The 57,671-nt window shown below is 56.6% G+C and carries 47 protein-coding genes (1 of these 47 running past the window's edge); 15 read left to right on the plus strand and 32 right to left on the minus strand.

The annotated features are described in order from the left end of the window. Positions 1-73: 73 nt before the first annotated feature. The 12 genes from Q0P59_RS08710 to Q0P59_RS08765 form a co-directional block, all read right to left on the minus strand. On the minus strand, positions 74-1,171 hold the full coding sequence (locus Q0P59_RS08710) for a nucleotidyltransferase family protein (protein ID WP_295005656.1): 1,098 nt from the start codon (positions 1,169-1,171) through the stop codon (positions 74-76). Then, complete coding sequence (locus tag Q0P59_RS08715; RefSeq protein ID WP_295005658.1) at positions 1,168-2,085, minus strand: HprK-related kinase A; 918 nt, start codon at positions 2,083-2,085, stop codon at positions 1,168-1,170. The genes Q0P59_RS08710 and Q0P59_RS08715 overlap by 4 nt, the downstream gene beginning before the upstream one ends. Before the next feature lie 282 nt (positions 2,086-2,367). Continuing rightward, positions 2,368-2,991, minus strand: a complete 624-nt coding sequence (locus tag Q0P59_RS08720) for a hypothetical protein (protein WP_295005660.1) — start codon at positions 2,989-2,991, stop codon at positions 2,368-2,370. 239 nt (positions 2,992-3,230) lie between these two features. Beyond that, the gene (locus tag Q0P59_RS08725; protein ID WP_295005662.1) at positions 3,231-3,992 is read right to left on the minus strand and encodes a serine protease; all 762 of its coding nucleotides are present in this window, start codon (positions 3,990-3,992) and stop codon (positions 3,231-3,233) included. Next, entirely contained in the window at positions 3,989-4,894 is a 906-nt protein-coding gene (locus Q0P59_RS08730; protein WP_295005664.1) for a transglycosylase SLT domain-containing protein, read from the minus strand. The genes Q0P59_RS08725 and Q0P59_RS08730 overlap by 4 nt, the downstream gene beginning before the upstream one ends. A gap of 11 nt (positions 4,895-4,905) precedes the next feature. Further along, on the minus strand, positions 4,906-6,186 hold the full coding sequence (locus Q0P59_RS08735) for a nucleotide sugar dehydrogenase (protein ID WP_295005666.1): 1,281 nt from the start codon (positions 6,184-6,186) through the stop codon (positions 4,906-4,908). Between the two features lie 47 nt (positions 6,187-6,233). After that, positions 6,234-9,008: an XrtA/PEP-CTERM system TPR-repeat protein PrsT gene (gene prsT, locus Q0P59_RS08740; RefSeq protein WP_295005668.1), complete on the minus strand. Its 2,775-nt coding sequence runs from the start codon at positions 9,006-9,008 to the stop codon at positions 6,234-6,236. Between the two features lie 18 nt (positions 9,009-9,026). Further along, positions 9,027-10,397 carry a PEP-CTERM-box response regulator transcription factor gene (gene prsR, locus Q0P59_RS08745; protein ID WP_295005670.1) on the minus strand — a complete coding sequence of 457 codons (1,371 nt, stop codon included), beginning with the start codon at positions 10,395-10,397 and terminating at the stop codon, positions 9,027-9,029. Next, a complete protein-coding gene (gene prsK, locus Q0P59_RS08750; protein ID WP_295005672.1) occupies positions 10,394-12,508 on the minus strand; it encodes an XrtA/PEP-CTERM system histidine kinase PrsK in 2,115 nt (704 codons plus the stop codon). The genes prsR and prsK overlap by 4 nt, the downstream gene beginning before the upstream one ends. 32 nt (positions 12,509-12,540) lie before the next feature. After that, complete coding sequence (locus tag Q0P59_RS08755) at positions 12,541-13,923, minus strand: TIGR03013 family XrtA/PEP-CTERM system glycosyltransferase (RefSeq protein ID WP_295005674.1); 1,383 nt, start codon at positions 13,921-13,923, stop codon at positions 12,541-12,543. A 401-nt stretch (positions 13,924-14,324) separates the two neighbouring features. Further along, positions 14,325-15,569 (minus strand): pyridoxal-dependent decarboxylase, exosortase A system-associated, encoded by a 1,245-nt coding sequence (locus Q0P59_RS08760; RefSeq protein WP_295005676.1) that lies wholly within the window; start codon positions 15,567-15,569, stop codon positions 14,325-14,327. A 26-nt stretch (positions 15,570-15,595) separates the two neighbouring features. Further along, positions 15,596-17,194 (minus strand): acyl-CoA ligase (AMP-forming), exosortase A system-associated, encoded by a 1,599-nt coding sequence (locus Q0P59_RS08765; RefSeq protein ID WP_295005678.1) that lies wholly within the window; start codon positions 17,192-17,194, stop codon positions 15,596-15,598. Between the two features lie 139 nt (positions 17,195-17,333). On the opposite strand from Q0P59_RS08765, the gene Q0P59_RS08770 reads away from it, so the two are divergent. The 15 genes from Q0P59_RS08770 (at position 17,334) to Q0P59_RS08840 (ending at position 34,426) form a co-directional block, all read left to right on the plus strand. Beyond that, positions 17,334-17,591, plus strand: coding sequence for a phosphopantetheine-binding protein (locus Q0P59_RS08770; protein ID WP_295005680.1), 258 nt, complete (start codon positions 17,334-17,336; stop codon positions 17,589-17,591). 74 nt (positions 17,592-17,665) lie between these two features. Further along, a complete protein-coding gene (locus Q0P59_RS08775; protein ID WP_295005682.1) occupies positions 17,666-19,651 on the plus strand; it encodes a thiamine pyrophosphate-dependent enzyme in 1,986 nt (661 codons plus the stop codon). Positions 19,652-19,668: 17 nt separating this feature from the next. Continuing rightward, positions 19,669-20,787, plus strand: a complete 1,119-nt coding sequence (locus Q0P59_RS08780) for a 2-oxo acid dehydrogenase subunit E2 (protein WP_295005684.1) — start codon at positions 19,669-19,671, stop codon at positions 20,785-20,787. Continuing rightward, positions 20,788-21,078, plus strand: a complete 291-nt coding sequence (locus Q0P59_RS08785; protein ID WP_295005686.1) for an acyl carrier protein — start codon at positions 20,788-20,790, stop codon at positions 21,076-21,078. A gap of 21 nt (positions 21,079-21,099) precedes the next feature. Beyond that, positions 21,100-21,951: a hydrolase 2, exosortase A system-associated gene (locus Q0P59_RS08790; protein WP_295005688.1), complete on the plus strand. Its 852-nt coding sequence runs from the start codon at positions 21,100-21,102 to the stop codon at positions 21,949-21,951. Further along, complete coding sequence (locus tag Q0P59_RS08795; RefSeq protein ID WP_295005690.1) at positions 21,948-22,823, plus strand: hydrolase 1, exosortase A system-associated; 876 nt, start codon at positions 21,948-21,950, stop codon at positions 22,821-22,823. The genes Q0P59_RS08790 and Q0P59_RS08795 overlap by 4 nt, the downstream gene beginning before the upstream one ends. Before the next feature lie 5 nt (positions 22,824-22,828). After that, positions 22,829-23,677, plus strand: a complete 849-nt coding sequence (locus Q0P59_RS08800; RefSeq protein WP_295005692.1) for a hypothetical protein — start codon at positions 22,829-22,831, stop codon at positions 23,675-23,677. A 12-nt stretch (positions 23,678-23,689) separates the two neighbouring features. Beyond that, positions 23,690-23,959, plus strand: a complete 270-nt coding sequence (locus Q0P59_RS08805; RefSeq protein WP_295005694.1) for an acyl carrier protein — start codon at positions 23,690-23,692, stop codon at positions 23,957-23,959. A gap of 27 nt (positions 23,960-23,986) precedes the next feature. Further along, the gene (locus Q0P59_RS08810; RefSeq protein ID WP_295005696.1) at positions 23,987-26,233 is read left to right on the plus strand and encodes a VanZ family protein; all 2,247 of its coding nucleotides are present in this window, start codon (positions 23,987-23,989) and stop codon (positions 26,231-26,233) included. A gap of 29 nt (positions 26,234-26,262) precedes the next feature. Then, positions 26,263-27,939, plus strand: a complete 1,677-nt coding sequence (locus tag Q0P59_RS08815; protein ID WP_295005698.1) for an asparagine synthase C-terminal domain-containing protein — start codon at positions 26,263-26,265, stop codon at positions 27,937-27,939. 347 nt (positions 27,940-28,286) lie between these two features. After that, on the plus strand, positions 28,287-29,417 hold the full coding sequence (locus Q0P59_RS08820) for a glycosyltransferase (protein WP_366090503.1): 1,131 nt from the start codon (positions 28,287-28,289) through the stop codon (positions 29,415-29,417). A 14-nt stretch (positions 29,418-29,431) separates the two neighbouring features. Continuing rightward, positions 29,432-30,625 carry a hypothetical protein gene (locus Q0P59_RS08825; protein ID WP_295005699.1) on the plus strand — a complete coding sequence of 398 codons (1,194 nt, stop codon included), beginning with the start codon at positions 29,432-29,434 and terminating at the stop codon, positions 30,623-30,625. A gap of 9 nt (positions 30,626-30,634) precedes the next feature. Then, positions 30,635-31,765 (plus strand): acyltransferase, encoded by a 1,131-nt coding sequence (locus Q0P59_RS08830; RefSeq protein ID WP_295005701.1) that lies wholly within the window; start codon positions 30,635-30,637, stop codon positions 31,763-31,765. Positions 31,766-31,794: 29 nt separating this feature from the next. Further along, positions 31,795-33,234 carry a lipopolysaccharide biosynthesis protein gene (locus tag Q0P59_RS08835; RefSeq protein WP_295005703.1) on the plus strand — a complete coding sequence of 480 codons (1,440 nt, stop codon included), beginning with the start codon at positions 31,795-31,797 and terminating at the stop codon, positions 33,232-33,234. Positions 33,235-33,265: 31 nt separating this feature from the next. Then, positions 33,266-34,426, plus strand: a complete 1,161-nt coding sequence (locus Q0P59_RS08840; protein WP_295005705.1) for a hypothetical protein — start codon at positions 33,266-33,268, stop codon at positions 34,424-34,426. A 67-nt stretch (positions 34,427-34,493) separates the two neighbouring features. On the opposite strand, the gene Q0P59_RS08845 is transcribed toward Q0P59_RS08840, so the two are convergent. The 20 genes from Q0P59_RS08845 to Q0P59_RS08940 form a co-directional block, all read right to left on the minus strand. Next, complete coding sequence (locus Q0P59_RS08845) at positions 34,494-35,210, minus strand: class I SAM-dependent methyltransferase (RefSeq protein ID WP_295005707.1); 717 nt, start codon at positions 35,208-35,210, stop codon at positions 34,494-34,496. Further along, positions 35,207-36,166 (minus strand): hypothetical protein, encoded by a 960-nt coding sequence (locus Q0P59_RS08850; RefSeq protein WP_295005709.1) that lies wholly within the window; start codon positions 36,164-36,166, stop codon positions 35,207-35,209. Before Q0P59_RS08850 ends, Q0P59_RS08845 begins: the two co-directional genes overlap by 4 nt. Before the next feature lie 73 nt (positions 36,167-36,239). After that, positions 36,240-37,073 (minus strand): polysaccharide deacetylase family protein, encoded by an 834-nt coding sequence (locus Q0P59_RS08855; RefSeq protein WP_295005711.1) that lies wholly within the window; start codon positions 37,071-37,073, stop codon positions 36,240-36,242. 179 nt (positions 37,074-37,252) lie between these two features. Beyond that, on the minus strand, positions 37,253-37,867 hold the full coding sequence (locus tag Q0P59_RS08860; RefSeq protein WP_295005713.1) for a hypothetical protein: 615 nt from the start codon (positions 37,865-37,867) through the stop codon (positions 37,253-37,255). Beyond that, the gene (locus Q0P59_RS08865) at positions 37,851-39,176 is read right to left on the minus strand and encodes a putative O-glycosylation ligase, exosortase A system-associated (RefSeq protein WP_295005716.1); all 1,326 of its coding nucleotides are present in this window, start codon (positions 39,174-39,176) and stop codon (positions 37,851-37,853) included. Before Q0P59_RS08865 ends, Q0P59_RS08860 begins: the two co-directional genes overlap by 17 nt. Then, positions 39,169-40,392, minus strand: coding sequence for a glycosyltransferase family 4 protein (locus Q0P59_RS08870; protein ID WP_295005717.1), 1,224 nt, complete (start codon positions 40,390-40,392; stop codon positions 39,169-39,171). Before Q0P59_RS08870 ends, Q0P59_RS08865 begins: the two co-directional genes overlap by 8 nt. Positions 40,393-40,428: 36 nt before the next feature. Then, positions 40,429-41,646, minus strand: coding sequence for a TIGR04063 family PEP-CTERM/XrtA system glycosyltransferase (locus Q0P59_RS08875; protein ID WP_295005719.1), 1,218 nt, complete (start codon positions 41,644-41,646; stop codon positions 40,429-40,431). Then, positions 41,643-43,550 (minus strand): XrtA/PEP-CTERM system amidotransferase, encoded by a 1,908-nt coding sequence (locus tag Q0P59_RS08880; protein WP_295005721.1) that lies wholly within the window; start codon positions 43,548-43,550, stop codon positions 41,643-41,645. The genes Q0P59_RS08875 and Q0P59_RS08880 overlap by 4 nt, the downstream gene beginning before the upstream one ends. Positions 43,551-43,562: 12 nt before the next feature. After that, on the minus strand, positions 43,563-44,726 hold the full coding sequence (locus Q0P59_RS08885; RefSeq protein ID WP_295005723.1) for a TIGR03088 family PEP-CTERM/XrtA system glycosyltransferase: 1,164 nt from the start codon (positions 44,724-44,726) through the stop codon (positions 43,563-43,565). Continuing rightward, entirely contained in the window at positions 44,723-46,231 is a 1,509-nt protein-coding gene (gene xrtA / locus Q0P59_RS08890; protein ID WP_295005725.1) for an exosortase A, read from the minus strand. The genes Q0P59_RS08885 and xrtA overlap by 4 nt, the downstream gene beginning before the upstream one ends. Before the next feature lie 20 nt (positions 46,232-46,251). Next, the gene (locus tag Q0P59_RS08895; RefSeq protein WP_295005727.1) at positions 46,252-47,466 is read right to left on the minus strand and encodes a TIGR03087 family PEP-CTERM/XrtA system glycosyltransferase; all 1,215 of its coding nucleotides are present in this window, start codon (positions 47,464-47,466) and stop codon (positions 46,252-46,254) included. Positions 47,467-47,468: 2 nt separating this feature from the next. Then, positions 47,469-48,503, minus strand: coding sequence for a FemAB family XrtA/PEP-CTERM system-associated protein (locus Q0P59_RS08900; RefSeq protein WP_295005729.1), 1,035 nt, complete (start codon positions 48,501-48,503; stop codon positions 47,469-47,471). Between the two features lie 6 nt (positions 48,504-48,509). After that, entirely contained in the window at positions 48,510-49,349 is an 840-nt protein-coding gene (locus tag Q0P59_RS08905) for an XrtA system polysaccharide deacetylase (RefSeq protein WP_295005731.1), read from the minus strand. 16 nt (positions 49,350-49,365) lie between these two features. After that, entirely contained in the window at positions 49,366-50,520 is a 1,155-nt protein-coding gene (gene wecB / locus Q0P59_RS08910; RefSeq protein ID WP_295005733.1) for a UDP-N-acetylglucosamine 2-epimerase (non-hydrolyzing), read from the minus strand. Further along, complete coding sequence (locus Q0P59_RS08915; RefSeq protein ID WP_295005735.1) at positions 50,513-51,610, minus strand: XrtA/PEP-CTERM system-associated ATPase; 1,098 nt, start codon at positions 51,608-51,610, stop codon at positions 50,513-50,515. The genes wecB and Q0P59_RS08915 overlap by 8 nt, the downstream gene beginning before the upstream one ends. Positions 51,611-51,614: 4 nt before the next feature. Then, positions 51,615-53,291, minus strand: a complete 1,677-nt coding sequence (locus Q0P59_RS08920) for a TIGR03016 family PEP-CTERM system-associated outer membrane protein (protein WP_295005737.1) — start codon at positions 53,289-53,291, stop codon at positions 51,615-51,617. Continuing rightward, a complete protein-coding gene (locus Q0P59_RS08925) occupies positions 53,245-54,204 on the minus strand; it encodes an XrtA-associated tyrosine autokinase (RefSeq protein ID WP_295005739.1) in 960 nt (319 codons plus the stop codon). The genes Q0P59_RS08920 and Q0P59_RS08925 overlap by 47 nt, the downstream gene beginning before the upstream one ends. Before the next feature lie 9 nt (positions 54,205-54,213). After that, positions 54,214-55,773: an XrtA system polysaccharide chain length determinant gene (locus Q0P59_RS08930; RefSeq protein WP_295005741.1), complete on the minus strand. Its 1,560-nt coding sequence runs from the start codon at positions 55,771-55,773 to the stop codon at positions 54,214-54,216. Between the two features lie 61 nt (positions 55,774-55,834). Then, a complete protein-coding gene (locus tag Q0P59_RS08935; RefSeq protein ID WP_295005743.1) occupies positions 55,835-56,455 on the minus strand; it encodes an XrtA/PEP-CTERM system exopolysaccharide export protein in 621 nt (206 codons plus the stop codon). A 125-nt stretch (positions 56,456-56,580) separates the two neighbouring features. Then, positions 56,581-57,671, minus strand: the 3' portion of a protein-coding gene (locus tag Q0P59_RS08940; protein WP_295005745.1) for an ABC transporter permease. 190 nt of this gene lie beyond the right edge of the window; only the last 1,091 of its 1,281 coding nucleotides appear in the window; its start codon lies off the right edge, out of view; it ends in the stop codon at positions 56,581-56,583.

Raw genomic sequence — 57,671 nt, forward strand, 5'->3', positions numbered from 1 at the left:
ACTGGATAGAGCAGCTGCCTTCTAAGCAGCAGGTCGGGGGTTCGAGTCCCTCCGGGCACGCCATTCATCGGATTTATCCTGCATCACGTGTTCCGATGAGGTTGTTGAGTAGCCGTTTCCTGGATTTCTTGGCCAAATGGGGCAGCAGCAGCCGTAATGGCATGCGAAGCGCATGGCCTCGGATGTATAGCGAAAAACGAGCGATACCCGTCGCAAAATCGTCGCAAGTGGCATGCTGAGGTTGCAGGCCGCGAATGAACATGCGGTCCAGCAGCGCGAGTTTGGTTGCACTGGGAGCGTGTGTCCTGAGAGAGTCCAGGTGCTCTGCAACCTCCTCGTGCAAGACCAGGTTTAGGTAGCGCACGGCATAGTAGAGGGGGCGCTGCAAGCCCAACTCTTCGGCACGCGTAATTAGCCGTTTCCAGTCATCCGAAGAGCGTACCGTTTCGCGAACCAGGTCGCGTATATCGAAAAGATCGCGGAGCGCATGGTCAAACTCGCCGTCATTAAACAGGTGGACGGCGCTATGCAGAATCATGTCGTTCGGAGCGAGTACATGAATCTCCGGATTGTTGGGGCAGGAGCGGGTCTCTTTTAGTAATTTTGCCGGGTCGACGCGTATGGCGCTTGTTTCCGGGACGAGGTTGTGATGGACGTCAATCAGGCTATGGCGCTCTATATGGCGCATCGGCGGTATTTCATGCATCCACTGCCGGTAGTAGCGTTCATCGTATGCATCTTGAGAGGTGCTTGACCAACCGTGAAGCATAAGATTGATCTCGATATCCTCCAATTTGTCTTTTGCTACCAATAGGTCGATATCGTTATAAATACGGCTACGGGATGGAGAAAGTCCCGCAAGCTCGTATGCCGCACCCTTCAGGAGAACGACTTGGGCGCCTGCGGCACGTATTGCTGTTTCGATATAGGTAACCTCATTGCGGATAGCCGTGCTTAAGTGAGCCTGGTGCTGGCGGGCGGCAAGGAGGTGCGCTTGTACGGGTGGCGGGGCGTGTTGGCTTAACTGCTCATCTTCCAGGGTTGTTGCCAGGCGAGCCAATAGTTGGGAGGCTCGTGCCTGGCGAATGCAAAGCTCCCATTCCGGAATCGAGTATCTTGTGGTTTTGAGGGGCTGGAGAAGTGCTTCAACAAGGGTGCAGCTTGAGGTCATCCGCCAGACTCGTCTGCAAGTTGGTCAATGTGGGTAATCACTTGATCCAGGCTGCCATAGGTGGCTTTGAAGCCCGTGATGGAGTCAACAAGCCGGGCCAGGCTAACAAATCCTTTTTCCAGCAATATATTGTAATTGAAGGCATTTTCGACAAGTGCCATGAAGACGTCCGTTTTTCCTAGGGGGGTAAGCGTAGCTTCCTGGTTTTCCATGTATTGCGGGAATATTACCCAGTGCGGCGCAACTCGCTCGTCAACCCGCAGCATGCTATCCGATGTTGATTTCATATGCGCAACGGAGCCTTTTGCGGTGTCGTGGATAGGGGCCGAAATGTAATGCCCCGGTGCAAAGGTCCGTAAAACATCGATGGATCGATTTTTCAGGCTGACGGGCCGGCCGAGGGGGGTAATCTTTCCATCATCTGGATCGATCAGGATCAGTTCGTCGGACAGGAGGCGCCAGTCTCGAGACATCAGGGCTCCGCAGAGCGTGCTTTTGCCGGAGCCCGATGGTGCAGGCAGAAGGATCGCCTTGCCGTTGCGCTCAAGAACTGCGCCGTGAATTATCAGGAAGTGATGGGCGTGGTTGTAGATGCACCAATTCATTCCCCATTCCAGCAAGGCAAAGGCCTGGTTTGCGGCAAGCGGCTTGAAGGGAATCTCGCCATCGAATACGAAGATGCTTTGCGGCCTGATCCAGCGGCGAAGGCCTTTCGGCGGCGTGACTTCAATGTGAAAGTCACTGAATGTCGTGGGCGGTTCGACCGGAAACTGGTTGTACAGCGTGAGCAACCCTTCCGTCACCGCTTGAAAGGGGCTTCTTATTGAAAAAACAAATGGGCCGGTTCTAAGCTTCAGCCCATTACCGGACAGACGGTGAGCAAGCTCCTGCCTGGAGAGATCGGCTACCTTCAAAGGGCTCTCTTTTTAACAGGCCGATCAAACATAATATATCCAGCGTTTCTTTGAGGTGGGTGCGATGTGTTTCGCCTGCAATATGCAGTTGGGAGCATATCTCATCGATCGCCATCGAGGTGGCATTTTCTGTCGCGGAAAAAAGCCTCAGAACCTCGCCTGCAGGCGCAAGCAAGCGCGAGGTGCTGCCGCTTGCCGCACTGTAAAGAAGGGCATCTCCATCCCAGGATACCCAATTCAATCCAAGTTGCCTCTCGTGGTGATCGGGGAGGCTGTAGCGAATCAAGGCCAATCGGTAAGGTTATCGTAGGTATCGTTTGCGAGTTGAAGAGTGTTCTTCAGTGTCTCAAACGCTGTGGGAGAGTTGGCAATGTTGGCTAGGCCGGCAGCTGTCTGAAACATGCTGACAACTTGCTCGGGGGTGTAGGCGTATCCCTTGCCGTTGGGATTCGTTTTTGGGAATGCCTTGGCGTTGCAGTAAGCTCCGACCACGTGAAGGGCAATGTTTGCTGGATTGGAGTCAGAGCTTCCTGACATGTTGATGACGTCTGCAAGGCTCTTGTTGATGAAGAGAACGACGCCTTTGTACTTGTAGGATCCAAACACATTGGTAAAGGCATCCGCACGAGAGCAACCAGTGGGCCAGTCAGTGCGGTTTCTCCAGAAACCTGCGGAACGTCCGCATCCTCCAATCGTGTGTTGCCCTGAAAGATTGGCCGAATTAAGTGCTGAGCGCGTGCAACGGTCGGTTGCCCAAGCGGGTTTGTTCGCCGTGGTGACGATCAATGCCGAAGCAGAAAGTACCGAGGAAAGCAGCTTGCGACGTTTGGTATCGCTTTCCGTTGCATTGTTGGAAGGCTGCTCGGTATCGTTGGTTGGCTGCTGGGGTAAATGCTTGTCGGGCATGATTTCACCTAAATGTCAGTCGATGCGTTCACGTCATTTTAATGCAGCGAACTCTTATGGAGAAGTTCTAGCAATAATCGTGCGTGAAAAAAAAATACTAATTTAATTAGCGTCTTATGATTGATTTTTGAGCTTGTTCGATATGGTTCAAGGTCCGGCTTGACGAATGTGTAAAGAAAGTCGACAGCGTGTGTTCCTGTGTTTCTGTGGCTGAGGGATCGTTTCTCATCAATCGGATTTCAAGGCAGCAGGTTGTTCAGGTGGTATATGGGGATAGCGTAGGAAATGCCCGACGGTGCCGAGAGTGCCGCTTCTTTTGAGCCTTTGATAAATACCATGTTGATCACCCCGACGACTTCCCCCGAGTTGGTGTCGTATAGCGGGCTGCCGCTGTTACCTGGGTAGGCGGTCGCATCCAGTTGATAGACGTTAAAGCTGCCTCTTCGGATTTGCTTGATCAGCTTCTCGTTGAGTTGGTTGGAGTTGGCCCCTGGAATAGCGATAGGGGTCAGTGCGGATACGATGCCTCGATGGGTTACGGGGGAGAATCCGAGGGCGCCTCCGATCGGGAACCCGGTGAAGGCAATCTCCTGTCCTTCACGAACGACGGGGGTGCTGCTGAGCGTGAGCGCCGGCAAGGGCGGGCCGTCAATGTGCAGCACTGCCAAATCATGCTCGGCATCCTTCCTGACGACAGTTGCTCTGCGAATCGAACCTTCGCCACGGGGGGAACGAATCAACACGGCCAATTCCGGTGCGTCGGCGCTGCCTGTTTCCGGCAGAACATGTGCGTTTGTGGCTATTTTGTTCCCGTTGGCGATTGCAAAACCGGTTCCCCGAAATACAAAGGGAGGGCTTTGCGTTTTCATATACGTACCGATGGCGACGACTGCCGGTTTCACTCTTTCAATGGTATCGGGAAGGTCCGCCAGGCAGACGGATGCCGAAAAAAGGCTCAGGAGCAGCCCGGTTCGAAAGAAAACTCGTGTGTGGCGAATCACATTGACCGCTTTGATGCAGTAATTCTGCGGAGTTCGGGTGAGGGCGCCGTGACCGTTGCATCAAACGGGTGGTCATCGCGGCGGAAAATCTCCCGGATCCGTTTGACGTAGCCTTGGGTCTCCGCATATGGCGGGATGCCGGCATAGCGATTCACGGCTCCTTCGCCGGCGTTGTATCCTGCTGCGACCAGGGCAATGTTGCCTTGGAAATAGGCCAACAGCCAGCGCAGATACGCCAAACCGCCGCGAATGTTCTGTTCGGGGTCAAAGGGTTTTTTGACGTTGAAGCGTTCCGCGGTTTCCGGAATCAGCTGCATGAGCCCCTGGGCGTTTTTGGGTGATACGGCTGTCGGATTGAAGTTGGATTCCGCGCGTATGATGGCCATGGCCAAACGCGGCGATACGCCATACTGGGGCGCGAGGTGCTGGACCAGTCCGAGTACTTTCTGGTGTTGCGGCAGGGCGTTGTCTACGATGTCATGACCTTCCGCCTCGGCATCGACAAGACAGGAAGGAGTTTTGTCCGCGGGGTCGCCCACCTGGCGCAACATGCGGATGGAAAGCGCATCGCCTTGTTTTGCGGCCATGGCGAAGAAATAAGCAGCGCTAGCGTCGTCTCGGGTGACGCCGCGCCCATTGGCGAGCATCCAGCCCAGATTGTACTGGGCCTCCATGTCGCCGAGTCGGGCAGCCTCGCAGTAAAGCTTGAGGGCTTGCTCGGGGTCTTTCTTGGCGCCGTTTTCACCGTACTCGAGTGCTCTGCCTTCAAGTCGCAATACAGCGGCCTTTTCCTTTGGAGAAGGGGCGACGTCTGCCGTCGAGAGCGAACTGGCGAGCGCGACGGAAGCACCCAATACCCATCGAATGGGAAAGGCTATTCGTTGTCGTATCGAGTGCTTCATCGGTTAACCTCTTAGAGACGCCAGACCGAGATTCCTGTATTCGAAAAATCGGCCGGGTCGAGCATGCTCTTTACGTCGGTGATCACGCCATTCTCATTCAGTTTAGACAACAAATCCGAAGTCGGCAGGTTCTTGAATTGACGGTGGCTGACGGCCACGACAATGGCTGCCGCCTTGGGCAGTTCTTCCCAGGAAACGAGATCAACGCCGTATTCGTGGCGGGCTTCCCTGGCTTCCGCAACCGGGTCATGCACATATACCTTCGCACCGTAGGACTCGAGTTCCTGAATGACATCGATGACGCGCGAGTTCCGCAGGTCCGGACAATCCTCCTTGAACGTCAGACCCAGAACGATGATCGGCTTGTCCTTGACCGGATGACCATTCCGAACCATTTGCTTGACCGTTTTTTCAGCAATGAATTTTCCCATGCCGTCGTTGATGCGGCGGCCGGCGAGAATGACTTCCGGGTGATAACCGAGCTGTTGAGCCTTGTGCGTCAGGTAGTACGGGTCGACGCCGATGCAATGGCCACCGACCAGGCCCGGACGGAAGGGAAGGAAGTTCCACTTGGTGCCGGCTGCCTGAAGCACTTCCAGCGTATCGATGCCGATCTTGTCGAAAATGATGGCCAGTTCGTTCATCAGCGCAATGTTCAAGTCCCGCTGGGTGTTCTCGATGACCTTGGCTGCTTCAGCAACCTTGATATTGGAAGCGGGGTAGACGCCTGCCGTGATGACGCTGCCGTAAATTTCCTGCACTTTGGCGAGGGTTTCAGGCGTATCACCGGAAACAACCTTGACGATCTTGGTGACAGTGCGCTCCTTGTCGCCCGGATTGATGCGCTCGGGGGAGTAGCCGACGAAGAAATCCTTCTTCCAGGTCTTGCCGGATTCCTTTTCAAGAATCGGGATGCAGACCTCTTCGGTGGCACCGGGATAAACCGTCGATTCATAGACGACGATCGCGCCTTGCTTCAGATTTCTGCCAACGGATGTCGAGGAGCCGACGAGGGGGCTGAAATCAGGTTGGTGCGCGTCGTCGACCGGGGTGGGAACCGCGACGACAACGAAGTCGGCCTCACGCAGTGCCGAGGCGTCTGTCGTGACCATGAGTTGTGTGGCGGCCTTGAGATCCTCGGAACTGACTTCGCCCGTCGGATCGCAGAACTTCTTGTAGCTTTCGATTTTTTCCGACGAGAGGTCAAAACCGATGGTTTTGTATTTCTTGCCGAACTCGACAGCGAGCGGCAAACCAACGTAACCCAAACCCACGACTGCGATGATTGTCATCTTGATTCCTGTATCTATATCTATCAAAAATGGTTTGAAAACGAATTCTAGAGGGTTTTCAGCAGCTGACTAACCTCTGCCTGGCTCGGGAATTTGTCCCCCAGCTTTGCCAAAGCCTCAAGCTCCTTGCGGGCATCTTCCTTCTTCCCGGCCTTGATCAGCGTTTTGGCCAGGTTCAACTGAATCGACGCAGCCTGGGGGGCCAGTGAAACAGCCTTCTTGAGCAGTTCGATTGCCTTTGCGGTATCTCCCTTGTCGGCAATCAGCACAGCCAGGGTATCCATGATGGCCGGTTGATTGGGGGCCAATTCATTGGCTTTTTCCGCATACTCCAAAGCCTTTGGCGATTTCATCTGGCCGGCAGCCCAGGCCAGATTGTTCAGGATCAAGGCGTTGTTGGGCTGGAGGGCGAGGGCGCTCTGGTAATACGTGGCGGCCTGGCTGAAGCTGTTTGCAGCAAAGGCAAGGTCGCCCAAGTACATGCGGAATCCGAAGTCTTTCGGATTTTCCTTCAACCAGGTCGATGCATGCCTTTCCGCTTCTGCCTTGTTGCCGGAGTTCAGCAGCGTTGAATGCAGCCTGATTGATAGATCGGTGGTCTGAGTGCTTTTGAGTCCAGAGCGATATACGTCGATTGCCTGAGAGTCGCGTTGATTTGCCGTATGGATTCCGCCTTCCAGGAGGTAGCCGGCAGCTTCCTTCGGGCGTTGTTTCTGTACAGTCCTGGCAATGGTCAATGCTTCGTTCGTGTTCTTGTTTTCCATTGCAGCCGAAACCAGGGCACGCTGCGCGTCGAGCAGGTCCGGCTTGATCTCGAGAGCTTTCTTCAAACTCTTGACGCCGTCTTCCTTGTTCTTGTTGGCAAACTGGACTTCAGCAATGCGCAACTGCGGAACTGGCGAGGCGGGTTGCAAGGCGGCCATTTTCCCGAATGTAGTCAATGCCTGGTTGTAGTCTCCGGAAATCAGCTGTACACGCCCGAGTGCGTCGAGAATTTCCGGTTTTTCGGGCATGGCTGCGACAGCGTCGTTGGCTGCGGACAGGGCTTTCTTGGATTCATTGTTTTTTAAGTAATGCTGAATCAGGATCACCCGTGGGGCGATTTCCGTCGGCGCAGCGGTGACTGCTTTCGCAATCAGATCCGTCGCTTCGCCGGCCTTTCCGTTAGTCGCCATATTCAGCTCAGCCAAGGCGAGAAGTGCCTGGACGTTCTTGGGATCTGCCGCTAGCACCGTTTCAAAGCGCTTCTGCGCGTCCCCGGGTTTCTTGTCGGCCAAGTCAAGCCTGGCAAGGCTGGCCACTGCTGGAAAGAAGGTGGGGTTGATCGCGATGGCTTTTTCGTAGCTCCGACGAGCGCCCGGCACATCTTTCTTGGCAAGCAGGGCTTGGGCACGCAGATTGTAGGTTGCGGGATTGTCCGGCTGTTTTTTCTCCAGAACGTCGATGGCCTGAATGGCCTTGTCCAACTGGTTGTTCTTCAGATGGGCAGCAATCAGCGCAAGGTCGGCGGTGATCCCTTTGTCTTCGGCGGAAATCCTCTGAAGCTCCTGGAAACCGCTATCGGTATTGCCTTGTGCCAAGTGCGCAACCGCAATGGAGGTTTTCTTGGGAGCGTTTTCCGGATCTAGCTTGCTTGCTTTGGTGAAGTATTCCGCTGCTTTTACGGCGTCGCCGTTCTGCAAATAGGCTTGTCCAGCCAAAGTCAGGAAGGCAGAGTCCTTTTCGATATCAACGAGTACGGGCTGAAGTGTTTCAAGGGCTTTTGCCGGTTGCCCGGAACGCAGATAGTTCGTAACGAGTATGCGGCGAGCCAGAACCAGCTTGGGTGAGAATTGCACGGCTTTTGCCAGATAGGTCTCGGCCTGCAGGAAGGATCCCAGTTGATACTCGATAGCGCCTGCTAGCTGTAGACTGTTTGGGTTATTCGGCGATAAGCGCAATAGTTGCTGCGCAGATTCGCGAGCGACTTTGTAATCCTTGCGTTGATAATTGACTTGCGCGTCAAGGAAGTAGGCTTGCGGCGTTTTTGGGGCAATTTTCTTGACGGCATCAAGTTGCTTGATGGCATCGTCCATCTTGTCGTTTTGCAACAAGGAAATGATGATTGCAGTATGTGCCGGAAGGAAGTCGGGCTTGGCTTCAATGGCCTTATGGTATTGCTCCAACGAGGCGGCAGCGTTGCCCTCCGTGGCCAGCAGCGCCCCTTTAATCAGCATTGCCTCGGCGCTTCTCGGATTTTTCGTTAAAACAGCCTCTATCTTTGCCTTGGCCCCGGAGATATCTTGCGAGGCGATCGTTTCGCGAATGTCGACAAGACGTGCCGGTTCATACTCGGGACTGGCGATAAGCGCCTCTGATAACAATCTCTTCGCATCGTCCTTGTGCCCCAAGGCTGCGTATGCCGAGCTTAGGGAGGTTTTCAGGGCGGCTTGGGATTCGTTGCTGGATAAGGTGATGTCTTTCAGATCGTCGATCATCTTTTTGGCTTGACCAAGACCCAGCATGGCGCGGGCAAGCTGCGGGACAACGGCGTCAACGGGGTGCTTCAGTTCCAGGGCTTTGCGCAATTCAAGTTCGGCGCCACCAAGATCTCCGCTTTCCAGGAGCGCTGATCCCATCAGAAAGCGAGCTTCTGCAAGATTGGGATTTTGCTGAAGGGCATTCTTGAGCTGAATGACAGCCGCCTTGGTGTCTTTTTTGGCTAAAAATTCCTTGCTCGATGAGACGAGACTTTCCGGAGATTCGCCACCGCAGGCCCCGAGAAGCAGGGTGAGGAGCAGGGCGGAAACGGTATGTGGAAAACTTGGGCGCGACGTTTTCATGGACTGTCTCTTTTCGGGTCAGGTATTTTGTGATTTCAAGCCAAGCCGGTGCATCAGGTCGTACAGGGTAGGGCGGCTGATTCCCAGTATTTCGGCCGTTTTCATCAGGTTGTTGTTGGCTCGGCCCAGCGCGGTAACGATCGCCTGGCGTTCTGCATCGTCGCGGACTCTCCGCAAATCGATGAATTCCGGCTCCTGATCATTGTGCACCTCAAGGCCGATGTCATCACGGGTGATTCGTGATCCATCGGCCATGATTACCGCACGTTTGACGCAATTTTCCAATTCGCGGACATTGCCGGGCCAGCGATGGTTCTCTATGGTGCGGATGGCATCTTCGCCGAGCGTCATGCTGCCGCGCTTCTGTTCTTCGGCAAACTTGTGAACGAAGGCATGCGCCAGCAGGGCGGCATCGCCCGAGCGTTCGCGGAGCGGGGGGATCGGAACGACAATTTCGGCCAGGCGATAGTACAAATCCTCACGGAAACGACCATCGCCGATTTGGGATTTCAGATCTTGGTGAGTGGCGCAAACGATACGAACATCAACCGGAATTTCCTGACGCCCACCCAGGCGCTCGACGACGCGTTCCTGAAGGAATCTCAGCAATTTTGCCTGCAGCGGGAGCGGAAGGTCCCCGATTTCGTCCAGCATCAGCGTTCCGCCGTTTGCAGTCTCGATCTTCCCCGGCGTGGTTTTTGCCGCGCCGGTAAAAGCGCCTTTTTCATACCCGAACAATTCGCTTTCAAGAAGATTTTCCGGGATGGCGGCACAGTTGATGGCAACGAATCGCTCCTTGGCGCGCGACGACGACTCGTGCAGTCCTCGCGCAAGGAGTTCCTTGCCCGTGCCGCTCTCGCCGAGCAATAGAACGGTTGCGCCGCTGTTGGCAACTTTTTCAATGGTTCGGCAGACACGCTGCATGCCAGAGTCCCGGGTCAGCAAGCCGCCGAGCGCGGTCGGGTGGCGGGTCGCTTGCAGGCGACGATTTTCCTGCTGCAGGTCGTGCAGGCGAAACGCCCGGTCGATCGTCAATGCCAGCAATTCGGGTTCGAAGGGTTTGGCGAAGAAGTCGTAGGCGCCAAGCGCGATGGCGCGAAGTGCATTGGAATGATCGTTTTGACCCGTTAGAACGATGACCTTGGTATCCGGCGCTGCGGCGAGGATTTGTTCGAGCAGGCGAAAACCTTCCGATACCGAATCGGCATCGGGCGGCAAGCCGAGATCCATGGTCACGACCGGGGGGGCGTGGCGATGGATTTGTGCGAGAGCGCTTTCGCGGTCTGCGGCCGTCAGCGTTTCATATTGATCGAAAGACCAACGGAGCTGCTTTTGCAGTGCAAGATCGTCCTCGACAATCAACAGGGGGCGGGGCCTTTCAGTAGTCACGCAGCTTCTCTTTCTATGAGGTCTGATTCCGTACGTATGACGAATAATGGGAGTAGAACCGTGATGCGAGTGCCCTGTCCTGGCTTGCTGTCCACCTGCATTTCTCCACCCAGTTCCCGAATGTACTGTGCGCTTTCATAGGCGCCAATACCCATTCCGGCTTCCTTCGTACTTTGGAATGGCTTGAAAAGCCGGTCGCGGACGAACTCCGGCGACATGCCGTGCCCGGTATCTCCAACTTCGATGGCCGCCTTGTCATTCTTGCGCTCGATCTCCACCCATACCCGGTTTTTCGGCGTCGAGGCATCCAGTGCGTTCTGGACCAGATGCCCGAGTACGCGCTCCAGCCGTTCGTCGTGGCCGCGGGCAACCAGTGTTTCGGAAATTGCGACCTCGATTGTCCGGCCCTGTTTTTCCTTGTCCTTCTGGATGCGATGAACGATCTCCGACAGGTTGACGCCGCATATTCCTCCGGGAGGCTTGGCACCTTCGCGTAGCTGCAGCATGAGCTGACGCATTCGTTCAACCGCATGATCGACAGTCATCAACATGTCCTGCTGAAACTCGGGATTGTCGCGATGCCGCTCGGCGTTCTTGAGCATCAAGGACAACTGGGTCACGATGTTTTTCAGGTCATGTACGACAAAGGCCGACATTTTGTTGAATGCATCGAACTTGCGGACTTCAAGCAAGGCCTCGGTGGCTTGCATCTTGGCCAGAAAGCTGGCTGCCTGGCAACCCGCCGTGCGCAGGAGATCATTGACTTCCCAGTTGACGTTGATCGGGGTGCGAGAGCTCGCCAATATGACGAAGCCATGCATTTCCTGCCCGACCATCAGGGGAACAATCAGCCAGGCATTGGGCAGGCCGGACAGCCACTCGGGAAGATCCAGCCCGCTGTAGCGCCCCGGAAAACAGCGGTATTCCTCCAGATTGATGACCCAGCCGCTGTCCATCAGGAATTTGCAAAGCGGGGATTCCAGCGACTCGATGCCAGCGCTTTCGGGATGGTTCCAGCGTGCCGTCTGACGGTAGGCGTCACGGCCGGCTTCGCGAAGCCATAAGGCGCCGGCAGGGCTTTCGACCATGTTTGCCAAGCCGCGAACGACCTGCTCTCCCATCAGTTGCGGAGAATCCTGGGTGGTCAGCGTCTGGGTGAAGCGAAGCCATTCCTCGCGATAATCATAGCGGTAGTGGAAGAAGTGCTTGCCGACCAGTACCTTGATTTTTGCGCGTATCGAGCCGGAGACGAGCAAGACGCCCAGGCCGAGCATGGCAGCAAAAACAAGGGCCAACTGGAGTGCGCGTCCCCATTCTCCCCCGAAATAGCGGACGTAGTAGCCGACACCTGCCATGAACAGCAGGTAGATCCCGGATGCGAGCAGGGTGAAGGAGTGAAAGGCAACCTTCTGGGAGATCCTGATTTTCGATGTCCAGTCACGGCTGCGCTCGGTTGAAAGCATGAGCAGCGGGATCGTCGTGGCATGGACAAAACCCCGGACGGTGATTGCATCGCCATCAAGGTGATTGAACATGACCCCGTCCGAAAACAGGTAGATGTCGAAACCGAACTGGAACAGGAGTGCGAGGCAAAGCGGTTTTACGTTCCAGCGCGAATCCTCGGCAACCGTGCGGAAGAGTTGTTCAACCAGTATCAGGCCTGCCACCGCCTCGGCCAGACCTTGGAAAACCATGGCTCGCTGCCATTCGTCCGGTTTGATCCAGCCGCCGAGCAAGCCGAACTGAAGGCCCAGGCCGGTAGCGACCAGTAGCCAGCATAACTGTTGAAGCCAGGGTGAAACGGCCGGCTTGGCATGGGGGTCGGCTTGCTGTTGAGATAGTATGGAAAGCAAAAAGGCATACCAGACGCCGTAGCGGCACACATCCAGAAACGCAGACGCTATGGTCGGCAAGGGCTTGCCGCCATGCATGGCGAGCAAGGTGCAGGCGGCCCATAGCGCAGAGATGATGGAGGCGACAACGACGCGCTTGGCACGGGCGCTATCCCGCCACTCTTTTCCAAAGGAAAAAAGATAGACGGTCAGAGCCATGTAGCCGAGGGCGGCAAGCCCAAAGCTCCAGGAAATCAGCGAAGTATCGGAAACGTCCATGGGCTGGATCGGGATTCAGTCAGCGTCAAATCCTAGTGTGCCCCTTTTCCGGTAAGGACAACGCCAACCGTTTCGAAAAGAATGACGATGTCGAGGAAAAGGCTGTGGTTCTTGACGTAATAGAGATCGTATTGCAGCTTTTCTGCAGAGTCTTCCACCGTCGATCCGTAGTGATATCGCACCTGGGCCCAGCCGGTGACACCGGGCTTGACGCTGTGGCGCACGGCATAGAAGGGGATTTCCTTGGTCAGTTGATCGACGAAGAAGGGGCGTTCGGGACGGGGGCCAACCAGGCTCATGTCTCCTTTGAGGACGCTGAACAGTTGCGGGAGTTCGTCGATCCTCAGCTTTCTGATGACCTGCCCGACTCGGGTCACGCGATTGTCCTTGGCCTGGGCCCAGATCGGCTTGCCATCCTTCTCGGCATCGCGCCGCATGCTGCGGAACTTGATGACGTTGAACAGCCGCCCTCCCAAGCCGACGCGTTCCTGACGATAGAGGAGTGGAAAGCCATCTTCGACAACGATCAAAATCGCTGCCGCTAGCATGACGGGAAGTGCCAGCATGATGAGCAAGCTGGCGCAGACGATATCGAAAACACGCTTCACCAGGGTGCGAACGAAACCCTGGCGAAAACCGTCGCCAAATATCAGCCAGCCGGCATAGAGCGAGTCGAGGCGAATCTGCCCCAGGGTTTGCTCGAAATGACTGGCGAGATCCAGCACGCGTATGCCCTGCAGCTTGCAATCCAGCAGTTCTCGCAGCGGCATCGAACCGCCACGGCGCTCACTCAATGCCACCACGATCTCATCTGCACGCAGGTTGCGGGCGGTATCGCTCAGTGGCTGATCCCTTGTCAGAATCAGCCGCGGAGCAACCTGGGGCGTGTCTTCGTTGGCGCCGGGGTAGAAGCCAATGATCTCCGCCGATGGGTCGGAGTGCTCAAGGGCATGCTTGACCGCCACCGCTTGCGGACCGGTGCCGAAAACCAGAATGCGCCGACGAAGAATCTTGGTTGTCGGCGAATAGGCGGCGCTAACCCGAGTGACCAGCATGCCAAACACTGCTGACATCGCAGAAAGCTGCATCAAGTCCCGGTTGACCGATGTAATGGGCAGCAAGGCATAGAGTCCGTAGGCCACCGGAATGGCCAGGTAGAGCGACAGCATTGCCCGTGCCCGCTTGTTCGCGAAAGAAGTGTTGGTGGTGCGTTGATAGAAGCCGAGCAGAATGTTGATGGCCAGCATTGCAGAGGCAAACAGCGCGGAGAAGATGAGAACCTGGGGGACGTGTATTGGAAGGCCGCTGTTTACCCACGTCAGCAGAATGAACAGGCTGACGACCAGGAAAGAGAAGTCAAACAATGCTCCTGCCACGCTACGCCACGAAAACCAGTGATTAAACATCCTGATCATGATGATCGAACTCCATCCTGCTACCTGAACAGGGCCTTCGATGCGCAGGCCCCATTAAACCCCAAGATTGCCTGCGCTCTCGTCACGGCTGCAAACAATGCCTATTTCTTCTGATCAGTTTTTACTTTAGTGATTCTGGCATAGATTAAACAGGCACTATTTCACACTGACTACCAATCGTGGAAACAGCTACTGGGTTGTGTTAAATGTTCGAAATTGGCCAAAATATGGCCTTCTTCAAATGTGCCGATTGTTCCGGGAAAACCCGCTGATCGGTACGTGTCGAACTATGCAAGAGGCCTATTGTAGCGAATAGAAGGCCGGTGTCCTAATACGAAAGCATATGTGGAAGCTTTCCTGTCTGCTGTTTCATGGTAGATCCGGTCTCTGGGTTTTGACGATTAAACCAAAATTTCGGTAACTTCCGAATGCCCAAGAAAACGTTGGGGGCTGGCGCTGGCGCCGTAGGCGCCCGATTGGAAAATGACGACAAGGTCACCGGGCGCGGCTACAGGCAGGTTCATGCGGTCCGCCAAGATATCCAGCGGCGTGCACAAGGGGCCGACGACACTTGCCATTTCCATGTGCTCGGAATTCAATTTGGTGCCTATGGCGACGGGGTAGTTCTTGCGGATGACTTGGCCGAAGTTGCCCGATGCGGATAGATGATGGTTCAGTCCGCCGTCAACCACCAGATAGGTTTGGCCGCGCGAAACTTTCCTGTCCACGATTTGCGTTACGTAGATTCCTGCTTCGCCGACCAGAAAACGACCCAGTTCAATGACAAGGTCCGCTTGAGGAAGGTCGTGTTTTGCCTGGTTGGCCAGGCGCGTCAGATTGTCGCGAATGGGGCCGAGGTCGAGATGTTGTTCACCCGGAAAGTAGGGGATTCCGAATCCACCGCCGAGATTCAGGAAACGAACCGGGGAGGGGGCGTGGGCGGATAGCTGCAGGGCCAGTTGATATGATTTTTCCTGGGCGTCGCAGATGGATTCCGCCTTGAGGTTCTGGGAGCCGGCAAAAAGATGGAAGCCTTCGAATGCCAAGGCCTTGTCGCCAACGCGTTTGAGCAGTTCCGGAACCGCTTCGGCGTCCACGCCAAATTGCTTCGGGCCGCCCCCCATCTTCATGCCGGAGCCCTTGAGTTCAAAGTCGGGGTTGACGCGGACGGCGACGCGGGCGGGCAAGCGGAGGTCTTGCGATATTTCGGCAAGGAGGTCTACTTCGCGGAAAGATTCAATATTGATCAGGATTCCCGAGGCGACTGCCTGTCGGAGTTCCTTTTCGCGCTTTCCGGGGCCTGCGAAACTGATTTCGTGCGGCGAGGCGCCGGCATCGAGAGCCACTTTCAGTTCTCCGGCCGAAGCCACGTCAATGCCATCCACCAAGCCGGCTATGAAGGCCACCAAAGCGGGCATCGGGTTGGCCTTCATCGCATAGTGCAGTTTCACGTTGGGCGGCAATACCGTGCGCAGTTCCGCGACGCGCGCCCTGAGCAGCTTGCGGTCGTAGGCATAGTAGGGCGTATGCCCGACGCGTTCGGTCAAGCGGGAAATCGGCATCCCACCGACAAGCAACTGGTCGTTGTCGGCGGCAAACTGGTTCATGGCTGCGTGGATCGGGGCTGCGATATTTCGTGTCGTCATGAAGCGTCTCTGAGCGGACTGGGCGGTTATTGGTTCTTCTGTTCGATCCAGGCGGTCGACAGCGTCTTGCGGTCAATCTTTCCGTTGGGGTTGCGCGGCAACGGGCCGTCGCGCACATCGATTCCGGCGGGCACCATATAGGCGGGCATCCGACTGCGACATTCCGAAAGCAGCGCCGCAACATCCAGCATCCCGTTGGGGGGCGGGGTCGCAATCACCTGTATGGCTTGGCCGAGTCGATCGTCATCCACGCCGAAGGCCACGCATTCACCTACCATTTTGGTTGCGTAGAGAATTTCCTCAACTTCCGTTGGACTGACGCGGTAGCCAGAGGTTTTCATCATTTCATCGCGGCGGCCAATGAAATAGAGATAGCCTTCTTCGTCCATGCGCACCGTATCCCCCGAAAATACGGCAATTTCCGGAAGAACCAGCCCGGATTCGCGACCCGGGGCGTGCGTGGGCAGGGGTTTGTATCGCTCCGCTGTTTTTTCCGGGTCATTCCAGTAACCCATGCCGACCAGGGCTCCACGATGGACTAGTTCTCCCGGTTCATTGGGGGCGCAGGGGGTTCCGTCTTCGCGGAGAACCAGGATTTCCGCATTCGGAATGGCCTTGCCGATCGAATCCGGACGCTGGTCGACTTGCTGGGGCGGGAGAAAGGTCGAGCGAAATGCTTCGGTCAGGCCGTACATCAAGAATGGCTTTGACTTGGGCAGGTGGCGGCGTAAGGCATCGAGCGTCTCGCGTGGCATGCGGCCACCTGTGTTGGCGAAATAGCGGAGGTGCTCGGTGATCGATTGGGACCATTGCAACTGGGTCAGCTGGATGTAGAGCGGTGGCACGGCAGTCAGGCCGGTGACTCGTTCGCGCTCGATGGCTTTGAGTACGTCGCGCGGAAGCAGGTAGTTGAGGAGAACTACACGCGCGCCAACATGAAAGGCCGTGGTGAGCTGGCTGAATCCGGCATCGAAGGAAAGGGGAAGGGCTGCCAGCAGCGTGTCTTCGGAGCGGTTTTCCAGGTAACTGGAAACGCTCTTCGCGCCGGCGACCATGTTGCGATGGGAGAGCACCACCCCCTTTGGCTTTCCCGTGCTGCCCGAGGTGTAGAGGATGCCGAGCATGTCGGTGTCGATTACGCGGTGTCCGTCGCTTTGCCGGGCCTGCATGAAGTCGGTCCAGTCAAGCGTATTGACCCCAGGGTTTCCTTGCGAAGAGCCGCTTGCTCCGACGATCACGATATGGCGCAGGTCGTGACAGTTTTTAAGGGCGTCGCCAATCAGCGCCAGGCGATCGGCGGATGTGACTAAGACCCGGACATTGCAGTCCCGAAGGATATAACTGATCTGCTCGGACTTGAGGATTGGATTGAGCGGGACGAACACCGCGCCGGCCGCTGGCGCCCCGAAGCTTGCAACGACGGTTTCGAAACGTTTCTCAAGGTATATGGCAACCCGTTCGCCGCGAGCGATCCCCAGTTGCATCAAGCCGGAGGCGAACTGACTGGTGGCTTGATACAGCTCCTGATAGCTCATCTGATTCGGGCCATAAGTCAAGGCGATCGAATCCGGCATTCGGTGGGCGGATCGGGACAGCAATTCATGCAGGAGTGATGATTCAGTCATGTCTGAGGGGGCGCAGATGTTAAAATTAAACCCGGTGCAAGGATGACGTATGGTTAGCCAGATGTCGTGTGAAGTATCTCACATGGGCTGGTAGCTTATCTTTGATACAGTCAGCTTATATAAACAACCGGGGTTGATGGTGGATATCAATAAAGAAGTAAGGATGATGCTTGACGAGGTTTTGCATCTTGGGGGGAGAGCGCGGACATTCGACGATGATACGCTTTTGCTGGGCAGCATTCCCGAGCTGGATTCGATGGCGGTCGTCGCAATTATTTCGGCGATCGAGGAACGTTTTTCCTGCGCCGTGGATGACGACGAAATAGACGGGGCGGTTTTTGCCACGGTGGGGACGCTGTCGCATTTCGTCGCCGGCAAGCTTGGCGTTGCCGGATGACTGTTCCGGGCAAGGCAGGCTGTGCGGTTATCGTTGTAAATGCCAGCTGGTTCTGGCATTTGTTGGGTTGATCAATGGCTATTTCTCCCGTTTTCCCTGTCGATGAGCATGGCAAGCCGTCCATCGCATCATCTCCGCGCGAGCTATTCCTGTTCGGGTCTCTGATCAGAGAGACTGAAAAGCTTATTCTCGAGCTCTTCAGTCGCGGGCTAGTTTCCGGTACGACGCACACCTGTCTCGGGCAGGAGCTGTGCCAGATGTCCGTGGTTCGGGCGCTCTCGCATCCGGACGACTATGTCCTGTCAAACCATCGTAACCATGGTCATTTCATGACCTACTCCGGGGACTTCGTGGGTTTGGTCGCGGAGATCATGGGGCGTAAAGGCGGAGTCTGTGGGGGATATGGCGGAAGCCAGCATATCGCTTATCGGAATTTTCACAGCAATGGCGTCCAGGCAGGCATGACCGGCATCGGTGTCGGTCTGGCAGCAGCCAATAAAGGGCGCGGCAGTCCCGGGGTCGTGGCTGTCATCATCGGCGACGGCACGCTGGGGGAGGGCATGCTGTACGAGAGCATGAACCTCGCATCGACCTGGAAGGTGCCCGTTCTTTTCGTTGTTGAGCACAATGGCATAGCGCAGACTACCTATACGCGGGATACCATTGGTGGCGACATCGTTCTGCGTGGTCGCGCATTTGGGCTCTCGACCTGGAGGGTATCCGATCGCGACGAAAGCTTCATTGACGAGGTTGAACGGATTGTGGGGGAGGTTCGGAGCAGCGGCCTCCCGGGGATGTTGGTCATTGATACCGGCCGACTCGGCCCCCATAGCAAGGGGGACGATTTGCGTGATCCCGCTGAAATGGAGGGGCTGGTTGCGGGCGACCCGTTGATGGCCTTGGCGGCGCGACTGTCGGCCAGTGAAGTGGATGACGTCAAGGAACGCTGCAAGGAGTTTATTGTTCAGATAGAACAGCAGGCTCTGGCATTTCCGCCCGCGGTGTTTGATGAGGCCCCGGAGCATGTTTTCCGCCCGGTCAGGGGTGTCGACGGTCCCCGGGACACGGAACGACTCCCCAATGTCCGGGCAGCACTCAACGATGCGTTGCGGCAACTGCTCGCCACCGATCCGGAGGTTATTCTGGTGGGCGAGGATCTGCATGATCCCTATGGCGGGGCCTTCAAGGTGACCGCGGGGCTTTCCGAGCAATTCAAGGGGCGCGTGATATCCACGCCGATCAGTGAGGCGGGAATTACCGGAGCTGGAATCGGTTTGGCGATGGCGGGCAAGAAGCCGATCGTTGAAATCATGTTTGCCGATTTTCTGACGCTGTGCATGGACCAGATATATAACCATGCCGTCAAATTCCCGGGGATGTTCGAGGATACGTCGGTTCCGCTGATTATTCGTACGCCATGTGGCGGCCGGCGCGGTTATGGGCCAACGCACAGCCAGAGTCTTGAGAACCTGTTCGTGTCCGTGCCTGGACTCACGGTCTTGTATGGCAGCCATCGACATGACCTGGGACACCTGCTCGTCAATGCCAGCCAGCGTTGGGACAACCCGACCTTGTTTCTGGAGCACAAGCTGCTGTACGGCGAAAAACAGGATGCCGGAGACTACGTCGAAGTGGAGCCGGATGGCGGTGACATAGGTGCTGTCTTGTTTCCGACGCTGCGCAACGGTAGCGACGACCCCGATGTGACATTGCTGTCGTATGGGGGCATGTTGCCTGTAACGGAAAAGGCGGCACGCATTCTGAGCGACGAGGAAGAGCTATCCGTTGAAATTGTTGCGCCAGCGTTGTTGGCCCCCTTGCCTCGCGAAACCTTGCTGCGACTGCTGATGGATCGTCCGAGAATCCTTGTCGTCGAAGAGGCGCACCATCATTTCGGCTTCAGTGCGGAGATTCTGGCGCTTCTTGCCGAGAACGGTTATGCAGGTCGGGTTGCACGATTGGGGGCGGCGCCCGTACCGATTGCTTCCGCGCGCAGCCTTGAAAGCAGTCAACTTCCCGACGAAAACGCCGTGGTCGCCGCCGTCATGGATCTAATCTAAATATCGGAACTATAAAGATGGCAACACCAGTTTACGTGCCACGTATCAACAACAACGACGACGAGGTGAAGATTCTCGGCTTCGAGGTTGTCAAGGGAGCCAAGGTATCGGCCGATCAGATACTGGGCCAGATCGAGACCGATAAGGCGGTGATGGATGTTACCGCGCCGGAAGCAGGTTACTTGCTCGGATTTGTCGGCCAGCCGGAAGAGGTCGTCAAGGTGGGCAGCGTCTTGTTGTGGATTGGAAAGACAGCCGAAGAAGAAATTCCCGAGATGAAGGCGGACCCTGGGCATGACGGGGCGGGAGGGGCTTCGCAAACGACGGCTAAAGCGCGACTTTTGCTGGCTCGTCACGGCTTGTCTGTAGATGCCGTGCCGCCTATCAACGGACGTGTCACGGTCGAAGCGGTGGAGCGATACCTTGCAGAGAGCGGCGGCAAGGTCGGTGCGCCGAGAAGGGGGGGCGAGGCTGCTGTTCAGCCGCTCGATCCCGGCCCCAATGTCGCCGGCAGTGTCGTCGAACTCACTCGGGAAGAGAAGGGGATGGCGAGCACCGTGAGTTGGCATCGGGACTTTGCCGTTCCTGGCTACATAGAGATTGAATACGACACGGCGCCGTGGGTGGAATATGCGAAATTCTTCCAGGAGCAAAAGGGCTTGCTGATGCCGCCGCTACTGCCCTTGATGGCTTGGCGCTTGATTCAGGTGGTGAAGGAGATGCCGCGGATCAATGCGACCTTCGTGCATGGCAAGCGTTACGAATATCAGCCGGTTAACCTCGGTTTTACGATTCAGGCGGGTGAGGCGCTGTATCTGGCTGTTGTCCGCGAGTCTCAGCAATTGGATGAACTGGCTTTCGTCAATGGGCTTGGTGATGTGCTGAGAAGGGCTGCCGGTCACAATTTGCGGGAATCGGAAACCTCGGGTGCGACGATCGGCTTTTCAAGCATGGAGCGCTGGAAGGTCACGCGGCACGTTCCGATTCTTCCTCCGCATACATCCTTCATGGTGGCGCATGCCGCTGGCCATGCCGGGAAAGCGGTATTGGGTGCAAGTTACGATCATCGCGTCCTGAATGGAGGGCAGGTCGTATCTGCATTGAAAAAAATCGCGACCCCGCCCAAACATCAATAATTGAAGGAAGTTATCAGAATGTTGCTAGACAAAGATGCCATCGCCGCCGAGATCAAGGCCAAGATTGTCGAAATTGCTGCCCAGACGGGGGATGACGCCTCTTCGCTGGAAATGGACGAGATCATTCCAGCGACCGGTTTGATCGATTCGACCGGCCTGCTGGAGTTGATCGCCTGGTACGAGAAGCATTATGCAATTCCCTTGGCGCAGGAAGAAATCAACATCGACAACCTGGGTTCGCTGACACGCATGGCTGAGTTCGTTCTCCGGAAAAAACAGGCTGCGGCTTGATTGGATAGAGAGGGAACTGGCTTGCAAGACAAGATACCGTCCAGGCCGACGCCGTTCTTCTTGGCGTCGCCCGCGGGAAGGCTGTTTGCTGTCTATCACGCGCCAAAAGAAGGGCTGGGCTTGCGTGGCAACATATTGATCGTTCCTCCGTTCAACGAGGAAATGAACCGTTGCCGAAGCATGGTCACGCTGCTTGCGCAGGAGTACTCGCGTATCGGCATCGGAACGCTGGTGCTGGATCTTTACGGAACGGGCGAAAGCGACGGGGCCTATGGCGATGCGCGCTGGGCTATCTGGCTGGACAATATCCGGCAGGCCGTCGATTGGCTCCAGGCCAAGCCGGGGGGGTGTCTGGCTTTGCACGGTATACGCCTGGGTGTGCCGCTGGCGTTGGAAGCCACGGCATCCAACGCGAATGTGCCCGCGGTCATTGCCTGGCAGCCCGTGGTGGATGGAAAGATGTATTTCACGCAGTTCCTGCGGATTCGCCTGGCCGCGAATATGGATCGGCTGGATATTCCAAAGGAAACGACAGGGGGTATGCGAACCCGGTTGGCCGGTGGACAGAGTGTCGAAGTTGCCGGTTACGAGATTCATCCCGAACTTGCTGCCGCGATTGAGGGTATCAATCTGAAAGGCTTCAAGCCGGCACGCAAGATGGATATCTTCTGGCTTGAAAAATCAGTCGGTGAAGAATTGGCGCTGCCCGAAAACAGCTCGGCACTGATCGAGGGCTGGCGACAGGCTGGCGGCAGGGTCGAAGGCCAGGTTTTTGACGGACCGGCATTCTGGGCCTTGCACGACCGTTTTCTCGCGCCGGACTTGTTAACGAAGACGGTAGCCCTAGTGGACTCATTCAGGAGGCCGGAGTGAAAGAGTCGCCGCTGGTTTTTGATAGCGATGGCGTTCCCCTGGTGGGAATGTTGCATGACGCGTCTGGTCACCCGGAGTTGGGGATACTGTTCATGGTGGCGGGCGGACCTCAGTACCGTATTGGCGGACATCGTCAATTGGTCCAGTGGTCTCGCCAGTTCGCCGCTGCGGGTATTCCCGTTTTTCGCTTCGACTTCAAGGGCATGGGCGACAGCTACGGGGACTATGCCGGTTTCGAAGATACCGGTAGCGATATCCGGTCGGCGATTGACTGTCTGTTTCGGGAGGTTCCGTCGTTGAAGCGCGTGGCTCTTTGGGGCGAGTGCAATGCATGCTCGGCATCGTTGTTCTACGCACATCGGGACACCCGTGTTGTCGGGGTCGCGATGCTCAATCCCTGGGTGAGAACGGAGGCGGGCGAAGCACGTGCGATCGTGAAGCACTATTATTTGAATCGCTTGATGGAGCCGTCGTTCTGGCGAAAGGTGCTGACCCTCCAGTTTGACGTATTGGGGTCGCTGCGTTCCGCATTGGGACTGGTGCGCAAGGCGCGAGCCGTCTCCGATGAGGCTGGCCAGGCCTCGGGTAGCCTGCCGGATCGCATGCTGCACGGCTTGAGGCGGTTTGACGGAGGGCTGATGATGGTGATGAGCGGACGTGACCTCGTGCCGAAGGAATTCGACGATCTGGTTGCTTCCTCGCCGGCCTGGCAGGCCGAACTGGCGAAGCACAGCGTCGTGCGCCATGATCTTCCGATGGCGGATCATACTTTTTCGTGCGCCGAGTGGCGCGATCAGGTTGGGGATTGGGGCGTGGAGTGGTTGGCGTCGTTGCGGCAACCGGCTCAAAAAAACGCCTCTTGTGAAAGCTAGGAGCCATGGCAAAACCGACTGTCGAGCCAGTTCTTGAAGATAACTTGCCTGAGTTTGCCGCGTTCCTGGCTGAAAACATGCCTGCCAAACGCAGCAAATCGGATTGGATAACAGGTTTGAAGACCGCCTGGGCAGGTGGTCGTCCCAATTACGGTTTTCTGATGAAAGACGACGGCAAGGTGGTCGGCGGAATTGGCGCCTACTATGCCGAGCGTCTCATACGAGGCAAGGTCGAGAAGTTCTGCAACATAACCAGCTGGTGCGTACTGGATAGCCATCGCAAATTCAGCATGCAATTGGCAATGCATGTCGTGAAGCAGGAGGGCTATCATTTCACTGATTTTTCTCCGACCAAAGTCGTGGCGGGCGTATTGCAGTTTCTCAAGTTTTCCCCCTTGGAGGAAGCGGTTGCAGTCATTCCCAACTTGCCACTGCCTTCATTCTCGGGACGGGTCATTGACGACCCCGTGCAGATTGAAAAGCTTCTAGATACGGCCCAGCTTGCCATTTGGCGTGACCATGTGCAGTTCCCATGGCTGAAGCATTTGGTATTCGGCAGGCCCGGCCAGTGGTGCTATCTTGTGTATAAAAAGGGCAGTTTCAAAGGATTTCCGAGCGCCCGAATCATTTATGTAGGCGATTCAGGAATATTCGGTCAATATTGTTCTGCGTTGACTTGGTATTTTTTCCGAAGGGGTGTTTTGAGCACGCATGTCGAACAACGCATGCTGAAAACCCTGCCGCGGCTAGCAAGGGTGCGCACCGGATTTAATCCAAAGCAGTATTTGAGTGCCAGCTTGTCGGCGTCCGATATCGATTATCTGTATTCGGAATCCGTTGCACTCGATTTGTGACCTTTTGGAGCCTTGTTCCACCTGAATATGACCACGCTGACCACGCTGCTTCACATTATCGATCGCGACCTGAATCTTCAGGGAAAGGCCCTGGCCTTCACCGAGGAGACGCCATTGCGCGGCGCCCTGCCGCAGCTTGATTCCATGGCAATCGTTACGCTGGTCGCTTCCCTGGAAGAAGCATTCGCCTTTGAGTTCCCAGAGGAAAAACTCGACGGAGCCGTATTCGACAGCGTCGGTTCTTTGGTCAATGTCGTGCGGGAACTGAGCGGTGCCGAATAGGCAGGCTGTCGGCGATTGAAGCTTGACATGCGACGCAGGAAAGACCACCGTCGTTCGCCGGCTGCCGTCGACTCGCTTTCATCGGCCTATTTCCTTGCCGTTGCCTGCCTGATTACCTACGGCTCTCTTTATCCGTTTTCATTTTCCGCTGCCGCTGACAGGGCTTTCGCAAAGCTCTTTTTCGAGTTCGAACTGTTCAACTCCCGTGGGGATATCCTGGGCAACATCGGCCTTTTTGTTCCGTGGGGCCTGTTCGGCATTCTGGTGTATTCCGCAAGGCGCGGTTTTTGGCATGCGGTGACGTGGACCACCAGCCTTGGCTTTCTGTTGGCCTTTGTCCTCCAGGTAATCCAGGTGTGGATTCCCGCACGCAGTGCCAGCATGGGCGACGTCGTCTGGAATCTCGTGGGATGCCTGCTAGGAGCAGGCATGGGAAGGATGCTGTCCACCCGTCCTCGGCTACTGGCCGCGTTGAGTCCCGGACAGATTCGAGCCATATACATGCTTGCCATATGGCTGGCGATTGAGTGGCTGCCCCTGGTTCCCAGTCTGGATTTCCAATTGTTCAAACAGCATGCGCGGGAATTCCTGTCGTTTGGAAGCACCGCCCCGGGAACCTGGTGTCGCTACATGGCGCTCGGCTTATTGGTCGGGGAACTTTCGGCAGCGGTCGTCGGCTTGCAACGCTCATGGATGTTGCAGGTACTGCTCATGGGCGGCTGTCTGTTGGGGAAATTCGTGATGGTCGACACATCGCCAAGTGGCGCCATGCCCTTAGGGCTTGCTGCTGGATTGCTTGCTTGGCTGTCCATTCGTCGTCTTGCCGAAGATCGCCGAGTGGTGTGCGTCGCCATGGCCCTGCTCTTGGGGTACACCGTCGATGCGCTGGCTCCCTTTTCCTTGAAAATGGAGCCGTCCGCTTTTGGCTGGCTACCTTTCGAAGAACTGCTGCAGGGGTCGATGCTGATCAATTTGCGTTCTTTGGCCCAGAACCTCTTTGTCTATGCGGCCATTCTGTTTTGCTTGCAGACGATAGGCTCGAATGGCGCGGTGGCCGGTATCGGTTTGGCATTCTGGGTATTGGTCATGGAGATTGCCCAGCTCATTGTCGCAACGCGTACTGCGGCGCTGACCGAACCTTTGCTGGTAGCGTTCATGGGGCCATTGATGCAGGCAACATGGCAGCGTTTTTCAGCACCGAATGAATTACCTCAAGAAAAACCACCTGAGAGGCCATCACGGTCGCCGGCATTGGCGCGGGGGGCGGGGCAGGGGACTCATTCGGATGCTCTGGCCATGCTGGTCACGGTGCTTGTGATTGCAATTGGCCTCAAGCTGATGCTCCATTTGCCCGGTATTCCCTACAACGTTCGGGAATTGTTCCGCGGCGACGGAAATTTCGCGGTACTCGCCATATTTGCCATGGCGGTACTGTGGATAGGTGCGGGTTCGGCGTGGTTTGGGCGACGACTTGCCATCGAACGCCACCCCGAGTTTGTGGTTTTCCCGTTGTCTGTCGTGGTCAGCATGATCAGCCTGGCGCTGGTCTGGTCATCGGCAACGACGGAAAGCGTTGGTGACATTGTCGGTGCATCCAATCGCTTCTGGTTCGTGACCAGGGAAAATGCCTGGGGAGAGGTCTGGCGCGATATCTTCCTGACTCTCGATACACCGGATCTGATTGGCTTCCTCGAGACCTGCGTACGTTATTGGGCTCTTTATTCCCCTGTCCTGCTTTTTCTCGGGATGATGGTGTACGTCCGCGAACGATGGCAGTCCTCATCCGCGAAATCTGTTCATCCCTGGCTTCTTCTGGGAGCGCTCCTGCTCATCCTCTGGCTATGCAAGGCAATTGGCTTTGACTGGAGTTCGACCGACAACCTGAACGAGTTGATCGCCCGCGATGGGGAGTGGGGTTGGGGGGGCGGCGGTTTTCTTTATGGCCTGTTGTTCCTGGTTTGCCTGAACGCGCTTGCCATTGCCGAATTGCCGGGCAAGTCGCGTCGCCACATGCTGATTGTGCTGATTTCATCCATCGCTACTGTTCCTGTGGGTTGGTGGCTTCTCAACCACGGGCTGGACCAGGCTGTTGAAAAGTACGAACAGATATTTTCCGGTGTACAGTTTTTGCTGGGACCCGATCGTAGCCACCTGTTGAGTCAGGAGGTGCTTTTCTGGCGGTGGTGTGTCGTGCAGCTTACGATCGTAGCGACGATGGGGCTGGGCGTACATTTCGGAAAACGCCTGCCGCTCACCATCCGGCCCAGTGCCTGAATTTTGTAAATTATCTTATCGACATCAATATGAACCGTGAACTAAGCGTCATTTCCTCATTGTCTTTGGGCAAGCCGCGATTCAAGGATGGTTCGCTGGCTGAAATCGCCAGCCAGAAGGGCGATGTGGCCGCATGGGAAAAAGCATTCCTGGACAAAGGCATGTTTGCTCCTGCAGCGGTCGCCGGTGATTTTGCCGTTGGATTGAGCGATATCGGTGGCCGGACCTTCCTGGCGGTTGATCGATTTGCCATCAGAAGCCTGTGCTATCGCCAGGTTGGCGATCGCCTGCTGTTTGCCGAGCGTGCCGACGAACTGGCCGACGCCAGTGTGGAGGTCGATCCACAGGCCATTTTCGACTATTTCTACTTCCATGCCATTCCTTCGCCCCGAACGATCTACAAGGGGATTTTCCGGGTTCCGCCGGGGCATTGCGTGCTGTTCGAAAATGGCCAGACGAAAGTCCAGGCCTATTGGATTCCCGAGTTTTCGGAAAACACGGCTCCCTCGTTCGAGCTGCGCCGCACGGAGTTCCGCCGCTTGCTGCAGACAGCCGTAGCGCGCCAGCTTGACGGCGGCAAGGCAGGCTGTTTCCTCAGCGGCGGTACGGACAGCTCGACCGTGGCCGGGATGATAGGCTTGGCACATTCCACGCCTGCCGCCACCTATTCCATCGGTTTCGAGGCCGAAGGTTATGACGAAATGGAATTCGCGCGGATTGCCGCCAAGCAATTCGGGACCGAGCACCACGAATATTACGTGACGCCTTCCGACCTGGTCGCCAGCATTCCGACGGTAGCTGCCAGTTATGACCAGCCGTTCGGAAATTCATCGGCCTTGCCAGCCTATTACTGCGCCAGGATGGCCCGCGAGGACGGCCTGACCACCGTCCTGGCCGGAGATGGCGGCGACGAGCTTTTCGGGGGAAATTCCCGTTATGCCCGCCAGAAGGTTTTCGACCGCTATCAGTATTTGCCGGGCGTGATCCGGCGCGGCATTCTCGAGCCGGTTTTCAGGGGACGAGGCGAGAGCGGCATTGGTCTGATCCGTAAGGCGGCGAGCTATACCGAGCAGGCTAGCGCCCCGATGCCTGATCGTCTGCAGATGTATAACCTGATTACCCGTCTGGGACCGTCCAACGCGCTGACCGAGGCCTTGCTGGCGCAAGTCGACATTTCCCTGCCCCTGGCACATCAACGCGCGGTATGGCGAAGTGCCAAGGCCAATACCAAAACAAACCGCGAGCTGGCTTTCGACTGGCGTTACACACTGGGCGAAATAGATCTGCCCAAGGTCACCGGGACTACCCGGCTGGCCGGGATCAAAGTCGGTTTTCCGATGCTCGACGATGAACTGGTCGATTTTTCTATCGGCCTGCCTACGGATTACAAGCTGCGTGGCATGCAGTTGCGCTGGTTTTTCAAGGAAGCGCTGCGCGGATTCCTGCCGGACGAAATCATCGTCAAGAAAAAGCAGGGTTTCGGACTGCCGTTTGGTGTCTGGTTGACCAAAAATCCGGCGCTGTTCGAATTGGCTGCGGATTCGGTTCGCGGCCTGGCTGGACGCAGAATACTGCGCGGCGAATTCGCAGAAACGCTGCTGATGCGCTTGCTGAAAGAGCATCCCGGTTACTACGGCGAAATGATCTGGATTTCGATGATGCTCGAACAATGGCTGCGCGCCAAGGCACCGCATTTCAAGCTGTAACGGCTGAAATAAAGAATGCTCGGGGAATTTGGCTGGCCGGTGCGTAGTATTTCACAGGGGGGGCTAGGGCTCCTCTTTATGATGGGAGGAATACCACGGGGGCGACGCAGGGTGGGACTTGCTCGTGTAATATGACGAGTTGTTTTTTTGGGCGGTGCCGCCCTCAGCAATAACAATCAGTCCCTAGGGGATGCCGACAATGGCACTGGGCGTACAAGAAATTTATGGAAAATAACAAGCGGCTGTTGATGATTGCCTACCACTTCCCACCCGTTCGGGTGAGTAGCGGTATTCAGCGTACCCTCAAGTTTTGTGCCTACCTGCGCGAATTTGGCTGGGAACCGCTTGTGCTGACCGTTTCGCCCCATGCCTACGAAATAACCAGTCCGGACCAGCTCGGTGAAATTCCGCCGGGCGTTGTCGTGGAGCGGGCTTTCGGGCTTGATACCTCGCGTCACCTGGCGATCCGCGGCAAATACCTGCACTGGATGGCACAGCCGGATCGCTGGGTCAGCTGGTGGCCGGCGGCAGTGTGGACCGGTATGAAGATGATCCGCAAGTACCAGCCGCAAGCCATCATGTCGACCTTTCCCATTGCCACGGCGCACCGCATCGGTTTGAGCCTGCAGAAGCGCAGCGGCTTGCCCTGGGTAGCCGACTTCCGCGACTCGATGACGGAACAGGGCTATCCGCGCGATCCGCTGACCTGGCGAGTCCATCGCCGCCTCGAGGAAGAGGCAGTCAGGCATTGCGCCAAGGCGGTATTCACCACGGTGCCGACGCGCGACATGTATGCCGAACGCTATCCGGAAATCGCCGCAGATCGTTGGACCGTGATCGAGAACGGATTCGACGAGGAAAACTTCCGCGATGCGGAAAACGGCCTATCCCAGGCTCCGCTGGGTCAGGACGGACAACTGACGCTGGTGCATAGCGGCGTGCTCTATCCCAAGGAGCGCGATCCGCGCCCATTCTTCGCGGCGATCAGCCAACTCAAGAATGCCGGCAAGATCGATGGCAAGTCGCTCCGCATCGTTCTGCGTGCCACCGGCAGCGATGGTCTGTACAAGCCGATGCTCGATGAATTGCGCATCGACGACATCGTGCATCTCGAACCGGTCGTACCCTATCGCGAAGCGCTGCAGGAAATGCTGCGCGCCGACGCCTTGTTGTTGTTCCAGGGCAGCGTCTGCAATCACCAGGTTCCCGCCAAAATTTACGAATACTATCGGGCCGGCAAGCCGATTCTGGCCCTCGCCGACCCGGCTGGCATCAGCGCGCAGATGTTGCGCGATGTCGGGGTGCGGGATATCGCCGACATCGCCGACCAGTCGGCCATCGCCACGACCCTGGAAAATATGCTGGATGCCATGCGCCGCAAGGCGCGTAGCGGGGTAGCGCGCGAGGCGGCCGCCCTGAATTCCCGCAAGTCACGTACGGCGGAGCTCGCCAGGCTCCTCGATCAATTCATCAAATAGAGCATCGACCAATCATGGGATTCAAACTAATTGCCACGCAAATCAAGGAGCGTCTGATCGATGAGCCGAAGTTGCCGGCCGCTGCGCGCCGACAGCTCGAACTCGACCGTGCCGGGCTGCCCGAATTTGACGCCGGGCCGGAAGCCGTGGCCGCCGCCAATATCCAGTGGCTGCTTCGTTCCCAGGAATGCTCGAAGTTTCATGATGGCGGCTCGGCTCGCGATTTCAGCCTGGTTCACGGTTGGGCCAGCTCCTATCCGGAAACCAGCGGTTATATCGTTCCGACCCTGATCGCCTACGCCGATCGGACCAGCGACCCGGTGCTGCTCGACAAGGCGCGCGCCATGCTGGACTGGCTGGTTTCCATCCAGTTTCCGGAAGGTGGCTTCCAGGGCGGGAAAATCGATGGCATGCCGCGCGTTCCGGTCACCTTCAACACCGGCCAGATCCTGATGGGTCTGGCGGCTGGCGTTCGCCGCTTCGGCGACGCTTATCTCGAACCGATGAACCGGGCAGCGGCCTGGCTGCGCGATTCGCTCGATGCCGACGGCTGCTGGCGCAAACACCCGACGCCTTTTGCGGCACCGGGCGAAAAAGCCTATGAAACGCACGTTGCCTGGGGGCTTTTCGAAGCGGCGCGGGTCAATCCGGATGCAGGTTTTGGCGAAGCAGGGCTTAAGCAGGTACGCTGGGCGCTGACCAAGCAGGCGGCAAACGGCTGGTTTGCCAGCAACTGCCTGGAGGAGCCGGATCGCCCGCTGACCCACACCATCGGCTACGTGCTGCGCGGTGTCATCGAGGGCTACCGGCTTTCCGGCGAGGCCGACCTATTGCAGGCGGCGGAACGCACTGCCGATGCCTTGCTGGGCGTGATCGAAAAGAATGGCCGGATTGCCGGACGGCTCGATAATCAGTGGCGGCCGGCCGTCGATTGGGTGTGTTTGACCGGCAGCGTGCAAATTGCAGCCTGCTGGTTCCTGTTGCATGCCATCACCGGCAAACAGGCCTATGTCGATGCTGCCCGCCTGGCCAATCGCTATGTCCGCCGCAGCGTCCATCTCGAGGGCGATTCCGATGTGATGGGCGGCGTGCGTGGGGCATTCCCGGTCAATGGTCATTACGGTCGGTTCGAATACCTCAACTGGGCCGCCAAGTTCTGTGCCGACGCGCAGTTGATGGAACTCGACCTGGCTTGTTCGGGCCGGTAAGCGCATCGCTTGGCCGACGAGAACATCATCGTGACAGCAACTTCAGATAAGCCCTTCATATCCGAAAGTCTGTCTGTCTATCTCGACCTGGTGCGCTTCCTGGCCGCACTGGCAGTTCTGGTCGGTCACATGGATCAGGATGGGCTGTATGCCTCGTGGCTGATGATAGGCAGCTTCTCGCATGCCGCCGTGGTGGTGTTTTTCGTGCTTTCCGGCCTGGTGATCAGCCAGTCGGCCTTTACCCGGGAACGCGACTGGCGCAGTTATGCGGTGGCGCGTTTCGCGCGCATCTATTCCGTGGTGATACCGGCCATCGCCCTCAGCTTCGCCGTCAAAGGCTTGGCGGTCTGGCTCGATCCGGCCCTGTCCAACGAGTTTTTCCAGGACAATCTGCGCACCGGCAATGTCCTGGGGGCAGTGTTCTTCCTGAATGAGTCCTGGGGCATGCATACCCGCCTGCCATGGAACAATCCTTTCTGGTCGCTGTGCTACGAGGTTTGGTATTACGCCATCTTCGGTCTGGCGCTGTTTGCGACCGGGCGTTATCGCTGGCTGTGGATCTTGCTGGCCTGTCTCGTTGCCGGTCCGGCGATCCTGCTGTTGTTTCCACTCTGGCTGCTGGGGTCTTGGCTGGCACGGAACGGACATCGGCTGGTGCCTTCGCGATCTGTCAGTCTGGCTGTCTGGCTGGCGACAATGATTGCATTTGTATGCTTGCACTTGAGTAGCCTGGACACAATCATTAAGACCTTTCTCCATGACCACATTCCGGGATACTGGCGTTTCGAGGCTTCGCAGTTTTTTGTCACCGATTACCTCATGGGCCTGCTGGTCGCCCTGAATTTCGCAGCCTTCCGGGGGCTGGGCGAGCATGCCACGAAGGCTATGGCCTGGCTCAAAGGTCCTGTGGTCTATCTGGCCGGATTCACGTTCAGCCTGTATTTGTACCATCGCCCCATGACGCAGTTTGTCGGGCATTTCTTCCCTAACCGGGAGCATAACGTGGCGGCGAGTGTCTTGTATCTGGCCGTGATCGTCGGCATCTGTCTGTTGCTGGGCGCCATCACCGAAAAGCGTAAGCATGTCTTCCGCAAGTTGGGATACCGGATCCTGGGCGGCATCGCTGCGCAAAAAGCCTGACGGCTCGATTTATCAGGGATAAGCCAAACATGAACATGAGAGCCACGGTTCTCTCCGCTCTCAAATGGACGGTCATCGGCCGGGTTGCCACCCAGGCGGTGTCGTGGGTTGTCACCATCGTCGTGATGCGCCTGCTGGTTCCCGAAGACTACGGCCTGGTCGCCATGGCAACCCTGTTCAGCGGCCTGTTCTCGGTGGTTTCCGAAATCGGGATGGGCTCCAGCATCATCCAGTCCAAGGAGGTGACTCCGCGCCAGATTCAGCAGGTCTATGGTGTGGTGCTGCTCTCCAACCTGGCCATCTTCCTGTTGCTGGCCTTGGGCATTGCGCCGTTCGCCAGTGCCTTTTTCGATGAGCCGCGGGTCGGGCCGGTCATCCAGGTAGTGGCCCTGCAGTTCGTTCCGGCTGCGTTCGCGGTGATTCCGTCCGCCATGCTGGATCGCGACATGGAGTATCGCGGCCGTTCTTTCATCGATTTTCTGTCGACTGTGAGCGGGGCGTTGATTACCCTCATTCTGGCAGATCAGGGCTTTGGCGCTTTTGCACTGGCCTGGGGCAATGTCGCCGCTGCAGCCCTGCGTGTCATCGGGCTGAACTTGATCAAGCCCTACCGGGCGTGGCCGGTATTCAATTTTTCCGGGGTTGGCCACATGGTGCGCTTCGGCCGCGACGTCGCGGCCAACCGACTGGTGTATTACTTTTACTCGCAGGCGGATTCGCTGATTATCGGCAAGTTGCTGGGCAAGCATGATCTCGGCCTGTATTCCGTGTCGATGAGCCTGGCTTCCATGCCGGCGTCCAAATTGGCGGTGACCATCGACCAGGTGGCCTTTCCGGCGCTTTCAAAGGTCAAGCGCGAGGGCGGCCAGGTCAGCCACTATGTCCTGAAGAGTCTGCGCGGCGTCAGCCTGTTGTCTTTTCCCGTGATGTGGGGTATGTCCTGCGTCGCGCCGGAACTTGTCCGCGTCTTGCTGGGCGAGACCTGGGTGCCGGCGACGACCGCGCTGGCCTTGCTCTGCCTGGTCATGCCCTTGCGCGTGCTGGGGCCGATCTTCCATGCCGGTTTGCAATCCGTGGGCCAGGCCAATGTCAGCTTCCGGAATACCTGTACGATGGCCGTCTCGATGTGCCTGGCCTTTGTCGTCGGCTGCCAGTTCGGATTGCTCGGCTTGGCGCTGTCCTGGGTAATCGTCTTTCCCTTGGTCTTCTGCTTCAACGCATTTCGGGCGTCTTCCCATCTCGGCCTGACCCTGGCCGATATCCTGGGAGCGCTGTATCGCCCGGTGCTGGCCTCGGCATTGATGTACGGCAGCGTCTATGCCTTGCGTCCCTGGCTGGATATCCCCTTGCTCGCCGTGCTGGTCGTCCTGATTGCAACGGGGGCAGTAGCCTACCTGCTGGCAACGCTGCTGCTCAATCGCGGTGGCGTCATGGAGGCCCTGCAGTTATTTCGCCCGGCCGGAAAATAGGAATGATTCGGTAACTTTTTGATTGCGACGAATGACTTATAAAACGAAGGCGGTGGTGGTTGGCAGCGGACTCAACGCTTTGGGTATCGTCCGTAGTCTGGCGATGGCTGGTGTGCCCGTGCATTTGCTGTACAGCGATGTCGATGCCGCAGTGCATTCCCGCTTTGCCAGCCGGCAGAAGATCGAGCGTACCGACGGCCAGGTCCTGGTATCGTCGCTTCTGGAAATCGGAAAATCCACGTCGGACAAGCCGGTTCTTTACTTGACCGAAGAAAAAACGGTATTGACCGTTTCCGAACGGCGGGATGAGCTGCTTCCTTATTTCCGGATAGTCTTGCCGGCACACGATACCTTAACGGCCTTGATGCACAAGCAGGGGTTTCAACAGATGGCCGCTGAACTACGGTCGCCCATTCCGCAGGCGGTGTATCTGCGAACGGAAAGCGACCTGTCTGCCCTAGCCGGACTGAAATACCCCTGCGTGCTCAAGCCGGCTGTCAAGGATTACGGCTACGGGGCAAAATTCCAGAAGGCTTACGTGGTGCAGACTCCCGACGAGGCTGGGCAACTGTATCGTCAGATCGCCCCCACGCTTTCCGACTTGATCGTCCAGGAGTGGATCGAGGGCAGCGATTCCGATATCTATTTCTGCCTGCAGTACATTGCTGCCGACGGTTCGACCGTTGCCTCATTTGTCGGACGGAAAATCCGCTCGTGGCCGCCTAGGATAGGCGGAACCGCCAGTTGTACGGCCGCACCGGAGTATCAGGAAAAGCTCAGCGCGCTGACCACTGATTTTTTCCGGCAGGTCGGGTTCGTCGGTATGGGAAGCATGGAGTTCAAGCGTGACCCGCGGGACGGCGAGTTTTATATGGTCGAACCGACGGTTGGCCGGACCGACTTCCAGGAGGAGGTGGCCACCCTCCATGGCCATAACCTGCCTTTGGCGGCGTATTGCCATGAAACAGGGATCGCTTTGCCGTCCGGGCCGGTGGTGATCGCGCAGACGCTATGGCGGGAACCTGTGACCGACCGTTGGTCGTTGGAACTGCAGCCCGATTTACGCAATCCGCCCGGCGTGGCGATTGCCGATGCCTATTGGCGCTGGAGCGATCCCATGCCCGGGGTTCAATTGCTCCGTGGGCGGATTGTCGATCGTTGCTGCTATCTGTGGAAGCGCGCGTTCAAGTAAGAACGACCCCCGGCAGCGGATGACGCTGGGGAGGCGTCACCGCTGTCATGAATCTGCTGCGGCTTTTCTAGGTCGCAGAAGGTTTTTCCAGTGTGACCATGATCCAGCCGCGCAAAAACCGCAGAAATTCGAATCGGCTGGTCAGCCTTTCGTAGCACATGCCGAGGAAAAACAGGAAACCGTTGAACATCAGGTAGTTAGGGTATTGATTCAGGTATTCGAACGAGTTGATTTTCAGGCCAGACAATTTAGCCAGGTTCTGCACGTCGCCCAAGGTATTGGTCTTGTAGGCCGTCGGGAAGGTGTCCTCTTCGGCCCGTCCCTCGACATTCTTGACGATGCGGGCGTGGAATCGGTTGGGGACGAGTTTGGCCACCTGGGTGCCATAATCCCACATGTTCGCGGTCAGGAAGACAACTTTGCCGCCCGGTTTGAGGATGCGCGAGAACTCCTTGTAAACCGCCGCCGGATCCTGCAGATGCTCGAAGACTGAACGGGACATGATGAGGTCAACAGACGAGTCCTCGATCGGAATATTGGCAAGGTCCGTGTTATAGGTTTCGATGTTATCCGGCACACCGGTAAAGTCGACAAGTTCGACGCCGATCAGGCGTTTGGCCCGGCCGATATATGTGCGCAGGACAGGTGCAGTACGGCCGCAGCCGGCATCTAGCAGGGTGCCGTTGGCATCCAGCAGCCGGTTCACCCGGTCCTCGAACACACGGTAGGGATGATCTTCGTGCTTGTAATGGCGGTGAAGCAGCTTTTCAGATAGTGCTGTCATGTCGGTGTGTCCAGCGGTGAAGTAGGTGAATGATCCGTAAAACGCTGATGTTCCGGTGTAGCGATTACAGCATGCTTGCTGCCATAGACGCGAAGGGGAGGATTGGCGGCATCCGACCAGTCGCGGCTTTCTTTAAATTTCCGAATGACCAGATTCCATGCCGGATTGCGCAGTTGTTGCTGCAGGGATGGCCCATGGCTGCCGTGCCACCAGTTGAGGACCAGTTCGGGGGCGGTGGCGGGCAGTTGTTCGGCTACCCGGCGCTGGCGCACCAGATGGTCCTTGATGGCCATGTTTTCCAGGGCGCCGGCGGTTTGCCGCCAGACGCGTTTGAGGTGGGTTTGCAGGTCCCTCAATTTCCAGAGCGACAGGGGTGTGAATGACCAGGAGGCTTTCGGCACGACTGCGATGCGCGCAGGTGTCCACGGGTATCTGGCCGGATCGAAATTGAAATTGATGACCGCGCCGATCAAGGAGTCGACACGATAGAGCCCCATCGGTAAGTGAAATTTCCGCCGGCGGATCTGGTTCATGGCCGATTCGGCGAGAACGAAAAGATTGCCATGTAGTCCGCCGGATGTCTGCATGGCCAGATGTTGCTGTTCGGCCGAGCGGCCTACCGAGGGAACACCAGTTGCTGCCAATGCGCCCGAATCATCAGTCAAGGCTCGCTCAAGCAAGGCAAGGGCGTCATGATTCGGCCGGGCATACCCGTCGACGAAGTAGAACAAATGGGCGTTTCGTCTCAGGGTATGGAAGATGACGTTCAAGGTCTGTGCCTTGTCGCCGAATGCCAGGTACCAGACATTCAATGCAATACCCGATGCTGTTTCCGGCGGGTTCTTCTCGAGTGCGGCGGCAAGGCCGGCTGCCAGTGCGTGATTGCCATTGACCAGGACGTCGATGCAGCTGTTGGCGCCGGCGGCAATGACGGTGGCCCGGACGACCTCGTTCAACGTGGCCACGGACTCCCGCGCTGCCGTGATGGCGATTGCGCGGTGAGTGAAGTGGCTAGTTGTTTCCATCGGATCAGGGAGCTAGCACGGGGACTGCCTGCGGTTTGGTCAGGGATAGTGCGCAGCGCAGGGCAAAGCGGTTCGGTGTGCGATCCCAGGGGGTAAAGCGGGGGATCAGGTAGGGATCGGTATTTGCCGTCGCAACTCCCCAGTCGGTTGTTGCCGCAGCCTGAAAGCCGGCCTTCTCGATCATCCGGAGATGGACTTGCCGCATGTCGGTACGGGTATTTCCGTTTGGATAGGCAAAGGAAACCACCGGCTGGTCCAATAGTGCTTCCAATTCGGCTTTCCCGTGCACGATTTCGTATTCGGCTTCTTCGTCGGGGAGCGAGAGCAATATCGGATGGGTATGGGTGTGGGCGCCGATTTCCATGCCGCCCTCGGCCAACATCCGTATATCTTGCCGGCTCATCATGAGGTTCGGATGATCAGACAAACCGGATGACCTGGCAATTTCGGCGGCAGTGATTTGGCGTTCGGCATGCGGGCGATATTTGAGGGATTGCAGGATATTCTGGATCGTTTGTTTGCGTTCGGCGGTCGTGCCGGTCGGATGGGTACCCAGACCAAAGCGTTCAAGATCAAGGGTGTCTGTTCCGATATGGCGTACCGTTTCAATGATATTGTCATTCCACATCCGGCCGCCACCGGTAAATGACGTAGCGATGAAGAAGGTGGCTGGAGCCCCGTATTTTTTCAGGATAGGGTAGGCGACCGTCGCGTTGTCCAGATAACCGTCGTCGAAGGTGATGCAAGCGCTGGCCGGCGGCAAAGTCCCGGATCGGAGTCGTGACGTGGCCTCACCGAAAGTCATGACTTTGTAGTTACGCGAGATGAACGAAACCATCCAGTCGAATTGTTTCGCACAGGGCTCGCCCGGGAGCAGTTCATCGGCTCGGTTCGGTATTCTGTGGAAAATGAACACCTGGAGTCTTGGTTGCGTTCCGTGACCGGAAAGGAGTCTTAGTAAGGGTTTCCAGAGCATATGGCGATTGGGGGCTGGATATCGGGCGAGCGGAGCGCTCGTTATTTTTTCTCGATGCTCGTCTTTTGTTTCAGGTCTTTCGCCAAGTCTTTCAGGGCGCGAGATTCCGGAACCTGCTCCAGTCCTTCGTTGACCAGCTTTATGGCCTCCTGCCGTCTTCCAGTTTGGTTCAAATGCAGCGCCCAATAGAGATAGGCTCGCCAGGAGGCAGGATCGATACGGATGGATTCCTGCAGCGACTCTTCAGCTGCTCGGGTATTGCCGACTCGAAGCAGGACTTGCCCTTTGACTGCCAGGATTTCACTAAGGAGAGGCATCTCCGGCTGAGAGCGCTCAATGACATAGTTGAGGTCGTTGACGGCTGTGTTGAGCTCGCTTGCTCGTAATTCGCGGGAGATGCCGTAGCGATAGGAGCGAGCGATACGAACCTGCGCCCAGCAGTAGTGGTGTATTGCCCAGTATCCCTTGCCCAGTTCGTTTTCCCAGTGTTTGGATGGCGTAGGTTGGTGCCGGGCTGATACCGCCGCCTTATGCTTGCAGTAGTCCGGAAGCATGGCGTATTCAGCGTCGGTCATTTGCATTTCTGCAGAGACGGGCGTTGAGAAGCCCAAAGCGACGAAGGCTGTCAGAATGATGGCGCTAGCTGTTGATGCCATGGGGTGGCTTTCTGATCCGAATGCTGGGTGGATTTGATGGTGCAATGGTAAGCGGGTTCGCTATTTTCTTGTCTTCATCGATGGTGGCTTTGACGAGTACCACGAGTGCCGCCAGATAATAAGGGAAGTCGAAATGCAGCAGTCCGAGGAAGGCGCCGCCGGTGGCGAAGCCGACGATACTGACCTGGATCATCGACATCAGCAGAGGCACCCAGGTCTCGTATTCGGTGCCTTTGGCACGACGCGCAAGCCGCGTGGCCGATCGCCAGGTGACTATGCCCAGGGCCAGATACATGAACAAGCCGGGGAAGCCATGCTCGCCCAGGGCCTGGAAATAGATGCTGTGGGAGTCGAATGACTTGATCCAGGGGCCGGGCGAGTAGAGGTAATACAGAACGTCGCTGCCGATCCGGAATCCGCCGCCGATGATGGGGCGGTCAAGCGCCATGTTCCAGATGGTCGCCCAGGTATTGAGCCGGCTTTGTGCAGAGCCGTCTTCCTCGTAGGTGGAGATGGTGTTCATCCGGCTATACCATTCTTCCGGCATGAACAGCAGGGCAGTGGCCAGCAGGGCTGAAAAGCCGAGCCCCATCAAGATTTTCCGGTCGCTTTTCAGAATGAAGAAAGTTCCCATTCCGAAAATGGCGATGAGGGCACCACGGGAGTGGCTACCGAGAATAGAAAAAACGCAGAAGGCCATCGATGCCCAGAGACCTCGCCGCAGCCATGGGTTGGCCGATATTCTGATCAGGTAGTACATGAGCGGGATCAGGGTGACCAGGGCGAGCGCCAACTCATTGTTCCCTTCGATGAAGGTATCGGCGGGACCCCAGACACGGAAGGAGCCACCGTTGATCAGAGTGAAGATACCCCCCTTGGTTCCGTAGAACCCGATAGAAACAACCATGACCCAGACCAACGCGACGATTTGTTCGCGGCCGCGTAGAAGCATCAAGGAGACGAGCAGCATGAGCTGGGTTTTGAGGACCTGTTTCCAGGTCCAAAATACCGCATCTGCATCCGGGTTGATCGCTGTTTGTGCGGTGATCGACATCCAGATCACGAACGCAATGAGCAGTACCGTAATGGAATTGACCGGAAACGGCTTGCGTTGCGAACTGAACGGAGTGACCAGCAAGACGGATACGGCGGTGAGCATGGCGAAGGGAATATCGAATGCGATCCCGTAGGCAAGACGATGGGGCGACATCATGCTGACCCATGCCCAGGCCAGGGCGCCGATATAGGGCCGGCGAAAGATGGTCGGAATGAGTACGGCGAATATCGCAATGAGCGCAATGTCACGCATGAGAGGCGGCTTCCGGTCGGGGGGCGCATTGTGAAGCCATGATGCGACGAAATAGCGCGACCTGGCGGTTTGATGTGTCGGCCCAGGAGTATTGTTCGGCGTATTGGCGAATCGCCGCGCGGTCGGGGTAGTTGTTCATCAGGCCGAGGAGCGCCTCGACAAGGGCTGCCGAATCTCGTGTATGCATCAGGCGGCCTACCTGTGGATTGGTCACAATCTCTGGCGTTCCACCGACCGCGGTTGAAATCACCGGGGTTCCGCAAGCCATGGACTCGAGCAGGACATTGGCCCAGCCTTCGCGGCTGGAGCAGAGCACCAATACGTCCGCCGCGCTGTACCACCAGCGCAGGTCGGTATTCGGTATCGAGCCGGCAAAGACAATGCGGTCACTGACCCGCAGGCGGTCTGCAAGGCTCTTCAGTTCCGATTCGAGCGGACCTTTGCCGACGATAACCAGGTTTGTATCGGCAGGGAGAGCGGGCATTGCCGAAATGGCGATGGCGTGCCCCTTGAGTTCCACCAGGTTGCCGACGGAAAGGATGATTTTCCCCCCCGGCAGACCTAAAAGGCGACGCGCTTCTGGCATGGGTTCCGGGTGGAAACGCTCGAGATCTACCCCGTTGCGGAAGACATCCAGCTTTTCAGGTGCCGCCCCCAGGCTGGAAAGCCTTTCCATCAACGCATTGCAGACGCCGATCGAGGCGTCGGCTAGGGATGCCGTTTCCAGAATGCGTCGGCGAGGCTCGCGGTAGTTCGGAATGAGATTGAGATCGCTACCCCGCGCCGTCACGATGAAGGGCTTGCCGATGGCTCGGGCAATGATGCCGGCGGCGACGCCGTCGGGGTAATAGTAGTGGGCATCGATCAGGTCGAAGTCGAACCCTTCGGCGATGAGCTTGCGTATGGTCGGTATGGCACCATTGGCGAGAGCCTGCGGTGCCAAGTTCATGCCGATTTTGGGCAAGAGGTAATAACGCGGATGGTGCACGGCGATGCCGTTCCAGCGTTCGAATTTCGGTGTGGCGGCAAAGCGCCCGTATTCGCCGAAGACGGTGCTGGAGAACGGAAACCAGGGGACCGGAGCGACTACCTGGGTTTCGACCTTGCCCGTTTTCAGCAGCTCGCGTAACCGGGTCTCAACAAAGATACCGTGTCCCGGGCGTACGGAACTTGGGTATAGTGAGGAAAACAGTAGTGTCTTGATGGGGCGAGGCATAAGAAGTCGTCGAGATAGGCGTCTATGCACCGAAGCTCAAATCGGTTTCTTGCTGGTCAGCCGGGTGTACGGCGCGATATAGTTTGCGACACTGTTGCGCCAGTTGCGAACGTCCTCGACGAAACGACGGCCGTTGGCATGAAGTTGTGGCCAATGCCCGCGGGAGGAAATCAGTTCGCGAATGCTGGTTGCCAAAGCTCCTGGATTACCCGCCTTGAACAGGATTCCGTTGTAGCGGTCTGTGATGAGTTCCTGATGGCCGCCAACGTCCGATGCCACGAAGAGTTTGCCTTGTGCCATTGCTTCCAGAGGTTTGAGCGGCGTCACCAGTTCGGTCAGGCGCATCGAATGGCGGGGATAGGCAAGGACGTCGATCAGGTCGTAATAGCGGTTAACTTCCTTGTGCGGCACCCGGCCCGTGAAAATGACCTTGTCGGCGATGCCGAGGGCTTGGGCTTGCCGCTTCAGATTGTTTTCCTGCGGCCCGCCGCCGACCAGAAGAAGGCGGGTGTCGGGGGCCGTTTCGAGGATCATCGGGAAGCTGTCGAGCAATAGATCGAGCCCTTCGTAGGCATAGAAGGAACCGATAAAACCGATCACCGTTTTTCCGCTCAATCCCCATTGTTGCTGGAGTTTCGGGTCGGGCGGGCTGGCCAGCTGGAAAGACTCGATATCGACGGCATTCGGAATGACGGTGACTTTTTCGGCGGCAATGCCGCGTCCCACGATATCGGCCCGCAGGCCTTCGCAAATGGTGAATACGTGGTCGACCTGCCGGATGGCACGGGTCTCGAGGGCGCGCGTGGCCCGATAGCGCAGGCTGCCTTCGTGGGTGCTGCCATGGTCTACGGCGGCATCCTCCCAGAAGGCGCGGATTTCGTAGACGACCGGAATGCCCAGTTTGCGAGCCACCTTGATGGCGGGCAGGGCATTGAGTACAGGGGAGTGGGCGTGGATGATGTCCGGACGGATTTCGCGAGCGACTTCTTCAAGACGTTTTTCCAACTGCCGCATCAAGGCGAATTCCTTGACGATGGGCAGCCTGGAGGCGATGCCGCAGGGCAGGGGGGTACGGTAAAACTGCAGGCCATCGACTTCTTCGACGGTTAGCTTGCAGGCACCTTGTTTGGGGGAGGTTACATGGAAGGTCTGCCACCCCAAGGCACGTTGCTCGCGGAGCAGGGCAGCCGTGCGGAAGGTGTAGCCGCTATGCAGCGGGATGGAGTGATCGAGGACGTGGAGCGTGCGGGTCATGCCTGTAACTCCGGCTCCATAACGTTGCGCAGAAAGGCCTCGAACATCAGCAAGGTCCAGATCGAAGCGCTGTAATCACGGGCGCCGTTGTTGTGGTCGGTGACCAGCTGCTGCAGGTAGTCCCGGTTGAACCAGCCGGTATCGGCCAGACGGGAACCGAGAATGGCGTCCTCGACGCGTTGCTTGAGCGGACCGCGGAACCAGCGGGCGAGCGGCACCGAGAAACCCATTTTGGGTCGGTAGAGCACGTCGTTCGGCAGATAGGGTTCCATCGACTTCTTGAGGATGTGCTTGCCCTCCTGGCCGCGGATCTTTTCAGATGAGCGCAGCGTCGCCAGCCATTCGACCAGTTGGTGATCCATCAGCGGTTCGCGGACTTCCAGCGAATGGGCCATGCTGGCGCGATCGACCTTGGTGTTGATGTCGCCGACCAGGTAGGTTTTCAGGTCGAGATACTGGATCAGGGCGAGAGGGTCGTCGGTGTTCGCCTGGCCGGCATGGCGTTGGAACACCTGCTGGGCATCGTAGCCGCCCAGGGCGGACTTGAAGCTGTCGCTGAACAGCTGCCGGCGCATCGGCGCACGGAGGATGGAAATCGAGTGGAAGTAGCCTTCGACCGACGAGCGGGCGATGCCTTCGAAGGTCGTCTTGGCGCGGAAGACGCGTGGTGCCCAGTCGGCTTTCGGATACAGTTTGCCCAGGGTGCCGAAGAGGGGGCGGCGCAGGGCCAGCGGCAACGCCGAGCGCATCTTTTCTTCCATCAGGTGCAGGCGATAGCGGCGATAGCCGCCAAAGCTCTCGTCGCCGCCATCGCCGGAGAGGGCAACGGTGACATGCTTGCGGGCGAGCTGGCAGACGCGATAGGTGGGAATCGCCGAACTGTCGGCGTAGGGTTCGTCGTAGAGCTTGGCCAGGGTGTCGATCAGGTCGAAATCGTCGCTTTCGACGATATCGAGATAGTGATTCGTGCGGTAGCGGTCGGCCACCATCTTGGCGAATTCAGATTCGTTGAAAGCCGGATCGGAGAAGCCGATTGAGCAGGTGTTGACCGGATCGGCGGAGAGTCCGGCCATGATGGCGACCACGGCGCTGGAATCGACGCCGCCGGAGAGGAAGGCGCCGAGCGGTACTTCCGAGACCATGCGCAGTTTGATCGACTCTTCCAGGCGGTGGGTCAGTTCGGCGCGTGCGTCCTGCTCGCTGATCGGATTGTCGAGGGTGAAACGGACATCCCAGTATTCACGGGGTTCGCCGACCGGCTGGCCGCGGCGCAACAATAGGGTGCAGGCGGGCGGCAGTTTCTTTGCCTGCTTGAAAATGGCGCGCGGCTCGGCCACGTAACCCAGGGCGAAATATTCCTCGACGGCGCAGGGATCGATGTCGCGCTTCAGGCCGCCGTGGGCGAGCAGCGATTTCAGTTCGGAGCCGAACAAAAAGCTGCCGTCATCGAGCAGCGCGTAGAACAGCGGTTTGACGCCAAGACGGTCGCGGGCGAGGAAGAGGATTTCGCGATTGCGGTCCCACAGAGCAAAGGCGAACATGCCACGAAAGCGGTCGACGCAGCGCTCGCCCCAGGCTTCCCAGGCGTGCACGATGACTTCCGTGTCGCTCCGGGTGTGGAAAGTGTGGCCGAGTGCCTGAAGTTCGGGAATCAGTTCCTGGTAGTTGTAGATTTCCCCGTTGAAGACCACGCAAACGCTGTTGTCCTCGTTGTAAAGCGGCTGTTGGCCGGTGGACAGGTCGATGATCGACAGGCGGCGATGGCCCAGTCCGACACCGGGCTCAAGGTGCAGCCCCCCCTCGTCGGGTCCGCGGTGGAACTGCGATTCGTTCATGCGATGGAGGATGGCGCGGTCGATGTCGCGCTTGCCCCGGGTGTCGAAGATCCCTGTGATTCCGCACATGCTTTGCTACTCTCAGTTGGTGTTGAGTTGCCGCATCTTCCCGTAGAAAAGGCGGTCGTAGAGTTGTTGGTAGTTGCGAACCATGGCATCCATGCTGTAGTTCCGTTCGACGAGTTGCCGGCCATGTTGGCCCATCGATCGAGCCATCCCGGGTTGCCGTGCAAGATAGATGAGAGCGCCCGCCAAACAGGACGGGTTGGAAGCGGGAACCAGGCAACCACTTCGCCCTTCTTCGACGAGTTCGAGGTTGCCGCCGACTGCCGTTGCGATGACCGGCAATCCGCTCGCCATCGCTTCGAGGATTGTATTGGATATTCCCTCGGCGATTGAAGGCAGGACGAAACAATCGAGTCCCTGCATGATTGTCGGGACGTCTGTTCGCTCGCCAGGCAACCAGGCCAGATCGCCGAGGCCTGCATTGTGCAATATGGTTTCCGACTCCTGGCGCAGCGGGCCTTCGCCAACCATGATCAGGCGCAGGCTTTGCCGCAACTCGGGGGTGCGCTGGATCGCCAGAACGAAAGCCTTCGCCAGGTTGGTTTGATCCTTGACGGTTTGCATGCGTCCGGCAGTACCGACAATCCATCCTTCATGAGCATTGAAGGGGGAACCGGGAATTGGCTGCCGGTGTTCGACAGGATGGAAGCGGATGGCGTCAACGCCGTTGTAGATCTGAGTCACGCGCTTGGATGAAATGCCGACGGGATGGACCAGATATTCGGCCAGATCTTGCGAGAGCGCTATGTAATGCTTCACGAACGGGCTGTAAATCCGCCGAATCCATTGGCATTTCTTGTTGGTGCCATCGTAGTCGCCGACATCCCGCCCATGTTCGCCGTGCACTCGGGCTGCCACGCCGGACAGCCAAGCCGGAACCTGGGCTTCCAGGGCGGCAAGATTCCGGGTGTGAACGATGGCGGGACGTAACTCACGGAAAATTCGATAGAGTTGCGGATATATCCAGAAGACATGCCCTGGTGCCTTGTTCATGGCAATGAACTCGACGTCGGTGCGTTTGATGCGTTGCCTGAAATCGGTAATGTCGGTCAGTGCGATGACGGCATGCCGATAGGCGGATTCCGGCATGTGGTTGATCAGGTTGACGATGCCGTTTTCGAGGCCGCCTGTGTCGAAGCGGTGCATGACATGGGCGACGAGAGGGCGTTGGTCGGTCATCGCGACTGGGTACGTGCCAGCGACGCATGAATGACCTCGGTCATGTCATGGCTGAATGCGGTGAGTGCTTGTGCGGCGACGGCTTTGGGGGCGTAGATGATCACCGCGGCGGAGTCGTCGCCAAGACCCGAAAGCATCGACCACGCGGTTAGCCATTTCGCCTCGATCTCGCTGCTCGTGAAACGACCGTTGACCCAGTACCACTGCCAGGCGACATAGCGATCATCGATTGCCCCGGATTTGTGAACCAGCTCGAAGGTTTTTACGCGGGTAATCCGGGCGTTTCCTTCCAGCGTTTGAGTTCCGCTGGCGGCCAACTGCCAAGCCGGATTCGTGGTGGTCACGATAGCATTGGTTGAGGTGACGAGCTTTCGATCGAAGTCTTGATTTCGGTAGTAGGCGATGTAGAAGCCAACCTGCTGGTTTCCTGACTTGAACGTTTCGTGTTTTTCCACCGACGGATTATCGAAGTGAGGCTGCAAGTCGACCAGGCGTGAAGTAGATTGCCAAGCGCCCGCGGCTTGCGGGGTCTCAAGAGATGGGGGCAGGCTGTTGATGCCACCTTGAATCCTGTCTTTGGCGATCGGCCCGGCAACCAGCATCAATATGATGATGAAGGTCGAAAGGAATATCGGTCGGGTTTCATGCCCGCTGCTTGGCATCGCGTCGGGTACCGAGACAGGGTCGTCATGGGATTCCGGTTCAGACCAGCGCATGCCGATGGCAAACATGATGGCGATGACTACGCCAAAGAAAATCCAGCCGTAGATCAAGTGATCCACTCCGACCGCCAGTTTGTTGCCGGACAGGTGCCCGAGCATGACGATCATGTAGGCGCGTAGCCAGTTGGCGAAAATCGGCACCAGGATGGAGACGCCTATGAAGATCATTCGGCGCTTCAGCGATGTGTATGTCAGGTAAGCGTATAGCGTGCCGATCGTCAGGGAAGCGATCAGGTAGCGGATGCCGCTACATGCCTCGACCACCGACCAATTTCCGCTGGGGATGACGAAATTCTGACCTTCACGGTAGACGGGGATTCCGCTGAGTCGAACGGCAATGACGGTGAAGTCCGCTGTCCACTCCATCAGCCTCGGCATCAGAAAATCCCCGATTGGTACAGCGAAAAACAGGAAAACGAAAGGGAATGCGAGTTCCTTGCTGATTGTCTTTCCAAGCAGTGTCATGCAGGAAACGACGACGATTGCCACGATGGAGAACTGTGTCAGCGCATTGACCGCTGTTATTTCCCCCAGCAACCAGGCAAATACCGATATCCCCAGCAGAACAAGCGGCCATAACCACGCCTGAGGCATCAGGCGAGTTATCCGGTGACGTGACCGCCACACAAGCCATCCTGATATGAAGGGAACCAAAAGCCCATGGGTATAGGTTTCCGAGCGCCACCAGATTTCGGCCATCGCCATGAAGGTTTCACGATAGCAGTAGCCAAGCACGGCCAGCGTCAGCGCAATCAACGCCAGCGTGTCGCGCCACATTCGCATGGGTGATTCCGCGCGGGAGTTCACAATACCCCCTGGTTTACCGTCGCAGGCAGATACTGGTCTATCCCGGATAGGTGGGCCTCCCAGCTATAACGGGCCAAGACGCGCGCCCGAGCCTTGCGACCAATATTGGCGGCCTCGTCAGGAGTGCTCAGCAAGCGATCGATCTGGGCCGAATACTGTTCGGGTGTTGATGCAGTTAGCAGTTCTTCATCGTGTATCGCGTCAACTGCACTCGCACATTCCGCCGAGGCGACGACCGGGCGAGACATGGCCATGGCTTCCAGTATCTTGTTTTGTATGCCGCGAGCAATACGCAAGGGCGCCACAACGACTGCCGCATGTTGCAGATAAGGACGGACGTCGGGAACGGTACCGGTTACCGTGATGTGTGCGCCTGCCAGAGCCATGACTTCTGCCGTCGGGCTACGGCCGACGATGTAAAAACGAAGTCGTGGCCAGCGCTCAAGCAACTTGGGCAACACGGCGGAGCAAAACCAGGTTACCGCATCGATATTTGGGTGGTAGTCCATTGCGCCGGTGAATACGACCGGTATCTCATCGGCTGCATATGGCATGCATAACTGGCTGTCTGGCGTGAAGTAACCCGCATCGACACCGTTGCAAATGGCTCCGACCCGGACGGAGCACTCGGGGGCGAGTGTGTTGAATAACCCCGCTTCTGCTTCGGTAACGAAGAACGATCGCGCTGCCTTGGCGGCGATCTGCCTTTCATAATTCAGCAGGCTTTTCCCTTCACGGCGATACAGCCATGACATGGGCCAACGATGATTGGGGGCGTACTGAGTCCATTTCGCCGAATCTACATCGACAAAGTCGATCACTCTGGGCAGCCGTTGCAGATGATCGATGTATTGGGCCATGGCGGAGCAGAAAACGACTGCAGCATCGATTTTTTCCGAAGCGCAGACTTGATTGACCCAGTGCTGTAACCCGGCATCGCGGTAGTAGCGAAGCGTGAGGGGATCGCCTGCCAACAATCCATTGAGGCTGCGAATCTTGGCGGTACGCGGATTCAGATGGGCGACGTGGATCTTGCTGCAGTATTGCCTGACCGTCTCGATGTGTTGAATGTCATCGGGATCGTCAACAAACGTTCCCAGAAAGACTTGATGCCTTGCTGCCAAATGTTTCAGCAAATGGAACGATCGGACTTTGTCGCCTTTATTGGGAGGGTAGGGAAGGCGATGTACGAGATAAAGAATGTTTGCCATGACTAACCCAGGTTCCGCACGATGTGTGGCCCAATTGCATTGGCCAGCGAGATCGGCATGCGGCGCCAGGCTTCAATGAATATTTTGTACTTTGCGTTGGAAGGATTGTTTTGCGGAATGCTTTCGCGCTTGTACAGGCAGTATTCATAGAAGAGCGACTGGGGTTCAAATCCCCAGTTTTTCTTGAAGGCGTAAGGACCTGTCCCGACCTTGCTGCGGCCGTAGTCGAATATTTTTATGCCCCGTTCGGAACTGCGGCGCATCAACTCCCAATATTTGAAATCATTGGCTGCCAGATGGCGGGCATCTTCGTCGTCGCCGGCATAATAAGGCAACACCTCGTCGCGGAAATAGAACGACAGGACGCTGCTTAAGGGCTTCCCTTCAGCAGAGCAGACGGTCAGGATTTCGCAGTCGTTTCCAAACAGCCGCAACAGCGTATCGAAATACTTTTTGGGCAAGGCCGGTGTGCCGTGACGATGGACGTTGCTCGCAAACAAGGAAAAGAAGCGATCGCTGCTTGGGTCAACCTGGCTGATCAGCCCATTGTTTATTCCCTTGCGAACCATGGCGCGCTGTTTGCGAGGAATTGCCTTCATGTTGGCATCAGCGTCTGGGAGTATCTGCTTCCGAAAAGTGACGTACAAATCCTGCGTGGGCCACTCGGCATGCCTTGGTGCGAGGTTGCGGAACTCCAGATGTTCAACGCCAAGTTCTCGTGCGAGATCCTGTGCAGCCTCTTCCAGTGCGCTGACTGCCTCCGTGCTCGTGGCTGCTATCCCCGCATAAACGGTGAAGGGAAGGGAAACCAGCGCGTTTCCGAAAAGAATGCTCTTTACGTGGGCGAGCGGAAGAATGCCCGAGATTTCGCCGTCCTGTTCAACGTAGAGGAAATAGGTGTCATGGCGAAAAACATCCCGCAGGATGGTCTGCCACTCGGGGCGATGAAAAAAAGTCGCCTCGGGGCAATTTGCGACAAAAGCGTTCCAGCGGCTGAAACCTTTTGTATCTGAGGGAAGAAGCCGATTGATTTTCAAATGATTTCAGGCTTTGTTGAGGAACAGCTTGTCCATTCGAGTCCAGGAAAAGTCGCCCAGGAGACGATGCAGCCGTTGTTCCATTCGATGGATATTCAGATAGTGGCGGAAACGGGTTTTTGCACTGACTCCCTCGACTCGTGGTTGCTCGACATCGATTTCCCACGGATGAAAATAGAAGACAGCGGGGAGTTGATCAACGTGATTGATGCGTTGGATCATCCAGCGCGAAAGGCCATAGGGTAGCAAACGGAAGTACCCGCCACCGCTGGCAGGCCAGTTCCGGCTGAAGAATCGAAGCGTGGTTGCCGGTATCTCCAGCAGATTGCCGATCGAGTGGGCGTGGCGTGGCGCATTCGGCATGCCATAGTGATCATGGCGGATGGGATATATGCTCGAACTGTACAGGTAACCCGCTTTTTCCAGACATTCAAACGCCCAGAGGTTTTTCTCGCCGATGGAAAAGCTGGGGGCGCGATAGCCCTTGATTTCCGTGCCAGCAATATCTTCCAGGATCAGTTTTGCAACATTGACATCAGCAAAGAAGCTGTCAGGGCTCTGATCGGTAGCGCGTTCGTGTCCATAGCCATGACTGGCAATTTCGTGGCCGTTGGCAACTATTTGTCGAACGATATGGGGGTAACGTTCAGCAATCCATCCGAGCGTGAAAAACGTGGCTTTTGTATCGTGCTGATCCAGCATCGAGAGAATAATATCCACATTTCTTTCAACCCTGCATTCCCTGAGCGGCCATTCGGACCTCGGGATATGCGGGGCAAAGGCCGATACCTGAAAATAGTCCTCGACATCAATTGTCAGGGCGTTGCGTGTACCGGAAACCGTCATGGCAACCTGTCCTGTGTCAGCCGTTCTTTTCTGTGAGCCAAGATGCCAGGTCGGCGGCAATCCGTTCTGCCGCGTGGCCGTCCCAATATTCCGGAGTCCGGCCGCTTTTCCCTTTGCCAGCAAGAATTTCCTGCGCGTGGCATCGAATTGAACTGACATCGCGACCAACCATCGTGTTTGTGCCTTGCTCGATAGTGATGGGGCGTTCCGTATTTTCTCGCATGGTCAGGCAAGGAATACCCAATGCCGTCGTTTCCTCCTGGAGACCACCTGAATCGGTAAGCACGATTTTGGACTTCGCCATCAAGCCCAGCATTTCCAGATAACCTTGAGGTGGAAGTACGATCATTCTGTTGCGATCGATAAGTGCTTCCAGGCCGAAGCGTTCGATGTTCGCCTTTGTGCGAGGGTGGAGAGCGAAGATCAAGGGCAGTTCGACCGAAATATCGCGCAAGACCGTTAGCAGCGATTGCAAGATATCGGGGTCGTCGACGTTGGCGGGGCGGTGCATCGTCACCACGCCGTAATCTTGGATGCTCTGGATGATGCTTTCAGGGACTCCGTTCTCCTTCAGCGTATCGCGCGTGGCGCGAGCAACGTCCAGGTTGCTGAGCAGGGAGTCAATCATGACGTTGCCTACAAAACGAATGCGTTCGTTGGAAATGCCTTCTCGCGACAGATTGTCGGCGGCACTTCTTTCCGTCGTGTAAAGAAGGTCGGCAATCTGGTCGGTGAGAACCCGATTGATTTCTTCCGGCATGGTTCTGTCGTAACTTCGCAATCCGGCCTCGACGTGTACAACCGGAACCCCCTTCTTGGCCGCAACCAGGGCGCAGGCGAGCGTTGAGTTGACATCACCGACAACCAGCACGCAGGAGGGGGAATGCTGATCGATGACCGGCTCAAAACGGCGCATCACTTCTGCTGTTTGAACGGCATGGGTGCCAGAGCCGACTTCCAGGTTGATGTCTGGCCGCGGCAGGCGAAGATCCTCAAACAACTTGTCGCTCATGTCCCGGTCATAATGCTGGCCGGTATGGACCAATAGCGTGGGAATGACTGGATCGTTTGCAAGGAATGCACGCAAAATCGGCGCCATCTTCATGAAGTTTGGGCGTGCGCCGACAACGCATATGACCGGGCCGAGCGTTTTGGGCCAGCATTTAGACATCGGTATTTTCCTTGCTGAGTGATTGTTGCGGCGAAGCGGGGTTTTGCTTGAAAATTTGTTGCAGCAAGGCAAGCGTGGTGCTGTTAATGCGTTCCAGTTGCGCCAAACTGCTTTCAAGCCGTGCCAGGCGCGCGGAAACATGTTCTGCATTAAGGGTGGCAATCAGCTCATGTGGGTTGTTTTGATAGCTGATCGATGCGGCCAGCGGATTCAGGCCGGTACTCCCGTCTGGGCTCTCCAGGAGTTGCTGGGCGCTGATCTGCGTCGTGCCGCCAATGGTCTCTTCGAATATTTCCTTGGCAACTTCGTCGACATCGTGAGCATCGAACGATTTCTGATTGTTGAGGAAGCCAAAGAGCAACAAACGATCGCAAACCGAATTAATGCGCCGCGGGATGCCACTGCTGGCCTTGAATATCGATTCGAAGGCGGCAGCGGAGAGTTCGGGTAAGCCCGCTCGCGCCCCTGCCATCTTTAAGCGATGTTCGATATATCCCTGCGTTTCCGTCATATCCAACGGGCCGATATGGCAGGCCGCAATGACCCTCTGGCGAAACTGCATCATGTGAGGGCTTTGCAGAATTTGCCTGAATTCGGGCTGGCCGATCAGGAAACTCTGCAACAACGCCTGATTTCCGTATTGGAAATTGGATAGCATGCGCAACTCTTCGACAGCACGGGCCGTCAGATTCTGTGCTTCGTCCACCACCAGCAGGCAACGCTTGCCCTTGGTCGCCATGCTGATCAGGAAGGCTTCAAGAGACATCAGTACATCGGACTTGGCTACATCTTTCGTGCGCAAGCCAAACGCAGCCCCAACGAGACGCAAGGTGTCGTCGGCATCGAGTTGAGTGCTCACCAACTGAGCAGCAATGACCTTTTCCGCATCAAGACCTTCCAGAAGGCCGCGAACGATGGTCGTCTTTCCCGCGCCTACTTCACCCGTAATGACAATAAACCCTTCATTCTGGTGCATGCCATATTCGAGATAGGCTTGCGCTCGGCGATGCTGCTTGCTGCTGAAATAGAACGTTGGGTCCGGGTTTAGCTGGAAGGGTTTGCTCTTTAGTTCAAAAAAAGACTCGTACATACCGTTAGTAAATGAACGAAATTGTGCCGATCAGGGCGTTTTCGGTATAAGGATTGGTTGGTGTGTCGAATTTCGTATGGCGTACCGATATCGAACCGGATGTTCGCGGCCCGAGCTTCGACATCAAGCTTCCCTGATACATGGTGGTCGTGACTTTCTGAATCGTGGTGCCGGCACCGATGCTTTCCTGACGGGATGCCATCAATGTGGCATTTGATTCACCGGTGAGTTGATGAGAAAAGTTTACGATTACTCCCCGTTGCTTGATGCTGTTGGTATTGTTGATGGAGAAGTCATCGCTAACGGTGTCGTTGGCAAGAATGGTTTGGTTCTCGTTCCGGTTAAACATAACCGTGAGCGTGTTTCTGGCCCCTTGCATGGCCAATGTAAGCTGTTGCCGGCGCTGAATCGTGGCTCGCGAGGTCAGGAAACTGCTCGTAGCTTGTGTGTTGCCCGGAATGCCAAATGCCGAAAGAAATGCATTCGCAAGCTTGGTGGCTTCTATGTCCAATTGGACGGGGTTGGGGTATTGGCTGGCGAGCAGTTGGCTGAATAACTGCTTCCATTGATCAAACACGGTTCCACGTCCGACCGTCGCGAACTGATTCGGCAATACGGACACGTCTTTGGAGTCGGAAAAACTGATCGTACTTAAAGGGAAACGATGGCTGAAAGTGTAGCGGTGTCCGTCTCCGAAGAAGCGCCGTTCCTTGAATCCGGAAATCTGGGTGCGTTCTGTGGGGTTCCAGTCAAAGCCATAGCCATGGGTCGTGTGATTCTCTTTTTCTGCGGAAGCGAAGTTATTGGCCTCCTGACCACCACTAAGCGTTAGCCTGAGTTGGGGAATTACCGTATAGGTGGCGGATGCAGATAGTCGTTCCGAGTCTGTTTGACGTCCTCGACTGTAGTCCGCAGTCTGCTGGGAAGCATCCAGTGACCAGCGGAGGCTCTGAAACGGCGTGCTTCCTCGTAACTGCCCGGTCCACTCGGAGATATCAATATCCGAGGTATTGGATACGCTCGTCTGCGTTGTCGAGTAGTTGTAACGAACGATATATTCGGCGAGGCCAGCCAATTGGCCGCGTATATACGGAGACAGTCTGTAGCTCGAGGTTTCGGTCGCGTTGCTGTTCAGATTGGCTGAGCTGGGAGACTGGGTCCCAAAGGCAGAAATGGACTGCTGGGCAATAATGCCGCTGAAGTCGAGGTACAGCCAGTTGGATACCGCTTCAAGTGTGCCGAATGTATTCAGTTGGTTCTGGGTTCGGCTGTATCCGGAAGGCGTCGTATAGAACTGTCCGCGCAAGGTGTAATCGAAGTACCCCTTCAAGCGGGCTGTTCGTGCATCTATCTGCACACCCGGGGCGACTTCGGTAATGAAACCGCTATCCTTCGTACCGTTTATGCGGGCGAGCGAAACATTGTCGCTCCAGGTCTCCGATAGCGAAAGTCGTGGTTTGATCGAGAAGGCACGTCCGTCGCCACCGCCCAAATTGCCTTGGGAAAGAAAACCCGGTTGCATTGCCGATGAGGGGAGCGACGCTTCAGGGGAGGGGCTTTGTGCATGGAGTTGTGCCGAACATATCGACGTTGTTACCAGCAGCCACCGGCAATATTGCGAGGTGGATGTGCGATCAAGCTTCATGTTTCTGCCCATATCCATAGCCATATCCGTAGCCATAGCCGTCTGCTTTATCAGCGCGAACCTGATTCAGTACCATCATCTTTACCGGGCAGGCATCGATTGTTGTAATGGCTTGTTTCACTGCAGCTTGCGCAGTGTTTTCAGCGTTCACGACGATCACGACCTGTCCCATATGTGTTGCGAGCACACGGGCCTCGGTGGTCAACAAGAGCGGCGGCGAGTCAAAGATGATGATTCGATCGCTGTAACGACTGGACATGTCCTCAAGCAGGCGAATCATGGTGTCGCTGGCTAGCAATTCCGTGGCACGAGGGTGCGGGGTTCCGCTGGGAAGAATGGATAGCTTTTCGATGTTGGTGCGTAGCAGGGCACCGGAAATATCCAGCGAGTTTTCCTTCAGGACGTCGAGAAGGCCTGCGCTTTGGGGGAGACCAAGCATGTTGAGCACCGATGGCCTCGCTACGTCCGCGTCGACAAGCATGACGGTATTGTCGAGTTCCATTGCGATGCTGATCGCCAAATTGATCGCGGTAAAACTTTTGCCTTCGCCGGGCAGAGCGCTGGTAACCATGATGAGGTTGCCGTTTGGTACGGCAGAACCACTGCGCCCCATGGCATTTGCAATCAGGGGGCGCTTGATTACGCGGAATTCGTCGGCCAATTGATTGCGTGCGGCATGGGGTACTAGCAAGCCCGATGCCGCAATGGTCTCGAGATTCAGAACGATTGATTTGCTGGCGCGTGTTTCGACCTCGGCGGGCTTCTCCTCGGGTTGGCGGACAACGGCTTTTTCCCGTGTTTCGGATGCATCGGCGGGGAGAGGAGGCTTGAATATCGATTTATCTGTCTGGCCCAGCTTGGGTTCGAGTTTTGCTTCGTCCGACGGCAATTCGACGCCCGCTTGGCGTAGCTGTTCAAGGCGCTTGGCGGCTTGTTCTATTAGACTCATTTTTCAACCTCAGTTAGCGCGTTGGGCAAGGAAGACAAGTGATCCAATTCCCGCCAAATACGCCAAGAAGAGCCCGGACAGAGCCATCAGGAAACGACGAAGGCTGGCACGTTCCTTCAGTTTTCTTGCATCATTTGGAATAAGGGAGACGGAGCCGATAATCGGAAGGTCGACGGCATCCCGCAAGGTCTTGCTGTCAAAAAAGACAGGACGAACCTGACTTGCTGCAAAAGCCACAAACAGTCCGCCGGCAACAGCCAGGAGCAAACCGAGAGGAAGGAGCATCAGACGGTTTGGCGCAACAGGTTTGTTCGATGAGCGCGGTGGATCTATCAAGCGAAAGTCGGCCATCGACCCCGCAGTATCGAGATCCACGGTCAACTCGGCAGAGTCACGCCTGGCAACCAGTTGTTCATAGTTGCGCTTGTCGAGCTCATAGTCACGATTCAGTTGAGTCAGTTCGGCTTCCAACTGCGGTTGATTTTTCATCAATCCAGTTGTGCGCTTGTATCGTTCTTCGTACTCGCTGACACGGGCTCGCAGCGAGGCCGCGCTTGCTTCTGCTTCGGCAAGGGAAACCTTGAGCTGCTGGTAAACGGGATTGTTGCTGACCGACGCACCGGGATTGGCTGCCGCATACTTTTTCCGAGCTTGTATTTCCTGGCGTTTCTGTTCCTCCAGGTCTTTGATCAAGCGACGAGTACCCACGACATCGGGGTGTTGTTCCGTGTAGCGTTGAAGGAGGGTGTCGAGGCTGCGTTTTTGCGTGTCGATCCGCCCGTCAATCTCGGGAAGCGAGATGGTCGAATCGCCCACCGAAGAGTCCGGGAGCAATACCGGTTCTTCCCCGGCAATCTGACGGCGCAGCGCATCTCTTGATTGCTCCGCTTCCCTCAGTTGAAGGCGGGCGGCACTGAGTTGAGTGGAGAGTTCACCGAGACGATCAACGCCGCTTCTGCCCTCGGCTGTGGCGAGTTCAATATTGCGTAGCTTGAACTCTTTCAATCGATTTTCAGCGCTCTCCAGCTTTTTTTCATAATTCCGGATTTGTTCCTCAAGAAACTTGCGGGCGGAGTCCGTGTCTTGACGCTTATCCCCCAGGCTGGATTCAATAAAAATCGAAACGAGTGCCTGTACCACGCGCTGAGCCTTGGCAGGGTCGGGGTCGCGAAAGGAAATCGTGTAAAGATTGTCGCGGCCGATACCTTGTATTTTCAAGGTGGTCGTCAATTCCTCGATCAACGCTTCTTGTTGAGTCTTGTTTTTGATATTTAAATCCAAATCCGCCATCCGGATCAGTTTTTCGATGTTCGGGCGACTGATCAGCGTGCGGCTCAGCATCATGATTTGTTGTTCGATGTTTGGCTGAACGGCGAGGCCAGACATCAGAGGCCGCAATATTGATTGCGTATCTACATAGATTCGGGCCGAGGCTTCAAATTGGTTGGGGATGCGCAAAATCACCCCTGCGGCAATGATCCCAATGATCCATGCTGTCAGCATGCCGAGGCGCCTGTGCTTCCAGGTTGCGCGAAGGACCGTTAATGCCTGTCGAAGAATTTCTTCCATCTAAAGCTCAAAATTAAAGCCCCTGTACGAAACAGGGGCGGATTGAACGACCTGAGGGATCTTAGAACCAGCTCTGGGGAATGATGACCACGTCTCCAGGCTTCATTTCCACGTTCGCGGATACATCGCCGTTTTTAACAAGATCTTTCAGGCGAACGCGATATTGCGCGTTGTTTTCCGATGTGCGCAAAATGGTGGCTCGATTTCCATCTGCGAAATCAGTAATGCCACCCACGGCAATCATCACATCAAGAATGGTCATCTTTTGCTTGTAGGCCAAAATTTGCGGTTTCGCAGCTTGGCCTACAACGCGAATCTGCTCGCTGTACGGTCCGACGAAGCCCGTGACAATGACCGTCACAACAGGGTCGCGTATGAACTTCGCCAGTTCTTTTTCGATGTCACGGGCAAGTGCGGTCGAGTCCTTTCCCATTGCAGGAAGGTCGTCAATGAGTGGCGACGAAATTTTTCCGTCCGGACGAACTGGAACGGTCATGGAAAGTTCCGGATTGCGCCACACGACAATATTGAGGGAGTCTCCCGGGCCGATCTTGTAGCTATAGTCCGAAGTGGCGGCATTCATCGGGGCATTCGGGTGCGAAGAGCATGCTCCCAAAGCGAACGCCAAAGCAACTACGAGCCACTTTGTCAGAGACGTTTGTTGTGTGAGGAAACGGATCATGATCATTCCTTGGTTGTGTCGCGAACAGGTATGAAGGTTAAGCGCTGGACATAATCATAGCGGATTATGGGTGAGGATGCCTTCTGAAGCGGAATTGCGGGTGGAAGTATTTCACACCTGGTTGCTCAAATACCGGAGCGCAGCGCCTCTCCGATGTCCAGTCGAGATGCTCTTAGCGCCGGGATGATCGCCGCAAGGACACAGGCAAAGAAGCCAATGGTGCCTGCCGTGGCGATGGATGACGGTTCGAGTTGTATTTGCGCGATATAGCCAATGTTGGAATTGGGGGGAGGCGGCATTGGGATGCCGATCGACGAAATCGCCAGCGCGGCCGCCATGCCGGCAAGCATTCCGACGAGCGATCCCAATAGGCCCAAGCACAAGTTTTCGATCAGGATGAGGCGAAAAACGGTTCCCTTTGTATCGCCTATCGCGAGCATGGTTCCAAATTCACGTGTACGTTCAAAAACGGTCATGTTTACGCTGTTTGCTACGCTCAGCAACACCATGACGAGAATGATGAGTCGCAAAACTCCAAATTGACGATCGTAAAGTTCGACAGTTTTTTCGTAAAAGTCAGAAAGCTCATTCCAGGCAGTTACGGAATAGCCTTTCTTTGCGTATTCCTTCCGTAGTGCGTCGGCGATTTGCGCGGTAGCTTCCGTATTCGTCAGGCTAATGACCAGGATGTGCGCATCCGTTGTGTCCATGAGTGTCTGTGCGCTACTCAGGGGTATTCTGACTGCCCTGGCGTCGAACTCTTTCGAGAAGCTTTGGAAAATTCCCACGACTTCAAAATCGAGGGTGTTCACCGCACCCTGGGGTAAGGTGGCCAACAGGGTGACGTGATCCCCCAATCCGAGACCTAACGCCTTGGCGACGCCATGGCCGACGACTATTTGGTCTCCGTCCGAGTCTCTGAGTGCTCGGCCTTCGACAAAGCTCAAGTGAGTACCAAGCTTGTTTTCGCTATCCGGCTCAACGCCTTCGCCGATGATCCCAAGGTCGCGCCGGCCATTATTTAGTGTGCCGCTAAAGGTCAAGCGGGAAGATGCGCCCTCAATCTGCGGTGTCAGTTGCTGAATTGCAGATTTGAGCTCCCTGGGATTCTTTATCAGGTATCGTTCTGGAGCGCGGTTCTTCCCTTCGGCATAGCCTTCTTGCGTGATTTGAATATGGCCGGTTTGCGAGTGGATAATGGCTTCGCCAAGTTGCT

The sequence above is a fragment of the uncultured Dechloromonas sp. genome (assembly GCF_945957265.1).
GTDB lineage: Bacteria > Pseudomonadota > Gammaproteobacteria > Burkholderiales > Rhodocyclaceae > Azonexus.

Coding starts and splice junctions, on each gene's coding strand:
- Q0P59_RS08710 (WP_295005656.1), bottom strand. CDS start 1,171: ATGACCTCAAGCTGCACCCTTGTTGAAGCACTTCTCCAGCCCCTCAAA.
- Q0P59_RS08720 (WP_295005660.1), bottom strand. CDS start 2,991: ATGCCCGACAAGCATTTACCCCAGCAGCCAACCAACGATACCGAGCAG.
- Q0P59_RS08730 (WP_295005664.1), bottom strand. CDS start 4,894: ATGAAGCACTCGATACGACAACGAATAGCCTTTCCCATTCGATGGGTA.
- Q0P59_RS08735 (WP_295005666.1), bottom strand. CDS start 6,186: ATGACAATCATCGCAGTCGTGGGTTTGGGTTACGTTGGTTTGCCGCTC.
- prsT (WP_295005668.1), bottom strand. CDS start 9,008: ATGAAAACGTCGCGCCCAAGTTTTCCACATACCGTTTCCGCCCTGCTC.
- prsK (WP_295005672.1), bottom strand. CDS start 12,508: ATGGACGTTTCCGATACTTCGCTGATTTCCTGGAGCTTTGGGCTTGCC.
- Q0P59_RS08755 (WP_295005674.1), bottom strand. CDS start 13,923: ATGATCAGGATGTTTAATCACTGGTTTTCGTGGCGTAGCGTGGCAGGA.
- Q0P59_RS08760 (WP_295005676.1), bottom strand. CDS start 15,569: ATGACGACACGAAATATCGCAGCCCCGATCCACGCAGCCATGAACCAG.
- Q0P59_RS08765 (WP_295005678.1), bottom strand. CDS start 17,194: ATGACTGAATCATCACTCCTGCATGAATTGCTGTCCCGATCCGCCCAC.
- Q0P59_RS08775 (WP_295005682.1), top strand. CDS start 17,666: ATGGCTATTTCTCCCGTTTTCCCTGTCGATGAGCATGGCAAGCCGTCC.
- Q0P59_RS08780 (WP_295005684.1), top strand. CDS start 19,669: ATGGCAACACCAGTTTACGTGCCACGTATCAACAACAACGACGACGAG.
- Q0P59_RS08800 (WP_295005692.1), top strand. CDS start 22,829: ATGGCAAAACCGACTGTCGAGCCAGTTCTTGAAGATAACTTGCCTGAG.
- Q0P59_RS08810 (WP_295005696.1), top strand. CDS start 23,987: ATGCGACGCAGGAAAGACCACCGTCGTTCGCCGGCTGCCGTCGACTCG.
- Q0P59_RS08815 (WP_295005698.1), top strand. CDS start 26,263: ATGAACCGTGAACTAAGCGTCATTTCCTCATTGTCTTTGGGCAAGCCG.
- Q0P59_RS08825 (WP_295005699.1), top strand. CDS start 29,432: ATGGGATTCAAACTAATTGCCACGCAAATCAAGGAGCGTCTGATCGAT.
- Q0P59_RS08835 (WP_295005703.1), top strand. CDS start 31,795: ATGAACATGAGAGCCACGGTTCTCTCCGCTCTCAAATGGACGGTCATC.
- Q0P59_RS08840 (WP_295005705.1), top strand. CDS start 33,266: ATGACTTATAAAACGAAGGCGGTGGTGGTTGGCAGCGGACTCAACGCT.
- Q0P59_RS08845 (WP_295005707.1), bottom strand. CDS start 35,210: ATGACAGCACTATCTGAAAAGCTGCTTCACCGCCATTACAAGCACGAA.
- Q0P59_RS08855 (WP_295005711.1), bottom strand. CDS start 37,073: ATGGTTTCGTTCATCTCGCGTAACTACAAAGTCATGACTTTCGGTGAG.
- Q0P59_RS08860 (WP_295005713.1), bottom strand. CDS start 37,867: ATGGCATCAACAGCTAGCGCCATCATTCTGACAGCCTTCGTCGCTTTG.
- Q0P59_RS08865 (WP_295005716.1), bottom strand. CDS start 39,176: ATGCGTGACATTGCGCTCATTGCGATATTCGCCGTACTCATTCCGACC.
- Q0P59_RS08870 (WP_295005717.1), bottom strand. CDS start 40,392: ATGCCTCGCCCCATCAAGACACTACTGTTTTCCTCACTATACCCAAGT.
- Q0P59_RS08875 (WP_295005719.1), bottom strand. CDS start 41,646: ATGACCCGCACGCTCCACGTCCTCGATCACTCCATCCCGCTGCATAGC.
- Q0P59_RS08880 (WP_295005721.1), bottom strand. CDS start 43,550: ATGTGCGGAATCACAGGGATCTTCGACACCCGGGGCAAGCGCGACATC.
- Q0P59_RS08885 (WP_295005723.1), bottom strand. CDS start 44,726: ATGACCGACCAACGCCCTCTCGTCGCCCATGTCATGCACCGCTTCGAC.
- xrtA (WP_295005725.1), bottom strand. CDS start 46,231: ATGCGAATGTGGCGCGACACGCTGGCGTTGATTGCGCTGACGCTGGCC.
- Q0P59_RS08895 (WP_295005727.1), bottom strand. CDS start 47,466: ATGGCAAACATTCTTTATCTCGTACATCGCCTTCCCTACCCTCCCAAT.
- Q0P59_RS08905 (WP_295005731.1), bottom strand. CDS start 49,349: ATGACGGTTTCCGGTACACGCAACGCCCTGACAATTGATGTCGAGGAC.
- wecB (WP_295005733.1), bottom strand. CDS start 50,520: ATGTCTAAATGCTGGCCCAAAACGCTCGGCCCGGTCATATGCGTTGTC.
- Q0P59_RS08915 (WP_295005735.1), bottom strand. CDS start 51,610: ATGTACGAGTCTTTTTTTGAACTAAAGAGCAAACCCTTCCAGCTAAAC.
- Q0P59_RS08920 (WP_295005737.1), bottom strand. CDS start 53,291: ATGGCTACGGATATGGCTATGGATATGGGCAGAAACATGAAGCTTGAT.
- Q0P59_RS08925 (WP_295005739.1), bottom strand. CDS start 54,204: ATGAGTCTAATAGAACAAGCCGCCAAGCGCCTTGAACAGCTACGCCAA.
- Q0P59_RS08930 (WP_295005741.1), bottom strand. CDS start 55,773: ATGGAAGAAATTCTTCGACAGGCATTAACGGTCCTTCGCGCAACCTGG.
- Q0P59_RS08935 (WP_295005743.1), bottom strand. CDS start 56,455: ATGATCCGTTTCCTCACACAACAAACGTCTCTGACAAAGTGGCTCGTA.